The following is a 57,641-nucleotide window of genomic DNA, read 5'->3' on the forward strand; positions in this document are numbered from 1 at the left end:
GTGGAAAGGATAAGTGCTGAAAGCATCTAAGCATGAAGCCCCCCTCAAGATGAGACTTCCCATCACTTCAAGTGAGTAAGATCCCTCAAAGACGATGAGGTTGATAGGTCCGAGGTGGAAGCGTGGTGACACGTGCAGCTGACGGATACTAATTGATCGAGGACTTAACTAACTTATTTTGGTTGATAATTGTTGTTTACGCTTGTTTGGTTTTCAGGGTATAAATTATATTCCACAATGGATTTTCATTAAAATTAAAATGTCTGGCAGCAATAGCGAAGAGGTCACACCTGTTCCCATACCGAACACAGTAGTTAAGCTTTTCTGCGCCGATGGTAGTTGAGGCATCGCCTCTGCAAGAGTAGGACGCCGCCGGGCAATTATTAAAAGAGAGTAAATAACCTAATAGGTTATTTACTCTCTTTTCTTTTGTAATGAAAAAACCGACAGAGCTTTTCCTGTTCTGTCGGTTCATGTTTTACGTTTCTTCTGTAATATTTTTTCTTTTACTAATGGAGTTTGTAATAGATGTAATGGCTCCATCACCGGTTACATTACATGCTGTTCCAATACTATCCTGTGCAAGATATAAAGCAATCATTAGTGAAACCATTGCAGGTCCAAAATGCAACATGCTTTCCAGCAGACCAATTGCGGCCATAACTGCGCCACCTGGCACTCCTGGTGCTGCGATCATGGTGACAGCCAATACTAGAATAAATGGAATCATTTTAGATAGGGAAGCAACATCTCCTTGTATAAACATTACTGCTAATGCACAACTTACGAGTGTAATCGTACTTCCCGCTAAGTGAATATTGGCTAGCAATGGAATGGTAAAATCTGCCACATCTCCGCGCAGTTTTAATTTCTTTGCACTTTCCAAAGTTACGGGTATGGTTGCGGCTGATGACTGTGTTCCTAATGCTGTAAAATATGCAGGTGACATAGTTTTTAACATGGCAAATGGATTTTCTCTGCTGAGGGTACCTGCCATTAAGTATAAAAATATTAAATAAAGCATATGGAGTACCAAAATCATTGCAAATACTTTAGCAAATACACTAATAATGGTACTTACTTGTCCGGCAAAAGTCATATTCGCGAATATCCCAAAAATATGAAATGGTAATAAAGGAATAATTACTTTTTCAATGACAAGTTGAACGATGTCTCGAAATTCGTTCATCATATTTAATAGGGTATCTCCTTTAATGGCTGCAATACCAAGTCCGATCACAAATGCTAAAATTAAGGCAGTCATCACTTCTAATGGTGGTGCGATATCTAATTCTAAATAACCACTAACCAATCCTTCACTAGGGTCCGTAAGATCAGCTGCACTTTGTCCTTTTAACATGATAGGATAAAGTCCTTTAGCAACGAGCAAAGCAACAATTCCTGCGACAATCGTTGATAAATAAGCAACAGCTCCAGTTATGCCAAGTAACTTGCCGGCACCTCTACCAAGTGATCCAATTCCTGGTGCTATGAAACCAAGAATAATAAGTGGAATCACAAATCCAAGAAAGCTTCCAAATAGATCATTAAAAGTAGCAAAAATCCGGATGCTCCATTCGGGTACAAAAGAACCCAATGCAATCCCCAAAATGATGGCAATGATTATTTTGGCCAATAACTTAAATCCTTGCAATTTCTCATCCCCTTACATGATGTTTAGAATATTCTCTTTATCTTGATGTTTAAGTCCATAAAACTCCACCTTTACATTAAAAAGCATTCAAAATAGTTTAGATGGGAGGTAATGAACCCTAACACCATGATTTGTTCAACTAACAACCCGTGGAGAAGGAAGAAAACCCACAAGGATTGAAGTTGTACTTTATGCCTTCAGTATACATGATAATAATAGAGAATCGGATGATTAAATGAAAAACGGGACTTTAGGCCGAAGATGATTAGGTATGAAAAAAGCACGTCGAAATGACGTGCTTTTTCTGTCTGAGTTAGCTCATTCCATGCGGTCCGAGCTGTTCCGTATTCCCGCCAGACGAACCCATTTGGGATACGAGCGGGACCATTTTTTGGATGGTTTGTCCAATGTTATGATTATTTTTCGTCATCGTATAAAATGTTGCAGCGCCTACACCAACGGAGGCAATGATTGGAAGCCACATTCCATTCTTCTGCATAATTGAACCAACCCTTTCTGTTTTTGTCCTCAGACAGTATTAGGTTGCATCACAGGGGTCAATACATGTATGGCATCATCTGGCAGTTGCTGCTGCATTACTACCTGCTACATGCCCGGTTACGAATGCAGATGTAATATTATAGCCGCCAGTATAACCGTGTATATCAAGTATTTCACCACAGAAGAAAAGTCTTTCCATACGCGTGGATTCCATCGTACGAGGTTTAATTTCTTTTAATGAGACACCACCACCAGTAACAAATGCTTTTTCCATAGGTAATGAACCGTCTACTGTAAAAATAAATCGTTTCAATGACTGGGAAACTTGGCGAATTGTATCATTGGATACAGTTGCACCTTTTTGATCTTCCTCTACTCCAATTTGATTTAAAATAAATAGCAGGAATCTTTCGGGAACGATTCCTTTCCAATTGTTTTTAATGGATTTCTTTGGTTCTTCCTTTATTGCTTTCACTAATTTCTGAAACAGTGCTTCCTCATGCTGTTCAGGACAAACATCTAATAGCATGCTAACTTCCTGTCTGCCTCGCATAAATTCTTTGACGGCAAATTGTGAACAGCGTAAAACTGCTGGCCCGGATATACCGAAATGTGTAAAAATCATATCCATTTGATGGGTAATAATTGGTTTACCACGTTTATTAAGAACAGATAATTGAATATCTCTTAGGGATAAGCCTTGTAGTTTCTTTTCTTTGATAAATGCTTCTTTTGATGTAAGAGCTACCTCTGTTGGATAAAGTGTCGTAATGGTATGTCCCGCTGTTTTAGCCCATTTATAGCCATCTCCAGTCGATCCTGTATGAGGAACTGCCTTTCCACCAACAGCTATAATGATTGATTTAGCAGTTATTTTTGAGCCATTTTTTAAAATGATAGTATGAACTTCTTGGCCATAATCGATTGCTTCTACCCCTGTTTCGAGCTTAATCTCTACACGATGTTTTTTTAATTGTTCCACGAGTGCTTGGACAACAGATTGTGCGGAATTAGATACAGGAAACATTCTACCGTGATCTTCTTCTTTCAATGCGACACCAATCGATTCAAAATAATTTATAATGTCATGGTTGTTATAGACAGAAAAAGCACTATATAAAAATTTCCCATTCCCAGGTATGTGCTTAATCACTTCGTCTTGGGGCAGTCTGTTGGTTACATTACAGCGGCCGCCTCCGGAAATAGCCAGTTTTTTACCAAGCTTTTTGCCTTTTTCAATGAGTATGGTTTTTGCACCTGCCTCTGCAGCTGCTATGGATGCCATGAGCCCAGAGGGGCCTCCACCAATGACGGCAACATCATAGATCATAAATGATTCATTCCTTTCAATTCCATTGTATTTTATCACAGATTAACTGGCTGTAAGCTCCCACATCAATAATTTTTGTTGATGACAAGCATTGTAAGTGGTGGATCAACAGCCAGTAAAGGCCTGATTGGTTCAACTAACAATCAGTGGGGGAAGAGCAAAAAGCCCCACTGATTGAAGTTTCACTTTATCACAGATTGACTGGCTGTAAGCCCCCATATCAATAATTTTTGTTTTGATAACAGGAATTATAAGTGGTGGATCAACAGCCAGTAAAGGCCTGATCGGTTCAACTAAAAATCAGTGGGGCGAGTGCAAACCCCCCCTGATAGAAGTTTCACTTTATCATTTTGAAATTCTTTTACGAAGCAATACGATTACGAATGAAGAAGCTTAAGCGAATTCCATTTACTTATTTAGGACTATATATGATAAAATAGCCTGTAGGACAAAAATAAATAAACGTTGGTGAAAGCATGTCAAACACGATTGTAAGAGGCACCATGTTATTGACCGGTGCAACTTTTCTATCTAAATTTCTTGGTATGATCTATGTTATTCCTTTTTTTGCATTAGTGGGGAATGAGGGGGGAGCATTATATAATTTTGCCTATGTTCCTTATAATATTTTCTTAAGTATTTCCACGGTAGGTGTACCGTTAGCTGTATCAAAATTTGTTTCTAAATATAATTCCCTGGAGGATTATGAAACAGGGTATCGCATATTTAAATCTGGCATGGTTCTCATGGCTGTGACGGGTTTTCTTGCATTTATAGGCTTATACGCCAGTAGCGGATGGATTGCAGCACTTTCTATTCCGAATGAGCCCGCAAAAGCGGAAGAAGCAGCGTTTGTCATTCGCATGGTTAGCTTTGCCTTATTAGTTATTCCGGCTATGAGTATTGTTCGAGGGTTTTTTCAAGGATACCAATCAATGGGGCCAACAGCTGTGTCTCAGATTGTCGAACAAATTGTCCGGATTGCCTTTGTATTAAGTGGCGCTTTTATCGTTATTAAAATATATAATGGCTCTATTGCGACTGCAGTTGGTATGGCTACATTTGCGGCATTAATTGGTGCGCTTGCATCCTGTGTCGTACTTTGGATGTATTGGAGAAAAAGAAAAGCGGCTATATTAAGCAATGTAAATAATCAAAGATTCACCTATGATATTCCAATGAAAAAGCTGTTTATAGAATTATTAAGCTATGCTGGTCCGTTTATCATTGTTGGTTTGGCAACCTCACTCTATCAGCTTGTAGACCAATTTACTTTTGAACGTTCCATGACTGCGGTTGGTTTGGGGGAAATTTGGGAAATTACTTTTTCAACGATTAATGTGTACGGTCATAAGATTATTTTAATTCCAGTGACCATTGCGACTGGATTATCATTAGCTATTTTGCCGGCATTGACTAAATCATTTACGACAAATAATAAACCTGTATTATTTCAACAAATTAATCAAGCCTTTCAAATTATTATTGTCCTTGTGTTGCCAGCTTCCATTGGTTTAGCAGCACTTGCAGATGTAGCTTATGGATCTTTATTTACTTTGGAAAATATTGATATCACTGCACCGTTAATTGTGTTATATGCACCTGTGTCATTATTATTTGCTTTCTTTACAGTATCTGCAGCTGTTTTACAAGGAATTAATCAGCAACGGTTTACAGTTGTTAGTCTAGCTGCTGGACTGTTAGCAAAAATTTTATTAAATATCCAGCTAATCCATATGTTTGGTGCAAAGGGAGCTATTTTTGGTACAGCACTAGCGGTAGGAATTGCAGTACTACTGAATTTATGGCGGATCCATGTATCCATTCAATTCTCTTATAAGCAGACTGCAAAACGAGCTTTACTCGTATTGATTTTTAGTACGGTGATGTTCGCGGTGATTTACTTATTGAAATGGATATTTGGCTATTTTCTACCATATAGTGAATCAAAATTCGCAGCATTAACGATGCTTATAATAGGTGTGATCGTTGGTGGAGCTGTGTATCTATGGCTTGCATACGCGTCTACCTTACTGGAGCGGGTATTAGGAAACCGGGTTCGTGTCTTGAATCGTATTTTTCATCGTAGGAGGTCATGATATGCGTTTAGATAAATTATTGTCTCATATGGGTTATGGAAGCAGAAAAGAAGTAAAAGAACTGCTGAAAAAAAGCCATGTCATGGTGAACCAAAAAAAGGTTCGTAACGGAAACGTGCATGTTGATCCAGAAACAGATGAAGTACTGGTACAAGGTGAACTAGTTCAATATCGGGAATTTATTTATCTCATGCTTCATAAGCCACCAGGTTATATTTCAGCTACAGTGGATGAACGGGAAAAAACAGTTATCGATTTATTAGCTGATGAGTGGAAGATTTTTTCACCTTTTCCAGTTGGACGTTTGGACAAAGATACAGAAGGGCTTTTACTAATGACGAATGATGGAAAGCTGGCTCATCAATTATTGTCTCCCAAAAAAGAAATTGATAAAACGTATTATGCTAAAGTAAAAGGGGAAATGACGACAGCTGATATAGATGCATTTCAAGCTGGCGTTTTGCTGGATGATGGCTATAAAACGAAGCCAGCTACATTAGAAATACTCACCTCACAAAATGGTCTAACAGAGGTTCGGATTGTCATAACAGAAGGTAAATTCCACCAAGTGAAACGAATGGTGCGTGCAGTTGGCAAGGAAGTTGTTTATCTGAAAAGACTACAAATGGGAGAATTGGTACTTGATCCTGAATTACCGATGGGCGCTTATCGAGAGTTAACAGAAGACGAATTATCGTACTGTTTATCCAGATAAGAAAAGGGGGAAATGATTTGGAAAGATCACCACATTATTTTATCGCTATTCCATTAGATGTGTCACAGAGAGAGTGGTTATCAGCGTGGCAAGTTCCTTTGCAGGAACGGGTGCAGATGAAACAATGGCCAGACCCAAAGGATTTTCATATCACATTGAAATTTTTAGGAGCAATGACGGCTGAAAAATGGTTTCAACTGGATAAGGAGCTGATTCAAGTTGATACATCTTCTTTCTCTTTATCGATTGGATCATTAGGCTTCTTTGGTAATCAACGAAGGCCACGTGTAATGTGGTGTGGAGTCGAATCGTCCCAGCCGTTGTTGCATTTGCATCACCTAATTGACAAGGCATGTGCGCAGGCTGGTTTTCCTAAGGAAGATCGTGCATATAAACCTCATATTACCATTGCAAAAAAGTGGAAAGAGGGAGATGTGGAAGTGGATACAACTGAGCTGTCTGCACCGTTTGTAAATGATTATATGCAATTGGTTGTTGATTCCTTTGATGTGTATCGCGTCCAACCCCAGGAAAAAGTGAAATATCAACTTGTACAACGCTATCGACTTCGTGGAGGGAGTTCACATGGCACAATTAATTAAGCTGGAAGATTGTATTTCCAGATATGAATGGGATATATATCGTTATCCCAGTCAATTTATTCGATTGAAGCAGGACAATTGGAAAAAGCTATTGGATGCTTGGCAGGAAAAAATACCAACATATGAATCGATAGAATGGGGAGAATCATTATCACCAATTCAAAAGCTTTTGTCAAAGCTAAAAAGGAATGCGGTCTCAAGCGCGACCGATGGCGAAATCAACATGGATAACCCCCTGCAAACAGAGGAAGAATTGAAGCAGCAGTTTTTAGATGATTTATACGCTTTTCAATTAAAATGGGCTTCTTCAACCGTTTCGGATGTTTCCTATTTTAAGCGAAGTTATCATAAAGATCCTGTATTAAAATATTTTTTACAACGATTTCCAGATAATTATTTAATTATGTACCATCCGATCTTTAGTATTAAACATGCACCTATGGAAGCAGAAATTGTGATGATTAGTCCGATTGGAATGGAAATTATTTATCTATTAGAAGCGCCAGATTACGCAACCATTATTTGCGAGGATGAACGTGCATGGGTGATTGACGAAGGGAAGTCACAGTCCAAAATAGTCAGCCCTGTTATCGCCTTAAAACGAACAGAAACCATTGTTAAGGGGATACTACAACAGACGATGCCGGACTTTCCAATTCGTAAAACCGTACTATCTCGTACCAATCATATCCTGCTTCAGCATACTCCTTATCATACAAGTTGTATTGGTAAACGCGATCATGCGAAATGGTTTAAAGAAAAGCGCGCCCTTGATTCCCCATTAAAAAGTAGTCAATTAAAAGTAGCAGAGCGGTTATTAAAACACTGCCTGACAACATCGGTGAAGCGCCCAGAATGGGAAGAGGATGCAACATTCACATATGTAGACGAGGAGTAGGGCGTGTACTTATTCATCGTCAATCCAATTGCGGGAAATGGGAAGGGAAATCGGATTTTTTCTGAATTGAAGGCGAGCAAGCTATATCAACATATAGAAAAGACATGTCGGTTGACCGAATATGCAGGACATGCTGAAGAAATTGCCAGGTCTATGACTGAACTGGATCAGGACCGCTATCAAGCCATCATTGTTATCGGAGGAGATGGTACGATGCATGAGGTAATAAACGGGCTTCAGATCAAGCAAATTCCACTTGGCTTTATACCGGGAGGATCCGGGAATGATTTTGCCCGCGGTTGCCATTTAGCAGGTAAACCACTGGACATGTTAGAACAGTTTATTACTGGGAAAAACCTGTTAGCTTATTGGCTAGGTCATTATTCCATTGATGGTCAGGTAGAGCGGGATTTTGTCAATAGTATTGGGATTGGGTTTGATGCTGAAATTGCTAGGAAAGCAAATCAGTCCCGCATGAAAAAATGGTTCAATCGAATGCATCTTGGCTCGTTTATTTATGTGTTTGCACTTATACAGGTTATATTTCGTTTTAAGCCATTTACGATGGAATGGGAACAAGACGGTAAGAAAAGGGTCATACACGATTGTTGGATGATTACTTTTGCCAATCATCCTTATTATGGAGGCGGCATGAAGATCATCCCAAATGCTGTGATTCAACCAAAAGTACTGCCAGTGCTTATGATCCACCAGCTATCTAAGTGGAAAATACTAATGGTATTTATCACTGTATTTACAGGCAAACATGTTGGGTTTAAAGAAGTAGAGTTGGATCAGGGTTCAACGTTTACGATATATGCGGATAAGCCAGTCTGTTACCAAGTGGATGGTCAAACTGGATATTGTCAGATAGCCTCGATACAAAAAAATCTTTCCAGTATTCAAATTTTAGGTGGAAAGTCGTAGAAAATAGGTATTATCTTGCAAATCAAGTCGTTTTTCGTTAATCTAATTATATGTCTTTTTTTGTGGTTTTTTAATAGATAGAATCCATTGAAGGCATCGTCTTTATTTTTATATTATTTTATTACAACAGGATTAGAGGAATGTATGGTGGATTGGTTTCAAAAAGTACTTAGCAAAGAATGGAATATAACTCCAGCAGGCGGACTGACAGGCGATGCATATATTGCTGAGAAGGGGCAGCGCCGTTTATTTCTGAAACGCAATTCTTCTCCATTTTTAGCGGTGCTTTCTGCAGAAGGAATTGTTCCAAAGCTTGTTTGGACAAAAAGGCTAGAAAATGGTGATGTCATAACTGCACAGGAATGGCTGGACGCCAGAGAATTGCAACCAGAGGAAATGCAGCATCAGCAGGTTGCACATTTATTAAGAAAAATCCACCAGTCTACAGAGCTATTAGATATGCTAAAGCGACTGGGTAAAAAGCCAAATTCCTCAGAAAATCGTCTACAAGTAATCAAAAGTCGTTTAGAACAAGCATCCTTAAGTGAGCATCACACGGTGAAGCAGGCGCTAAATTACTTGGAAAAACTACTTTATGTGACAGAAAATCAACGACAGGTTGTTTGTCATTGCGATTTAAATCATAATAATTTACTGTTAACAGATCATGGTAAACTGTTTCTGATTGATTGGGAAAATGCGATGATTACAGATCCGGTAATCGATTATGGCTTGGTACTGCAATCTTATATACCTAAGGAAAATTGGCAGGAATGGCTACTTAAATATGGTATTGCTAATGAAGCCTATTTGCATGAACGAATGTACTGGTATTTAGTATTAGATACCCTTCATTATATGTCCTTCCACAAGGAACGCATGGAAGATGTGAAATTTGATGAATCCTCCATGCATCTGGAAGCATTAGTGGAAGGGATTAGAAATAATATTTTGGACTAGCTTGTTGAATAGCGGTCTTCCAATTCATAATTTGTTGCTCATTGGTCTGGATTAATTCCTGTAAATTAACAGCTGATTCTCCCTGTAATCCATATTGGTATATATCAGGAAGCTGTTGGACAAGGGTAGAATGGGCAAGTTGATTGGTAGCCATGATTGTTTTTACAATTCGTTTAATTTGCATATATTCAGAGACATTCCCATCTGATTCACTCAGATGGTCGTCTAAAATATCATGCAATAATTCCAACTGATGTTCAACAGTTAATGTCATAACTTTCACCTCCTGCAATAGTTTTTACTTCTAAAATTGATTTTATGCATGAGGCGCTAATAGGTAAAGCGTAGTGTAAAGAAATGAGGGAATTTAAATTGCGTCAACGTCATAAGCCATGGGCAGATGATTTTCTTGCTGAACATCAGCAGTTAATCATTCCAAATCCTGCTGAACTGAAAGGGAAATGGCAATCATTATTTGGTAATGCGAACCCGATTCATATTGAAATTGGTACAGGTAAAGGACAATTTTTAGTTGGCATGGGAAAACAGTATCCGGATGTCAACTTTATTGGAATTGAGCTTGCGAAAAGCGTTATTGTAACAGCAGGTCAGAAAATACTAGACTCCGAACTTTCTAATATTCGTCTCTTACATATCAATGCCATTGATATCCGAGATATTTTTGCAGATCATGAAATTGCAATGATATATTTAAATTTTTCCGACCCTTGGCCAAAAAATAGACATGAAAAGCGTCGTTTAACCTACGCTCGTTTTTTAGATCAGTATCAGCATATATTGGAGCCTAGTGGTCATATAACGCTCAAAACGGATAATCAAGGCTTATTTGAATACTCCTTGGTAAGTTTTTCTCAATTTGGACTGAAGCTGGAAGAAGCGAATGTAGATTTACATGCCCTACAAGATCCTACTAATGTGATGACAGAATATGAGGAAAAGTTCTCTTCCAAAGGGCAGCGAATATATCGCTGTAGGGCAAGATTTCCAAAAGAATAAAAAGAAAGACGGCATATCTTCGGTTATTTCGATAGATGGTCACGTCTGAACTAAAAGCACCACCAACATTCTCAAAATGGAATGTGGTGATGCTTTTTTACTGTGAAAATTGGCATAGCGCCAGGTAACGTCATGCTAATTAGCGGCAGCCCTAAGGATCATGGATAAGATTGTCTAACAAAGGATACCAGGCATATATTCTGTTAGGAACTTTCGATTTATGGAATTTACGAGAAGTGAAACCGTTTGCAAGTTATATTGTTTTTCCGTTAGACTAGTTTTAAGGTATCGCTAATAGATATAGAGAGGGGATTGCACTTGGAAACCTTACAAATTGGACGCGCCAAACTAACATGGTTGCGTGGTGGTGTTAACTTATTAGATGGTGGAGCGATGTTTGGAGTTGTTCCAAAGGCACTATGGAGCAGGAAATATCCACACGATGATAAAAACCGAATTGAATTACGTACAGATCCAATCCTATTACAACTGGATGGAAAACAAATCCTGATTGATTCAGGGATGGGTAATGATAAGCTTACAGAGAAACAATTACGTAATTTTGGTGTATTGGAGCAATCCCATGTACGCAAGTCATTGAAGCAGTTGGGATTAACACCTGATGATATTGATATTATCTTGATGACGCATTTACATTTTGATCATGCTTGTGGATTAACTGAAAAAAATGGTGAGGAATATCAATCCATTTTTCGGCAAGCGACTATTTATACTTCTAAAATAGAATGGCATGAAATACAACATCCTAATATTCGCTCCGTGAATACGTACTGGGAAATGAATTGGAAACCGATTGTAAATCAAGTTAAAACCTTTGAAGAAACGATAGAAATTCTCCCAGGTTTGAAAATGATCCATACTGGTGGCCATTCAGATGGCCATGCAATTATTATATTTGAAGAAGGAGAACACTGTTTTATTCATATGGCGGATCTGATGCCGACAAATGGGCACCAAAATAAGCTTTGGGCTTTAGCTTATGATGATTATCCTGTTACTTCCGTGCATGAAAAAGAAAAATGGATGAAGTACGGTTGTGATAAGCATGCATGGTACACCTTCTATCATGATGCATACTATCGAGCGATGCAACTGGATGAGAATGGAGATAGGAAGCAGGTGCTAAAGAGAGAACGCTATGAATACAAATAAACGGTGGACATGCAAAACCAGCCCGTGATTCGGGCTGGTTTGTACGTTTTTATTCAGATACTTGCCATATTATTTTATGCAGTTTGCACCGAACCGATGACTGCACCGGTATCGACGTCTACATAAAATTCATATTGTTTATTTTCCCCGTCTATATTCCGGGTGATGCCACCACGATAGGCATGGTATAAGAGACCGTTTTTCTCAACTTCTTCCGGCTTCATATAAATCCAAGAACCACTAATTGGACCTTTTTTCTTAAAGGTTTCCTTAGCATTGTTCAATGCCTTTTCCGGTGTAATGGTTTGATACTGGTCCAACTGTTGTTTAATGACGAAACCAGCCGCTACACCTAGTCCAGCTGCGAGAATTACCTTTTTTTTGCTCATTTTCATTTCACCTCTTGCAAAAGTGATTTAGTAGATGTTGTTTAATATTCATTCCTTAGTATACCGTATTAAAATAAAAATAGAAAATATTTTAACGTTTCGATTGTGGAAAGCATTGGTCAGTTTCGATATACTTGGTATATTACATAGAATAGAGGGTGAATGGAGAAAATGAATCAGGAAACACTAGAATTATTTAAAACATTGACAGAATTACAAGGCGCACCTGGTAATGAGCATTTGGTACGTTCATTTATGCGTGGTGAATTAGAAAAGTATGCGGATGAACTGATTCAAGACAACCTTGGAGGAATCTTTGGTGTCAAAAAAGGTACAGGACCTCGTGTTATGGTTGCGGGACACATGGATGAAGTTGGTTTCATGGTTACCCAAATTACGGATAATGGGATGCTTCGTTTTCAACCATTAGGAGGCTGGTGGAATCAAGTATTACTAGCACAACGTGTACAAATTATGACGGATAATGGCCCGGTTACAGGTGTTATCGGTTCTATACCGCCACATAACTTAACAGATGAACAACGGAAAAAACCGATGGAAATTAAACATATGCTTATTGATATTGGTGCAGATGACCGTGCAGATGCAGAAAATATTGGAATTAAGCCAGGGCAATCCATCTTGCCAATCTGCCCATTTACACCAATGGCCAATTCTAAAAAAATATTGGCAAAAGCTTGGGATAATCGTTATGGTTGTGGATTAGCAATTGAGCTATTAAAAGAGTTGCAGGGGAAGGAAGTACCGAATGAACTGTATGCTGGCGCTACCGTACAGGAAGAAGTTGGACTACGAGGTGCTAGAGTAGCCGCACATATGATTCAGCCAGATATTTTTTATGCATTGGATGCTTCTCCGGCAAATGATATGTCTGGTGATAAAAAAGAATTTGGTCAGCTAGGTAAAGGTGCATTATTGCGGATTTTCGATCGCTCGATGATTACACATAAAGGAATGCGCGAATTTATTTTGGATACTGCAGAATCAAATCAAATTCCTTATCAATACTTTATTTCTCAAGGTGGAACAGATGCCGGACAGGTTCATATTGCGAATGAAGGTGTACCTTCAGCTGTGATCGGTATTTGCTCACGTTATATTCATACATCTTCCTCTATCATTCATGTGGATGATTATCAAGCTGCAAAAGAATTGCTTGTAAAGCTCGTTCAGACAACGGATCAGCAAACAGTAGATGCCATTCGCAAAAACAGCTAATCAGTCATGAGGAGGAATGGCAGTGAAGATTGTCATTGGAACACAAAACCCAGCCAAACGAAAGGCTGTACAACTAGTATTTCCTGACGCTTTTTGTTCAGTAGTTGATGCACCATCTGATGTATCTGCACAACCATTTTCCGATGAAGAGACGAAAACTGGAGCGATCAATCGTGCGTTGTACAGTGTGAAGCAAACAACTGGCGCCATCGGCATAGGACTGGAAGGTGGCGTAATGGAAATGCCGGACGGTCTGTATCTATGCAACTGGGGTGCGATTGCTACAGAAAATGAAGAAGTCTATACGGCATCAGGAGCTCGGATTAAGTTACCTGCTGAGGTAGCTGTAGCGCTTCAACAAGGTACAGAGCTCGGCGATGTGATGGATGAATATGTACAACAGCATGGCGTCCGTCATAAAGAGGGTGCGATAGGTATTTTTACCAATCAGCTCGTTTCCAGACAGGAAATGTTTGCGCATGTATTATTGCTGTTAAAAGGCCAATGGGAATATACAAAAAAAGGATGTACCGATTAAATTCGGACATCCTTTTTAAATTCTTCAACTTTAACACCTTGTTAACTTTCATTTTTCCGTTATGCAGCGTCTCCCTACAGCAGAATCGTGAGGAAATAAGAATTGTATATCTATTGTTTAAATTAGTGTACCGAAGCAATTTGTTAGCCTTATCCAAGGCTACTTAATTATTAATGGTATCATTTGTCTTTTTAAAATGTTTATTTGTTATTGCTGCAGATGAAACCAAAGGAACCAACAATAGACTCCACAAGAAAAATCCCCATTGGTCTGTTACAAGTGACAATACGAAGAAAAAAATAAGCGCGATGATCCCAATGTAAATGGTCTGTCTTTGAGGTTTGCTCATTCAACCAATCCTCCTTTATCACAGATTAACTGGCTGTAAGACCCTACATCAATATTTTTGTTGATAACAAGAATTGTAAGTGGGGGTCAACAGCCAGTAAAGGCCTGATTGGTTCAACTAACAATCAGTGGAGAAAGTGCGAAAACTCCCACTGATTGAAGTTTCACTTTATCACAGATTAACTGGCTGTAAGCCCCCCACAAAGAATTTTGTTGATAATAAGAATGGTAAGTGGGGGTCAACAGCCAGTAAAGGCCTGATTGGTTCAACTAACAATCAGTGGAGAAAGTGCGAAAACTCCCACTGATTGAAGTTTCACTTTATCACAGATTAACTGGCTGTAAGCCTCCCACAAAGAATTTTGTTGATAATAAGAATGGTAAGTGGGGGATCAACAGCCAGTAAAGGCCTGATTGGTTCAACTAACAATCAGTGGGTAAAGAGCAAAAAACCCACTGATTGAAGTTTCACTTTATCACAGATTAACTGGTTTTAAGCCCCCCACAAAGAATTTTGTTGATAATAAGAATGGTAAGTGGGGGATCAACAGCCAGTAAAGGCCTGATTGGTTCAACTAACAATCAGTGGGTAAAGAGCAAAAAACCCACTGATTGAAGTTTCACTTTATCCCTGCAACCAATTATTTAAAAATATATGCTAGAACATCAACGGCTTGTTCCACGGTTTCTACAGTGACATTGGCCTTATTGGAAAGCTCCTTTAACGGATGGATTAGTGATGGCGGACGGACAATAATTGTTGGCTTGTTCATTGTAATAGCGGCACTTGCATCCATCGCCGTATTCCATTGCTTATATTTTTCTCCAAAAAGTGCAATTACAACATCTGACTTTTGCATGAGTACTTGTGTACGAAAGTTATTGATGCTTGAAGCAGCATCATCCTTATAATAGGCGCTTGGCTGCTCTCCTAAAATATGCTCCCCTATATCATCAGAAAGATCATGATTTGTTTGCGGGGCTACAAAGTGAAGGGCTAAGTTTTTATCTTTGGCTATCTGTTTAACCTGTTCCCGCCAATCATCATGAATTTGACCTGCTAAATAAACGGTTAATTCCACAACAATCTCCTCCTAAAATGTTATCATTTGCTTCTATTCTAGCAAAGACTTACCGTATGCTCCATTAATCCTATTTGTAAGAACCATGATTTAGAAATGGATTCCTTTAATTTTGTATCTAATTGTAGTAAGATAAAGTTCGATTCACTAGTGTTGGTATAGGGGGAAACCATTTGAAAGTATCAACCGTAATATCTATTCTTTTAGCTTTGGCTGCGATTGTTTTTCTCACCATTCGTTCTATGGAAACCGAAGAACAGGTGATTGAAAAAACAAAAGATGCAATGGAGCAGGCGTTTGAACAACCAAATGCTTTACAATCGAATTATCAAGGCGAGGAATATTCTTTTTATCTTCCAGACGAGCTGGTTGTAGAAGAGGAAGATGCTAATAATATTATCTTAACAAACGATGCAGGTCAGACCTTCATTGTATTTTATAATGCTTTAGAAGGGCCAACAAGCATGGTTTATTATCAAGCAGCGAAGGATTCAAGTGCTTTGCTTTATGAGTCCTTTTCAACAGAAGATGTGTTTGGTTACATTCGAATCATGTCTGATCAAGACAGGAAAAATTCATATGAATTACAGATAGGTGTTGGTGGCGTAAAGTTGACAACTTACACAAAACAACGACATTTAAAAAAAGATGCACTCCACATGCTGCAAATCGCCCAAACCATTCAAAATAAACCAACACAGACAAAATAAACGATACATGAGATAGGAGAGAATGAGATGGAAGCATTACAATCTTTAGATCAATTAGAACAATTACAACAAAGTAAACAGCCGGTGATTTTGATGTTCACTGCGGACTGGTGTCCAGACTGTCGTGTCATAGAACCATTTCTACCAGAGTTGGAGGAGCAATATACAACATATAAGTTCATCTCCGTAGACCGGGATGATTTTATAGAAGTGTGTCAAGAACATGACGTGTTTGGCATTCCGAGCTTTATTGCATTTCAAGATGGAAAGGAAATTGGCAGATTCGTAAGCAAGCTTCGAAAATCGAAAGAAGAAATAACTGATTTTCTAGACAGCCTGTCAAATCAATCATGAGGGAGACATGGCAATGGCAATGAAAATGACAACCATTAAAATGAAACAAATATTAGAGGAAAGATTAAAGCACGCGGGATATCGAACCTCTTATAATCGGGATAAAGATACACTACGAATTGAATGGAAAGAAACGAAGCAAGGAGTTACAGTCACACTTCCAAGCATTGTGGCAAAATATAATCAATCAGGTGATGAAGCAATTACGGATATCGTGGAGCACATACAGGAATCCATGCGAATCATGAACGAAGAACATAAACTCGACGGAATGGAAAAGTATATTTTCCCTGTTATTCGTTCTACATCCTTTCCCATGGAAACAAAAGCGGGAAAAAAGCTTATTTATAAAGAACATACTGCAGAAACACGCGTTTTTTATGCCATCGATCTAGGAAAATCCTATCGTTTGGTGGATGAAAAGATGCTGGAAAACGTTGGCTGGTCTTTAGAACATGTGGATGAAATTGCGACCTTTAATATCCGATCGCTTCCATATGATTATAAACAAGATACAGTAGCTGATAATGACTTTTACTTTATTGCAACACAGGATGGTTATGATGCGAGCCGGATTTTAAATGATGCCTTTTTAGCAGAAATGAATGAAAAGGCAGCTGGAGAGCTTGCAATAGCAGTACCACATCAGGATGTGCTTATTTTAGCTGACATACGCAATAAAACAGGTTATGATATTCTAGCACAGATGACGATGAAATTTTTTGCGGAAGGAAGAATCCCTATTACTTCCTTAGCTTTTGTCTATGAGAACAAGGCATTGACACCAATATTTATTTTGGCTAAAAATAAACGAGAAGAATAAAAGGAAGTGTAGAAGATGGATGTATTTTATAATGCAAATGGGGTAGGAGATGTCCTGCTCGTACCACTTGCTGAGGGCGATCGCGAGCAGGTAAAGGTCGAAACTTTTGGTCCAGTCGCTAAAATGAGCAGTGCAACTGATGGTAAAGTGTTAGGCTATAATATATTTGACGCATCCAAGTACGTAGATGTGGCTGGAAATGGAAAAATAACTTTAACAGAACCAATGCTTACACAGATTAAGCAAGTGTTTGAAGACAACCAGCTGAACGATGCTTTGGATTTTGATTTATCACCTAAATTTGTTGTTGGTTATGTGTTGGAGAAATCTCCACATGAAAATGCTGATAAACTAAGCGTTTGTCAAGTGGATGTTGGAGAAGAAGCGCCGTTACAAATTGTATGCGGTGCACCGAATATCGATGCCGGTCAAAAAGTAGTCGTTGCAAAAATTGGTGCTGTAATGCCAAGTGGATTGCGTATTAAACCGTCAACTTTAAGAGGGGTACCTTCGAATGGTATGATATGCTCACAAAAAGAACTAAATTTACCGAATGCACCAGAAGAAAAAGGAATTTATGTTTTGGAGGAATCCTTTACTGTTGGACAAGCATTTGAATTTTAATGTTGGTTTTTCATTTGTTGGAGCAACCTGTGTATACATGCATGGGTTGCTTTAAAATTGTCCAAACAACTGCATAAATGTTAAAAAACTGTTAAAATGAGAATATATGTGTAGTGTTTGTAAAAAACCGTACATACGATGCAAATTGAAGGAAAAGAGTGAACAAATATGTGGGATAAATGGAAAGATAAAATTCACAACTTAATATGGAAAGAAGTCGAAGTAGAAGAATTCCAGGAAATCCACGAAATGCACGAGACACATGACCCAACACAAAAAGTACAGGCAAAAATGGCCTATCAATATCCTGAAAAGAAACCATTTCGTTTTCCAGTCATTCCGGATCAGGCAGAATATAAGCGACCAACAGAACTATCCGATATACCTGCTTACCAACGGAGGAAAAAAACGCGGATACAAGCGGAGCGGGTGGAAACAGAAAGAAAAGATACAGGGAATGGAAGTACGAATCAAACCTCCCGTAAGAAAATGCCTAACAACGTTCCGTTTAAACCGAGTGCGGTAGCATCTCCTATTTATGGATATCAAGAACGCAAGCGGGCAAAAGAGGTTGAAAACACGCCTGCTTATATACGTAAGCAGCGGATTGAAGCTGAAAAGGAGTCTGCCACAACACTTGAAAAGGACGTACAATCTACGAATACCCCACTGTCAGAAATGGAGCAGTCTAACATGCAGTGGAATAAAAATGGTCATCAGAAAGACCAACAAGCAGATCTAGCTATAGACAAGCCTGAGGACATTTCCTCAACGGAAAATAACATATCAGATTCGCAAGGCTCGGCACATGGTACGATTGAACCTTTTCCAATCAATCTGGAGCAAAGAGACAATCGACAAGCTGCAAGACATAAAAGAAATCAGGAGCGATTGCAAAAAAATAAACGGAAAATAACATCAAATCATCAGTCATCTAAATCAGCTGATCCTGTTCCGTTTAATGTGATGATGACTCCTCGTGATAAGCATCGTCTTGCGCAGCAAAAGAAAACACAACTGAATCAAGTAAATACACAAAAACCAAACAATCGATATCCCGAAGTACCGCAACAGGCAAATAACATACAATCGAATGGTACAAGCTTACGAAAATTAGAAACGGTTCAGCAAATAGAGGCAGTAGATCATTCTTTGCCACTTCATTTATTAGATGATGTTGTTCCAAAGAATAATGCAAACCATTTATGGGTTCGTGAACAACAAACATTATTGGAGAAAACATTGAAGTATTTTAATGTTCGTGCCAGTGTCGTTAATGCGACACAAGGTCCTGCTGTAACACGTTTTGAAATTCAGCCTGAGATGGGCGTAAAGGTTAGCAGGATTCGTAACTTAAGTGACGACATTAAGTTAAACATGTCTGCGAGAGATTTGCGCATGGAAGCACCTATCCCAGGGAAAAATACAATTGGTATAGAAGTTCCAAACCCTAACCCGGAAATGGTTGGCTTGCAGGAAATATTTGAGTCCAATGCTTTTAAACAGAGCGCATCACCGCTATCCATTGCACTTGGTTTGAATATTGAAGGAACACCAATCATCTCAACCATTCAAAAAATGCCCCACGGATTAATTGCAGGGGCAACAGGGTCTGGTAAAAGTGTGTGTATTAATACCATTCTTGTAAGCTTGCTATATAAAGCGAGCCATGAGGATGTAAAATTTCTGCTCATTGATCCGAAGATGGTAGAGCTTGCACCATATAATGGTATTCCACATCTCGTATCACCTGTTATTACGGACATTAAAGCTGCAACAGCAGCCTTGAAATGGGCGGTACAAGAAATGGAATCCCGCTATGACCGTTTTGTAGATGAGGGCGTTCGTGATATTGAGCGGTTTAATCAAAAAATGAAAAAACAACAGCGGACAGATGAAAAAATGCCATTCATCGTCATTGTGATTGATGAGCTGGCAGACTTAATGATGGTTTCACCACAGGATGTAGAGGATGCGATTTGCCGAATAGCGCAAAAAGCTAGAGCTTGTGGTATCCATCTTTTACTAGCAACCCAACGTCCATCTGTAGATGTCATCACTGGGTTGATCAAGGCAAATATTCCAACACGAATTGCCTTTAGTGTGTCATCACAGGTAGATTCAAGGACTATTATCGACACGGCTGGAGCGGAGAAGCTACTAGGTAAAGGTGATATGCTATTTAACGAAAATGGTGCCGGCAAAAACGTTCGTATACAAGGTCCATTTGTTTCAGACGATGAAATTGAACGGATTACGAATTATGTTCGTCAAATTGCTCCACCAAATTATTTGTTTGAACAGGAAACATTATTAGCACAAATCGAAACCGATCAAGAAGAGGACGAATTGCTCCCCGATGCGATTCAGTTTGTCGTTTCCAATAATGGAGCGAGTACTTCCTTATTACAACGACATTTTAAGATTGGCTATAATCGCGCAGCAAGATTAATCGACTCCTTGGAAGCGAAAGGGATTATTGCTGGTCAAAATGGTAGTAAACCTAGGGATGTACTCGTAACAAGTGCGCAATTGGATGAAATGCAGCTATGATGGCATGTCACATATTAAATAATAATCTTGTTAAATAGTGAATGTTTTTATATGATGTATAGGATACACTCAAATATAGAAAGAAATGGTTACTAAGGAGATCCGGATGAAAGAAATTGAACAAAAGCTGAGCGGTAAGATTGCCAGGCTGACGAATAAAACCTTTAAGTTTGATGAACGAATTAGAGAAGGCTGGTTTTCAGCTGTATACTTTCTTAAAACAAAGGAAATTGCCGAAAAGAAATTACCTAATAACCACGTGACGATGCAGTTCTTTCAAAAAGAACATGCTGTTTTATGTGGTACAGACGAAGCGATAGCGCTGGTCCATACATTTGCAGAACGACCGGAAACACTTGAAATTTATTCGCTTAAAGACGGTGATAAAATCAGTCCCTATGAGTCGGTACTGACTATTTCCGGAGCTTATCAGCAATTTGGTTTTCTTGAGGGGCTCATAGATGGTATATTAGCTAGAAGAACATCTGTTGCAACAAATGTATATAATGTTGTTAAAGCAGCAAGGGCATCTGGTAAACAAAAACCTGTTATTTTCATGGGCGATCGTGATGATCATTTTACCCAGCAGGCAGGTGACGGCTATGCAGCCTTCATTGGCGGATCTACCGCACAAGCTACCCATGCTATGAATGAATGGTGGGGTAAAAAAGGGATGGGCACGATGCCGCATGCAATGATTCAGATGTTTAGAGGTGACATTGTAGCTGCATCCAGGGCTTATCACGAGATGTATCCTAAAGATGACCTCGTTGCACTAGTTGATTATAATAATGATGTCATTACGGATGCCTTGAAGGTTGCGAGGGAATTCGGCTCCGATTTGAAGGCTGTCCGTTTAGATACTTCAAGAACTTTAGTTGATAAATATTTTTTACGAAACCATCACTTGATGGGCTCCTTCGATCCAAGAGGTGTGAATCCAGAACTCGTATTTGCGCTGAGAAAAGCGTTAGATGACGAAGCATTTCATCATGTCAAAATCATGGTGAGCGGTGGCTTTACGGAAGAAAGAATAAGGGCTTTTGAATCAGCGGGTGTCCCTGTAGACATGTATGGTGTTGGTGGGAGCTTACTTAATATTAATATTGGCTTTACTGGCGATAATGTGCTATTAAACGGTCTACCGGCTGCTAAAGAGGGGCGCAGATATCGGCCAAATGCAAGATTGGAAAAAGTAGAATACATGTATGATTCAATCGAGGTTTCATCGGGAATAACAGATGGCAGGATTGATTAATGAATTGACTGCGTGCGATTAACCATAATATGCGGCATGCTTGTACATGCTAAATAAAAATTAGCGTGCGCTATACATCATTTTGGAGGTTCATTTTATGACAACTTACCATTTTATTGGTATTAAAGGTACAGGAATGAGTGCACTTGCACAAATATTACATGATTCTGGAGAAACCGTTCAAGGATCAGATGTTGATAAATACTTCTTCACCCAGGATGCCTTGGATGAAAGTGGAATTCCTGTTTACCCTTTTTCAGAGGATAACATCAAAGAAAATATGACAATTATTGCTGGAAATGCGTTTCCGGAAGATTATATCGAAATTGCCGCAGCAAAACAAATGGGAAATCGATTTTATCGATATCATGAATTTTTGGGAGAATGGCTCAAACAATATACAAGTATTGCTGTTACTGGTGCCCACGGGAAAACATCTACAACTGGCTTGTTAGCGCATGTGTTAGATGAAGCATTCCCAATTTCATACTTGATAGGTGATGGGACAGGGAAGGGCCATGTAGATAGTAGATATTTCGTTTTTGAAGCTTGTGAGTATCGCCGTCATTTTCTTCAGTATGAGCCTGATTATGGCATTATGTTGAATATTGATTTTGATCACCCTGACTATTTTTCAAGTGTCAATGATGTATTTGATGCATTTCAGTCGATGGCTAATAACGTTAAAAAAGGAATTATCGCCTGTGGAGACGATGAACAGCTACAGAAAATCCAATCAAAGGTTCCTGTAATTTATTATGGATTTGCTGATACCAATGATTTTCAAGCAAAAAATATAAAAGAAACTGACAACGGTACTGTGTTTGATGTATTTGTGCGTAATACATTTTATGCTTCATTTACAATTCCACAATACGGTAATCATACGGTGTTAAATGCATTGGCTGTCATAGCAATGTGTCATTATGAAGGGATGCAGGTAGCAGATATTGAGAAACTTGCTACATTCCAGGGTGTCAAACGTCGCTTTACCGAAAAGAAAATTGGAACACAAGTAATAATAGATGATTATGCACATCATCCAATTGAAATCAAAGCAACGATTGACTCTGCACGTAAGAAGTATCCTAATAAACCAATTATTGCTATTTTTCAACCACATACTTTTTCTCGAACAAAGACATTTCTTCAGGAGTTTGCTGAAAGCTTACAACTGGCAGATCATGTATATCTTTGTGATATTTTTGGTTCAGCGCGAGAAGAGAGTGGGCAAATGACAATTGGGGATTTACAGGAAAGAATTGAAGGCAGCAAGCTGCTTGAACTAGCTCATACAGAGAATTTAAAAGTGCATGAAGATGGTGTATTGATTTTTATGGGAGCAGGAGATATTCAGAAGTTTCAGCAAGCATATGAAGCTGCTTGCCAGTAGCATGGTTAAAGACAGGATATTCTCGTTTGATTCCAATTAGACTTTAACTTATGATAGAAATAAGTCATGCATTGGGGAATGTTTATGATTTGCAAAGAAACTGGACAAGCTATATACGTTTAGCCTCGGTGTTTTAGGGTATAGTTAGTAATCAAACGAAAATATGCTGGGTGCTTCCCCTTTGCTAGTTGCAATCAGAAAAAAGGAGCTGCATTTGTCGATGGAAAGTCTATTATACATTGCTGGAATTATTGCATTAGCTGCAATCGTATTTCTTGTTGTATTTGTCATCATCACCATTAGATCTGCAAAACAAACAATGGACCAGGTATCTGGTACACTGGGAAATTTAGAACAACAAGTTTCCGGCATTACTACAGAAGCAAACGAGCTACTGGAAAAAACAAATCAGTTAACGAATGATATGCAGTCCAAGTCAGCTAAGCTAGACGGCTTATTTGAAGGGGCGCAACAGTTTGGACAAACAGCAAGTCATTTAAATCAGTCATTTGATCAGGTGGCTGCACAGGTTACGCAGTCAGCTTCCGAAAATAAGGAGCAGATTAACCAAGCAGTAACATGGGGAACAGCAGCAATCGATTTGATCAAAAAAATAAAAAAATAAATAGGAGGAATTCAGATGAGTGACAATAATATCAATAGCAAAGATTTTATAATTGGTACAATGATTGGTGGTATTGTTGGAGCAAGTATCGCATTGTTGTTTGCACCAAAATCAGGTAGGGAATTACGCGGTGATATTAACCAGGGTGCCTCTCAAGTAATGGATCGTGCAAATGAATGGAAAGATATTGCTCAAACAAAGACAGTTGAGTTAAAGGACAAGGCTTATGAAAAAGGAAGCGAATGGAAAGGCATTGCCATCGAAAAAGGAACGGAATTAAAAGATAAAGCAACTGCAAAAGGATCTGAATTGAAAAACAAAGCTGTTGAAAAAGGTTCAGAGTTAAAGGATAAAGCAACAGATACAACCGCACAGCTTACTAAAAAAGCAGCTGAAAAAACTGAAAAAGCAACAGAAGCAGCTGAGGAAAAAATGAAAGAAAAACGTAAAGTAGAAGACAAAGCAATTAAAAAAGCCGAAAAAATTGCAGATGAGATGGACGAAACGGCTGAAAAAATAAGCAAAAAGTAAGCATTTGATTAAAGAACTGATTCCTTTTGATAAGGGGTCAGTTCTTTACATTTTATAGCATACAAGGTACACCAAAGTCTCCAATGGATTAAGCTAAAAGAATGCAATAGGTGGTATGCTGAAAAATCGAAATTCCCGTCTGGTTTAAGTTATTTCTAAGGGAGAAATAGAACAAAATTAATAATCTTCATCGAATTGTTCGTATATTCGAAAATAAAATTCACCTGGAAAAGCTGTCTAACATGCATGTTTTGGCTACTTTTCCATAAAAATTTTAAAAATCATGAAAACTAAGGGTGACAAAGCAACGGATATTAGCTATAATTGTGACTAATTATTAAAAATCGGAGTTGTTTTCTTAATCTTTCAGCAAGAGATCAACCCAACTAATAACAGGAGGCAGATTAGTATGAGCAACAATGAAATGGACCAACTAAGGGATTCTTTGGACAACGTCAATTTGCGTCTATTGGACCTAATTAATGAACGTGCTCGTCTTGTACAGCAAATTGGACAGGTGAAGCAAAAGCAGAGTATGATTCGCTTTGATCCAGTTCGGGAAAGGGATATGCTGAACAATATTGTGGCGCATAATGACGGTCCATTTGAAGATTCGACCATCGAGCATATTTTCAAGGAAATTTTCAAAGCTGGGCTTGAACTGCAAGAAGATGACCATAGTAAAGCTTTGCTTGTTTCCAGAAAGAAAAAGCCTGAAGATACCATTATTGATATCAAAGGTGAAAAAATTGGTGATGGTAAAACTCACTTTATTTTTGGACCATGTGCGGTGGAAGGATATGACCAGGTTGCTCAGGTTGCAGAAGCAGTGAAAAATAAAGGACTAAAACTGCTGCGTGGAGGTGCATTTAAACCACGTACCTCACCATATGACTTCCAAGGCTTAGGGGTAGAAGGCTTAAAAATATTAAAGCAGGTTGCAGATCAATATGATTTAGCTGTTATTAGTGAAATTGTGAATCCAGCTCATATTGAAGAAGCGATGGAATATCTTGATGTAATTCAAATTGGTGCTAGAAACATGCAAAACTTTGAATTATTAAAGGCTGTAGGGGATGTAGATAAGCCGGTACTATTAAAACGTGGATTATCAGCAACGATTGCAGAGTTCATCAATGCTGCAGAATATATTATGTCACGTGGTAACGGTAAAATTATGCTTTGTGAACGTGGCATTCGTACCTATGAAACGGCAACTAGAAATACATTAGATATATCTGCTGTACCGATTTTAAAACAGGAAACACATTTACCAGTATTTGTTGATGTTACGCATTCTACTGGTCGCAGAGATCTTCTATTGCCGACTGCAAAGGCAGCAATTGCAATCGGGGCAGATGGTGTCATGGCAGAAGTGCATCCTGATCCGGCAGTTGCTTTATCAGACTCTGCTCAACAGATGGATTTAGACATGTTTGATGAATTTTTGGCTGCATTAACGAAAGGCGCACCGATTTTTGCATAATCGCTTCACTTGATACAAAACAACGTGTTTTTGTAGATGGTGAACAGCATCTACAGGATGAATATGGGTAAAATGTAGATCGAGGGGCTGTTTTTTGATAAAATAGCCTTTCGATTTTTTTGTATTTTTTTACAACGTAGCGTATGATGAAGAGAAGAGAAAAACTATTCGGTAGGCAGGCGTACACCAGTCATACCATGACAACTGAAAATGAATCGGAGGTAAAAGCATATGAACATAACAATATATGATGTAGCGAGAGAAGCAAACGTTTCAATGGCAACCGTATCTCGCGTTGTCAATGGAAATCCCAATGTGAAACCGGCAACAAGAAAAAAGGTCCTGGCTACCATTGAACGACTTGGCTATCGTCCAAATGCAGTGGCGCGAGGATTGGCAAGTAAAAAAACGACAACAGTAGGAGCAATCATTCCAGATATTTCGAGCATTTTCTTTGCTGAATTAGCGCGTGGTATTGAAGATATTGCAACGATGTATAAATATAATATTATTTTAAGTAATTCAGATCAAAATAAGGATAAGGAACTACAATTAATTAACACCATGCTGGAAAAACAGGTAGACGGCATTATATACATGGGTGAGGATATTTCTGAGGAGCACGTACAGCAGTTTTCCACAGCCTCTGTTCCAATCGTGCTGGCAGCCACTTTTGACGAATCAGAGCAAATCCCAAGTGTAAACATAGATTATGAACAGGCTTCCTATGAGGCAGTAAATTACTTAATTGAAAACAATAAACAACAGCCAGGATTTTTATCCGGCCATACGAATACAGTCATTAACCAGCTTAAATATAATGGTTATGCACGTGCATTGAAAGAAGCTGGTATACCATTAGATGAAAGCTTTATCGTATATGGCGACTATACGTATGATGCAGGGTTAAAAGCAGCGGACGAGCTATTAAAGCTGGATAAGCGTCCGTCATCTATTTTTGCAGCATCTGATGAAATGGCCTTAGGTGTCATTCACGGTGCACAAGATTTGGGCTTAGAAGTACCAAATGATGTAGAGGTACTGGGTTTTGATAACACCAGGTTGGCCACCATGGTTCGCCCTACATTATCAACAATTGTTCAGCCTATGTATGATATCGGAGCTGTAGCAATGCGTTTATTAACCAAGTTAATGAATAAAGAAAATGTCGATGATCAAAAAGTGATTTTACCACATCGAATCGTAGAAAGGCATTCAACAAACGAAAGATAATGCCGATATATATAGTAGGAGCTTATAAAGCCGGCAGCAGTATGTTTATCCATTCTGCTGTACGGCTTTTAACTTATGTGTATGGGGAGAGATACAATGAGAAAAAGAGACTTTTTAACCCCGATTGGCATTACACTTGGCTTTATTATGATAAGTATTGCAATCGTATCTGCAGGGGGAGATAATGCAGCATCATTTATGGATGTCTCCTCTATTTTTATCGTTATTGGTGGGTTGATTGCTTCGTTATTAATAAACTTTAAAATGGAGCAAATCAAACAACTGAATAAGGTATTAAAGGAAGCATTTTTAAAAACAGATCAAAAACTGCCAGAATTGATTCAGCTTTTTGTTCATTTATCAGAGCGCGCCAGGAGAGAAGGTTTATTGGCTTTGGAAAATGAGATGGACGATGTTGAAGATCCGTACATAAAAAAAGGAATGCTGCTCGCCATTGATGGAATTGAACCAGAAGTGATCCACGATATTATGAGCGCAGAAATAACGGCAATGGAAGATCGCCATTATCGAGGACGTACCATTATTGAAAAATGTGGAGAATACGCTCCAGCATGGGGAATGATAGGAACCTTAGTTGGTTTAGTTCTCATGTTGAATACATTGGAGGATCCCGCTACACTTGGGCCCAGTATGGCAGTGGCGTTATTAACAACATTATATGGAACAGTGCTTGCTAATTTGGTGTTTATTCCGATGGCAAGTAAGCTGGAAAATAAAACAGAAGAAGAAGTTTTTATTAAACAAATTATTATCGAAGGTGTTATTGGCGTTCAATCAGGACAAAATCCTCGAATCCTAGAAGAAAAATTAAGTGCATTTTTATCGACTGAAGCTAGACAGAATGGACATACAGAGGATTCTGTTCTTGTGGAGGAAAGTGTCCATGAAGCGTAGAGAAATCAAACGTTCGAAGCAGTCTGGTGCACCAAAATGGATGGTAACTTATTCGGATATGGTTACTTTGATTCTTGTGTTCTTTATTTTACTATTTTCTATGTCCCAAATTGATCTGGTGAAATTTCAGGCCATTACGGATTCATTTCGTAATCGGATGATATTTGATTTTTATCCTTCTAGTGTGCCGATGGAAAATCCTTCCGAAAGTACCTATCATCCGGAAAATGGTCATCTGGCAAATGAATTTGAATTACCGCCATTGGATGAAGGGAAGAAGCATTTGGATGGTGACACAGACGATTCTTTGACCGGATTAATGCAAGATGTGGACGCTTACCTGGATGAACATGATTTGAATCAAGTTATATCAGCAAGCCGAACAGAGCGAGGGGTTGTTCTTGTTCTTGAAGAAAGTATTTTATTTGATTCAGGAGAGGCTGTTATCTTAGATTCAGGAAAACCATTTTTAAATAAAATTGGTGCATTATTAATGGAAATTCCAAACCATGTAAAGGTAGAAGGGCATACAGATAGTAAGCCAATGCAAAGCTATCGTTATCCTTCTAATTGGGAATTGTCAGGAGCACGAGCAGGAAGTGTCGTACGCTATTTGATCCAAGAATATCAATTTGACATGAAGCGATTTTCTATCGTTGGTTATGGAGAGACTAAGCCGGTAATGCCAAATACAAATTCTGAAAATATGAAGAAGAATCGTCGTGTAGAAATTGTTATATTAGATAGTAGATCAGCCAATGAAGCAGATCAGTAGGTCATTGTTTTTCTAACACAACGTAAAAACCACGAGTGCTACAGCCACTCGTGGTTTTTGTATTTGATTGTACCGCAGCATATCATGATCGTGTTATATATGTTTTATCTGCAAGTCTAATAGATTCCTTCACAAGTACATCCATTGGATCAATGCAATATTTCTGTATATGATCAGGTAAGGGAACACAGGAAAGCTCTGTACAGCCTAAAATAATACATGTGCAAGCTTCCTGCTCCAGTAATTCTGTAATAATATCGGTAAGTATATTGGCGTCAAAGCTTGGATCCGCTTTAATTTGATAAATGGTATCCATTACTTTTTGTTGCAGTGTTTCATTTGGATGAAAGGGTTCAAGCTCGTATTTCTGGCAGGCTTGATCATAAATTCCCGTATTAATCGTTCCATTGGTTGCAAGTATACCAACCTTACTATGTGCACCATATGCAGCATGGATTGCTTCTGCAGTCTTTTCTACCATGTGGATAATCGGAATGTTCGTCATACTTTGCATGGATTCATAGAAATAATGCGACGTGTTACAAGGTATAGCAATATGTGTGACACCAGCATACTCCAGTAGTTTAAAGTCATTTCTCACTGCTTGCAAAAAAGTATCTGCTTCATGATTTAAAATTGCATAGGTACGGTCAGGAAGTGTGGCATGGTTTAGTATGATTGTATCGATATGGTCCTGGTCCTGTTTAGCTTCCGTATGGTCAATGAGTTTTTGATAAAACATTGAGGTTGCTAATGGACCCATTCCACCGATAACTCCTAGTTTATAATCTGTCATTTGTGCACCTCCAGCAGCTAAGAACCATATTGGGTTCTCTTAATTCGTAGATGATAAAGCGAATTTCTTTTCGGCTGCTTTTTTTACGATTTCTTTTTCATTAAATGGTATGGCTACGTCGCCGATGACTTGAGCTGTTTCATGTCCTTTTCCTGCGATAACGATTGTATCATGCTCATCACTCATTTCGACTGCGTGTTGAATAGCTAATTCACGATCCATGACAATTTCAAAGGCGCCGTTATTGGCTAGAAGCGCTTGTTCTACTTCTTTCATGATGATTTGTGGGTCATGGTGCTTTGGATTGTCCAAGGTGGCAATGGAATAATCTGCATATTCAGCAGCCACACGGCCCATATCATTTCTCTTATCACGACCGTTTTCACTTAAATCTGCGTAAACACCAAATACGAGTATGAGCCTTCCTTTTGTGTAGGGACGGACAGCTGTTAATGTTTTTGCTAAAGCGTCCTCTGTATGGGCGAAATCAATAATAGCTTTAAAGTCATTTTTTTCATAGGCGACTTCCATTCTTCCACGAATTCCTGCTACTGCCTGAATCCCTCTTTGTATTTGTTCAAGTGAAATGCCATTGCTATATGCGCAAGCAATTGCAGCAAGACTATTGTATACATAAATGTCACCTGGAAGATGTACTGTTATCTCAGCTTGTCCAGTTGGTGTATTTACGGTATAGACTGTTTTATTAAATGAATAAGAAATGTTGGTTGGATATATATCAGCTTGTTCATAAATCCCATAGCTGACTCGTTTTGCTTTATATTCTGCTGCCATCTCATATAGTCGCTTACCATATGGGTCATCGATATTAATCACATTAAACTGGTCTGTCATTTGAAAAAGCTTCGCCTTCGCTGAGAAGTAGTTTTCCATTGTTTTATGCAATTCTAAATGATCTGGTGTTAAATTCGTAAATATTCCTGTGTGAAATTGAGTACCATCTGCACGTTTTAATTCAAGTGCATGTGATGACACTTCCATCATACAATGGGTAACACCATGCTCGAGCATTTGATTGAATAAGCGCTGCAAGTCAAGCGATTCCGGTGTCGTATTTTTGTTCTCTATTCGTTGATCTTGAATGAAAGTGCCCATTGTACCAATAACACCCATATCCACCTGGGCTTCCTCATAAATGGCCTTGATAAAATGTGAGGTGGATGTTTTTCCATTCGTACCAGTGATGCCGATGACGTGTAACGTATCTGTTGGATGGCCATAAAATGCTACAGCTACTTCTGCTAATGCTTGTCGCGTATCCTGCACTTTTAATATGGTAATGTTAGAATGAGACACCTTGACATCTTTTTCCACGATAATGGCTGTGGCACCCTGTTTAATGGCTTCTTCGATATAGCGGTGGCCATCTGTTGTCATGCCAATGATGGCAATGAATAAGCCGTTTTCCTTTAATTCCTTGGAGTTAAAAGCAACCGACTCAATCGGAATATTCAGGTCACCTTGAATGGTCTCAAACTTCATATGTTGCACAATCTCATGAAGTAGCATCACGTTCATCTCCTATGCTTATTTTCTAATGAGTCTTTTTAATATTTTTTTCATATAAATGCTCATAAAAGAGAATCCAGGCTTCGGATCCTTCCAATCCCATATCGCATATGCCTTCGGGCGGAAGAAAGTGGGAATTATTCTTGAAAGCTTCAATTGCTTTGTTTGAATATAGCCTTTAATGGCAAGTAAGTCTTCATAAGCATACCAAAATGCTGTGTTGGTATTTTTAGTGATGGCTTTTGGTGCCAGTGGTTTGCCAATCATCTCCATATACGTAATGTATGGAACATTCATGCCAATTTTATATAGCATGTGATTAAAATTCGTTATTCTCGCATTGATTTCAATTAAATAAAATTTACCAGTTTCTGCATCTTTTTTAAACTCAATTTCCGCAAAACCTTTCCATTTGATTCCTTCCAAAAACTTGGCGCCAATGTCATATAGTTCCGGGAAATGTCTTTGAACCGTGTAAACAGAAGCACCAAAATTAATCGGATATTGACGAAGCTTTTGACAGGTTGTCCAATGCGTAACTTTAGAATCCTGATTCAAATAGGCATCAAACGTATGCATATGATCATCAAATCCAGGGATAATTCTTTGGACGATTACCTCAAGTCCAGCCTCATGTGCCAAGTCTACTTTCTCCTGTAATTCTTCCATGGAATGTACCTTAAAAAGTTTTCTTCTAAACTTCGCCACAAATGAAGGGGAGTCGACTGGTTTTACGAGACACGGAAATTTAATTATTGTGTTTACTTTTTCCTCGAAATCTTCCTCATGTACCCGAACTGTTTCCGGAACATGCACACCGTGTTGTTCGGCTAGTGCATGAAGTTTTTCCTTATTCATTGCGGTCGTATATAAGCCTTGTTCCGTTTGCGGGATATAATAGTACTGTTTAATTTCATCCATCCGTGTATCTATCGCTTCCAGATAGGAATCATGACAAGGAATTAATACGGGCTTGTCATCCTGCATTTTAGCATATTCAATTAAGGCATCAATAAAGCCATCTGTATCCTTTTTATAATGTGGAACGAGTATACGTTCACGACAATATTTGGACGTTGCTCCATATCTTTCTTCTTCTGAGTAATCCATAGCCACTGTATGAATGCCATGAATTCCCAGGCATCGAATCGTGCTTAGCCCAATATAGTAATTATTTCCAAGAATTACTGCTTTGTTATCCATTTTATCTTCTCCTTGAAAAGCGTCCAGTATGTAAATATAAACCGTAAGCTACAATATTGAATCACCCTTTATTTTAACATAAATACAAGATTTTCGTCATTATGTGTTCGTTACAATCACGTTAAAAATAGCAGTATCGTATTTGATGTAAGATCTAGTAGCGACAAATGTTATCCAATACACCTGTTTTGAACGATGTTAAAATAAACAACAATATAAAAACAGAGACGCTATACACATCTCTGTTTATTCATTCGCTTCAACTATTTGACAAAAAGGTTTTCATGTCATTCATACTGGTGTTGGCGCTTTTTTACGATTTAAAGCTGTTTATGTTGATTTGTTATTTTCAATGCTTGTTGTAATGTCTGTCTGTTCTTCTCTTGGATTTCCTGCTTTCTGGCAATGTTGGGGACAATGGAGGGATTGTCCTGCCATTGATTAGGCAGAGGATGTGGTGATTGATTTTGCCATCGTTTTATCCATTCAGCTGGAATATCTCCTGCTAAAGGTTTTCCGTGCTTCATTACATTCCAAATCTGTGCCCATGCTCGTGGAACCACACGCCAAACATCATAACCACCACCACCAAGTGCAATCCATTTTCCATCACAATATTGATGGGCCATCTGATGTGCATATAAGGGAATAGCTTCATATATTTTCATCGTACCGCAAAGATGTGTTAATGGATCCCAAGTATGCGCATCTGCGCCATTCTGGGTTACGATAATATCTGGCTGAAAATATGCCATGATGTCACGAATAGCTGCATGATAAAGCTCCATAAAGGATTCATCCTCTGTAAAGGCATCAAGTGGGATATTGAAAGCAAAACCATGTCCCTCTTTAATTCCCCGTTCATTTATTTCACCAGTACCTGGGAATAAATAACGACCCGTTTCATGAAACGATATGGTGCATACATTTGGATCATCGTAAAATGCCCATTGCACGCCATCCCCATGATGAGCATCCGTATCAATATATAGCACCTTTAAATTATAATGCTTTCGAATGTATTTAATCGCAACAGCGCAATCATTATAGATACAAAACCCAGATGCTTTGCGCTTAAAGCCATGATGTAAACCACCGCCAAGATGCAGTGCATGGTTGGCATGTCCAGATAAAACAGATTCTACTGCGCGAAGTGTACCGCCAACAAGCCATGCTGCAGCCTCATGCATATTTGGAAAAATAGGTGTATCCTCTGTACCAAGACCAAATTCAAGTCCTTTTCCATCAGCCAACAATCCTTTGCTTGCCCGCTTTACCGCATCTATATAGGCAACATCATGAAAAAGAGCAAGTTCATCCTCTGTAGCCATTCGTGGGGAGATTATCTCTTCGTCCGATAAGCTACCTGTTGTTTGTAGTAAGTCTTTCGCTAATTTCACTCTTATTTGATTGAAAGGATGATCTTGGTGGAATTGATACTTTAATACTTCTTCAGCATAAACGAAGCTGGAGGAACAATTCATAACTTCGGCTCCAATATGTTATGCGGCCACATTAATTCATATCCTGCATTTCTTAAATCATCAATAATGGGTCCTGGATTGATGGTCTGAACTCTAAATACAAGTATTTTATAGGTTGGATCATTGCGATACGGATAAACAAGCAACGAAACAATATTTACTTTTCTTATACCGAAAATCGTAGCTACTTCCGGTAGAATACCTGGTTGATCAGGTACTTTTACTTCAATATGGGAGCTTTGGACATGCGTCCCTGTTAAATGTATTAAAGTGTATAGCATGTCTTTTTCTGTGATGATACCAACCAATTTATTATTTTGAATGACTGGAAGAGCTGCAAATTCTTCGTCATAAAATATTTTGGCGATTTCTTCAACAAAATCCAGTGGATGAACTGTAATAACTGGTGAACTCATAATATGTTGAATTTCTCGATGGAGCTCCATATTATCCGCATTTTTTTCAAAGATAGAAGGGCTGGCATCTCGGACATCTCGATCTGAGACGATTCCAATTACCTGGTGCTCTTCATCAACAATGGGTATATGGCGGATGCGATGCTCCTGAAGAAGCTGAAGTGCTTCAGCAATAGTAGCGGTAGGAGGCAAAGTAATGACATCCGTTTTCATAATTTCTTCTACTAGCATTATAAATCCCCCCTCGTTTTTTGAAAGCGATACTTTTTTAAAAAGCGAAGTTGATCAAACTGCTTTACGGTTTCTTCTTTTACATTCGATCCTATTCGCACCATCAGGCAATTAGCTGGATGTGAAATTATTTCTGGATCATCTGTCGGAGCTGGTTTTAATCCACCTGCAGCCATCATTTTTTCCATTACTTTTCGGTATTCCCATACACTTAATTTTGTTCGTTTCAAATCCCAATGCCAATAATACTCGGTCGATATAACGATATAATTCTCCATAAATGGATCCCGCATCGAGATTTCCAGCAAACCAGAAGCTATACCGTATCCGCGATAGGCGGGGGCAACTTCAATCGCTCCGAGTACAATTAATTCTTCTATGTTTTGTTCTGCCCATCTTTCCATCGGATCAGGATATAAATAGGTGACATAGCCAATAATCGTTTGATTATGGTGGGCAATAATGATGCGCCCCTCTGGAAAATCAGCAATTTTAATTAATGCCTCATGCTGCTGGGTAGGTGGACGAAATGCGGTTAAGTGTTCATGGAATTGATAGGCTTGCAGTTCAGAAGAGGAAATCGGTCCTTCAATCATAATTCCTCCTTGATCGGTATTGCGGATTGTGGCGTGATGGGTTTTACTATGATTCACAAAATCCCCCCTTACATTCCATATTAGTAGACGTGTGATAGTAAATCCATTATACCTTAAAACTGTTTAAACTTTTAGCCAATTTCGAGAATATATGGGAAAGAAAAAAGAAGAGGGGAGAAAGGTGCGCTGAATTAAGAAAGCATGGATACAAAGTTGGCGGAATATTAAATGACGTCAACTTTTGTATGTTTATCTTTGCCTTTCGTTTGATGGATTGCTCGATTAAAATCAAACGCACCAATAAAATTATACACAATGGTAATTTCCTGTGTCTTGGTTTGATGATCTTTCGATGACACTAAAATTTTGTCGATAAATTCTCTTAAAATTGCTGTATCCAACTTCTCCAGTTTCGTATACTTTCTAGCAATTTTCACAAATTTACGGACATTTGTTTTCTTTTTCTCGTGTTCTTTTAACTCTTTTTGTAATGTATGACATGACGCTTTTAATGTTTCTTGTTCTTTCTCGTATTCACCGGATAAGTGAATAAATCTCTGATCACTGAGTTTTCCAGAAATGTGATCCTCGTATAAGCGTTTGAAAATAACATCTAATTCAACGATACGTTTTTCCATTTGTAAGAGTGTATCCTCCATTTTGGACAACTCTTTTTCTTTCTCCGACATACGAATGTCAGATACTTCTTGAATAAAGTCATTTTCATACGCAGACACATAGTGAAGGGCTTCTCTTAGGTTGTTTAATACAAGTTCCTCTAACACAACGGTACGGATACTATGCGTTTTCCCACATAAAGAGCGATCTTTTCGATACGTAGAACAGATCGAATATTCCTGTTCTTTCTTAAAACCACTTGCTCTACAAAGATACATTTTCCCACCACAGTCTGCACAAAATAATAATCCAGAGAACAACCCCATGTCACCATAACGATTCGGTCGACGTCGTGAACGGCGAATATTTTGGACGATCAAAAAAACGGATTCCTCTATAATGGCTGGATGGGTATTCTCGAATATTTTCCATTCGCTTGGATCAGTGTATATAAAGCGCTTCGTTTTATAAGAAGTTTTTCTCGTTTTAAAGTTAACCGTATGTCCTAGATATTCTACTCTCTCCAACATAGTAGATACTGTCTCTGTGCTCCATTGATATGGATTGGCAGGTGGAGTAGCAGGATACTTGATCCCTTTAGAACGAAAATAGGCGGAGGGACAAAGTATGTTCCGTTCTCTTAGCCATCTAGCAATTTGAGTAGGGCCAAGTCCGTCCATACAAAGAGAAAACATTTTTTGGACAACAGCTGCTGCATCTTCATCTACAATCCAATTCTTTTTATTGGTTGGATCTTTCAGATAACCATATGGTGCATTCGTGCTTAGTTTCTCACCTGAACGCCCTTTCGATTGCCATGTCGCACGAATTTTCTTGCTCGTATCTCTAGCATGCATTTCATTAAAGATATTGCGAATGGCAGTAAATTCATTGTCCCCTTTCGTACTGTCTACTCCATCGTTAATCGCAATAAAGTGAACATCAAAGTTAGGAAAAAGAATGTCGGTAAACATGCCTACTTGTAAATAATCACGTCCAAAGCGGGACATATCTTTGACAATGACACGATTTATTTTTCCTGCCTTTATATGTGCTAACATTTCTTGAAAGGCTGGACGATCAAAGGTTGTGCCACTGTATCCATCATCTACATAATGATACGTAAGCGTGTAATTTTGTTCCCGACAGTAATGATCTAAGATTTTCTTTTGATTGGAAATACTATTGCTTTCACCGTTCAGTGTATCCTCTTGAGAAAGACGAACATAAAGAGCTGTGATTCCTTCTTTATCTGTGTTCTTAGATGTATGTTTAACTTGAAACTCCATCACATTTTTTTGAACAGCGTGAAACACGTCATCACCGAGAGACTTAGAAGTATTTATCTTCTGAAAAGATAGCGCAGCATCTTTTGGTTGCGTTTGATTGTCAAGGTACAGGGAATCATACGTTTCTTTTTTATCACTTGCTCGTTTACTCATATCTGCCTCCTATTCCGGCAGTCAAACAAGCGGAATTGTACCTATCTATTATACCATAGACATGGCTTGTAGACTGCCTTCTCATAAGAAACGTTATCGTTTTATCCGTTCTTTCTTTAGGTCATTCAAAATCAAGCGACGAATCTTGCATACAGCATCTTCGGTTGCGTGTTTCTTTACGGTTGCTTTAACGATATACGTACTATCACCGATGAGATACTTTCGAACAATAAGAAGTTGTGTCTTTTGTTTTTTGGTATTCATGACCATCCATCCTTCCTTCAAACAGTTGTATTTCGAAATCAGACGGCTGTTGGTACAGCTCCACGGGAATTTCACCCCTGCAAGTATCTTCCAGCCCTACTCATCGTTTGCGACGCTCCAAACGCTCGAACGATGACGGTAGAGGAGTATCATTATCCAACTGATGGGTCATCGCCAGTAATCCACCACGATTACGTTAGATTTCTTATGTCTCGCTCGTTTCCATAGAAAGTCATGGCGCAAGAATCAAATGGCTGATCATCAGGAGAACGTATCTGATTTTCGTTTATCCTGCACGACGTTATATTTCGTGCTTTCTTTGTCAAGGTACAATAGTGCATCACTTTTCCAAACGTTTCGCTTTCAGAACAAGAACATTTACAAAGCGTATATAGCCGAGAAGCATGGACAGGAGAATGCGTTAGTTTAAAAATAAAGTATGTCCTTTCATAACCTTCAACAAATATTTTCAGAACATACCAAGATTTTTACGATATTTTTTGTGCTTTTTTAATAAGTGATGAAAAAACAAATCCTGCCCTCTTATAGTAGCCCCAATTGAAAAAGGATATTTGTTGCATATTTCGAAGAATTTTATAAAAATCCTCACTGAAATGCTTGTCGAATTTATATCATGTTGACAATTGAAAATCTTGGCTATTTTCTCTCTTTGTATGAAGTCCCGATTAGAAAAGGCAATTTGTTGTATTTGTATTTTTGTAAAAATAAACGGAGATATCATTAAGAATGTTTGATTAAATTGATGAATGAGAGGAGAATAGCAAAGTGAAAATTGGTAGTGAAGATAAAATTCATTAAAAATTATCTTAATTGTGTTCGAAGAAATCACAGAATTTATGGAAGCATTTTTACGTTTTATCCGACTGCCACGGATAAAGAACTTGCTTATTATGTGAAAAATAATGTCTTACCACCAATTGATGAAGATTATATATTTTCAGAGCTAGTTAATCCTATATTCCAACAGTCTGGAAATCAGGTGCATGTTTGGATATCGGTGAAATATTTAGATGGAACGACAAAGGCAATGCAGCTTTCACAATATCTGCTGGCTTTAGAGAAAGATACGAATTGGACGATTGTGGAATAAATTAATTAGTCTCATCGTCATTATTTGTGAACGACACAGAGTTCCGACAATAAGTTAGTTACGTGCTAGTGCAGACTGTCTCAAACGGTAAGTCCTAGGCTTAATACCGTTTGAGAAGTAGGGTGACCATTTCTGATAACAGTGCGTTAGTTAAAAGGGGATATTCGAAGTTTTAAATAATGAATAAAATTGGAAAATATTTTTCGAGAATATGTTCATTTTTATTTAGAGGTATCTGCGCACTTCAATAAATTTAGATTGAAGAAGAATAAAATAAATATATCGTATCGAACGAATTTTATTTTACGTATGGGGATCAATACGAAAACGGAATGCAACACTCTAGATACTATGTTCATGCTACTCAAAAGAGAAGATAAAAACAGGCTAACGGTTTTTATCTTCCTTATTTTAGATTGAAAACAAATAATATTAATGAATATCTATCTTTTTAAAATAGACGATTGTTGCGATAAATCCGATAATAGAAGTGAAAATGATCGCAATATAAGAATACTGTAGAGGATATGTTGATAGCAACGTATTATTTGCTATATCTCCGGCAGCTGCCCAAGGAAATAAATCTCTATGTTCTGAATTTGCTGTCATGATATTTATCAATGTAATCACAATTGTAAATATAATCGTTGGTACATAGTTTTTCATGACAAGTGTGATAAAGATAATTGGCATTGAAAGAACAAAAAGAAGGAGTCCGCCTGTGAAAAACTGCTTGAAAGATTCTCCGATTAATGAGAAACTTAAACCCTCAAACTGCCCTAGTGTTCCCAATAGTAAAGTAAGTCCCCAAGAAACTAAAGTTAACATCGTAATCCATATGAATAAGAGAAGGATTTTACTTATAATAAAGCTTATTCGCGGCACTGGGAGCGTAAGAAGATTTTTCAATGTATCTTCCGTATATTCACGATTAAAGAGAAAAGCTGTAACAACTCCATATAAAGGGACTCCGATGACTAAAACTGTATATAAATTAGTTTGGTAAAATAGTTCTTCAAATAAAATCACTTCAGTAGGTTGTTTCGTTTTCATATGTACATAGGTAGCGACAACGACGATAAAGGGGGCTACGGCAGCTCCAAGAATACTAATGATCATCATTTTAGCACGTTTTAGTTTTAAAAATTCTGTGAATAATAAATTAGCCAATCGTGTCGCCCCCAACTAATCTTGTAAAGTAGTCTTCGAGTTTATCTTCACTCATTGCAATCTTTACTACGTCAATATCATTTTGAACGAACAATTTATTGATTTCCGCTTGTTGTCCAAAGTGAGAGTATATACGAATATTTCCTTCATCATGCACCTCATAATCAAAAATATTGCATCGTTGCTCTAGAAGCATCGTTGCTTTATTGTCATTAGAAACTTGGAACTCAATGTATTTACGATTCTTTTTTCGAAGATAATCGAATGTCACTTCTTCCAATAGCTTTCCTTTATGAATGATCCCGATACGGTCAACTAGTTGTTCTATTTCCGACAAAATATGGCTGGATATTAATATCGTTATATTTCTCTCTTCGGCTAGTGATTTAATCAGCCTCCGCATCTCCTTAATGCTAATCGGATCCAAACCGTTTGTAGGCTCATCGAGAATTAGAAGCTCTGGATGATGAAGAAGAGCTCTCGCAATTCCTAATCTCTGTTTCATCCCTAAAGAATATTGCCCTACTAGCTTTTTAGTTTCATTTTGCAATCCAACAATCTGTAGTGCTTCCTCAATCGCATTTTTCTTGTGAACACCAATAATTTTTGCATTAATAAGTAAATTTTCTTTCCCTGTAAGGTTTTCATAAAATCCAGGCACTTCAACAATCGAACCGATTCTTCTTAAAATTTCCTTTTGATTTTTATAGAAGTTTTCGCCAAATATCTCAATTTGTCCGTTAGTAGGTTTTATTAATCCTAATAACATTCTAATAGTGGTTGTTTTACCAGCACCGTTTCGGCCTAAAAAACCATAGATTTCTCCTTGATTTACTGTCATATTGAGGCCATCTACTGATTTTTGTTTTCCATAAATTTTCGTTAAGTTTGACGTTTTGATAACTGTCAAATGTCACACTCCCTTTTCCCTCCAACCGTTTATCTTTATTGTATCGATCAAGATTTAATTACCTATTAACTATTCCTTAACTGTTTCTTAAAATCCGATTTAGGAAAAGAAAGACTAAATGTAGTTTTTATCCATGGAATACTTTCCACCCATATTTCTCCCTTATTTTTTTCTACTAAAGTTTTAGCAATAGCTAATCCTATTCCACTTCCCCCATTTAATTGATTTCTTGATTGGTCACCTCGATACATTCTTTCAAATACATTTCCAATATCAGCTTTCGGAATACCTGGTCCTTTATCCCATATGTCTAGTTGATAAGAGTGAGGAGTTTCTATCATATCAACTCCTATCACTTTCCCTTTTTTTCCATGTTGAATCACATTCTTTATCATGTTATTTATGATTCTCGTGATGCTCAGTTTGTCGGCAAGGATATAACATTTTGTTTCTGGAATTGTAACCTCTAGATTCATTCCCTCTTTTTGAATTACGGGTAAAAATTCAATCAGTGATTCTCTAACAGCTTCCGAAAAATCAAGATACTCTTCCTTTATCGGAATTTCATCTGCATCAAGCTTAGCTAAATTGAAAAATTCTTCAATCAAATCTTTTAAGCCATTTGCTTTCTTTGTAATAATCTCATAATATTCTTGTTCCTCCTGTTTTGAAACTGCTATATCATCTTTTAATACATCTATATAGCCGATAATGGAAGTAAGGGGTGTTCGAATATCATGTGAAATGCTAGATAGAAGTCTTTTTCTTGAATTTTGACTTTTAATTGATTGGATTTGAACTTTTTCAAGTTGTTGAATTAATTCGTTAATCGCAAAAATGAACTGATTAAATAGGTGATCGCCGTTGGCAAATAGCCTTACATTCAAGTTTCCGCTATTTGCTCGCTTTAACAGCTTAATTGTATGCTTTAAATTTTTCCGATCATTGAGTTTTTTTGCAAAAAGAATGACTATTATTAAAAAAAGTGCAATGAACAATGCCCATTCTAAAAAGGTTAAAGGATGAGCATTGATATTTATCAACAATAGTATACTAATGACGATAAATTGAAGAAATAGTAAAATGATTATTTTATCTTTACTCATCTTTCTCACCAGTAAACTTGTAGCCTATTCCCCAAACAGTCTGTATATATTTTGGGTTAGAAGGATCATCTTCAATTTTCTTTCTAAGTTTCCTTATATGAACCATGACTGTGTTGTCATCTTCAATATAATGATCTTCCCACACATGACGAAATAATTGCGTCTTCGTAAACACCTGTTCGGGATGGGAAACAAAGAACTTTAATAATTTAAGCTCTTTTGCTGTTAGCGAAATTTCTTTTTCGTCTTTTGTAACCGTGTATGTTTTTAAGTTTATCGTTAAACCTTTAAATTTAATGATGGATTTATCTTCATGATTTTGTTCGCTCCCAAGTATTAAATACCGTCTCATATGAGCTTTAATTCTAGCGATGAATTCATTCATACTAAACGGCTTAGTAATATAATCATCGGCCCCAATCGTCAGTCCTAAAATTTTGTCAACCTCTGTATCTTTAGCTGTTAGCATCAATATCGGAACATTCGTTTGATCTCGAAGTTTTCTACATACTTCTACACCATCTATTTTAGGCATCATAATATCTAAAATAATCAGGTTATATTTATTTTGAGCAAATAATTTTAGCGCTTCCTCTCCGTTAACTGCTACATCTACTTTATATAACTCTCTTTCAAGATACTTTTTTAATAAATTTCTTATTTCTTTTTCATCATCTGCTACAAGTACTCGAACGTCCTCCATTTTTTCACCTGCTTTTTTTAAATTTAAACTAGCTCAATTGAAAATAATAAAAATTTTGATATAAATCCTTCGATAAAAGCAGCTATAAAAATACAAGGAGTTATGACTAATATGAATGCAATAAAAGCTTCTTTTAAATGTCTACGGAATGAAGGAGTTATTTTTTTAATCTTTCGAAATAAATTTGTTAGTCTTCCAATAATAACTTTATTAATCGAACTTCCATAACAAGCAGCTAGAATAAATGTAGTAAGTTCCAAAATAGCATGCGGAAGAAAACCTAATCCGAATGTATAGAGAACATTTAAATTAACCTGTTGAACAAGATATAATGTGACACCAATCATAGCACTTGTTGAAATAAGTGGTAGTGTGTATACATATCGAATGGGAATAAAAGAAAGAATCAAAATTTGTAAGCAAACTAACCAATTATTCTTAAACAGAAAAATAGTAGATCCCCAATACCCCTCTCTACTGACATCATCTTTAAAATTTTCATCTAAACCTAAAATAAGCTCTTTAATATTTGGATTTATTAACACTGTGATAAGATAAGCAATGATAAAGATGATGAAATAAAATAACCAATATTTCCAAAAAGATTTCTTTAAATGAAACCATGCATTTTTCCAAGCCTTTATGATAGTTTTTTTTATATTATCGACATTTGCCTTATTCATTATCTATTTCTATTCCTTCCATTAGCAAAGCCTTATTTCTATGTTTTTTTAAGTTGATTGAATATAAAAACTGACCAAGTCTATAACATTAAATATCTTGTAATTCTATTTTTTCCAATTCCTTTTTTCTTTTCTTTTTCAGATAATCTCTACCATTAATCCAGAGACTTAATAAAAAAGCCAATCCTCCAACACCAGCTAATATAAGGGACAGTGTATCTTCTTCACCAAACTTCTTAAAAAACCACCCAACTATAAAGACTATATACAGAACAGGTAAGATAGCTCCCCAATAAACATATTTCCTTCTTGATAAATAAAATTGAACTCCGATAACCAAAATCGCAATACCCCATCCAATCACAGGCATTAAGTATCAACCCTTTCAGATTTATATTTTTCAATAATTAATTTCGCAACTTCTAAGCTGATACGTTCATCAATAACCAAATTTTTAATCATACTGACAAACTCAACATCTTCTTTTTTACTATTAAGCTCAATTTTCTTTATAAGCTTATCCAGTTTTGTTCTTACTGTTGGATAAGACACTCCGTATATTTTGGAAATTTCCTTTAACGATCCGGAATTTAAAATAAATTTCCTAATAAATTCAAGCGATTCTTTATCTAAAGCCAGAATCCATTCTGGTACATCATCACGGTTCAACTTCCCTCCCCCTTCCATCAACAATATTAAAGTATTTATTAATTTTATTCAAGTATTTTTTTAAAATAGTTAAAATAACCCTCAAACAACAGTGAGGGAGAGTAATTAAGCTATTTTGTCTTCGTATATCCATTACGTCAAGTTCTCCTTTTAAAATTAGCCTGAACTATTATTAAGAAATGGTTAAGAAATGATTAAGACTCTGTTAAAAAGTAATGCCTATAATCAAAAGCAAGGATAAGATATCCTGAAAAAATTTAAATTTCTTTGCTTACTGATTGGGTTTCTCTAAATGATACGATCGGTTTGTCATTTCATCGGTTACAAACACTATAGAAGAGGAGAAGTCAAAATGTCCGTTTCACAAATGAATATTGACGTATTTCGGATGATTAATAACTTAGGAAATCAATATTCTTTCCTTAATCCGATTGCAATCTTTTTTGCGGAATATATGTTGTATATTCTTGCTTTAGGCATGGTTATTTATTGGTTTACCCGAACTAAACAAAACAGAATGATGATTATTCAGGCAGTTATTGCATTTATATTTGCTGAAATTGTAGGAAAAATATCTGGCTTATTTTATTCTCATCATCAGCCATTCGCTGATCTGCCAAATGTAAATCAACTAATCGACCATGCGATTGATAACTCATTCCCAAGTGACCATACAATCCTGTTTTTCTCCATCTGTTTTTCAATTTGGTTAGTGCGCAAAAAAGAAGGATGGTTGTGGCTTGTAATTGCATGCTTTGTAGGTATTTTTCGAATAATGGTAGGAGTTCACTATCCTGTTGATATCATATTCGGAGCCATTTTTGGTACAACTTCAGCCATTTTAAGCTACTGGATTGCTCCAAAACTTACTTTCTTAAAAAGTTTGCTTAACGTATATGAAAAGGTGGAGAACTTTTTTCTCCCTGCCAAATATAAATCTTATACAAAAGATAAGTACAAAAATTTTTAGTATACCTGTGAGGCGGGCGATTAAAGTGCACCGAAAGCCGAAAATGATCAATAGTGATCAAGGTAAAATAATTGGGTTATTCCCATTATCTTATTAGTTATATTAGTTGAACAACGAAATCCGCTTTACTATTTTGGAGTTCTAATATTTTTTCCCTTTGTGATTTATGAAGCAAAACAACTTGATTTTTCATCTGTAAATTTATTTTGATTGGATGATGAATATTTTATATTTTGGAATCGTAGTAACTGTATTTTCTATTCTGTTAGGCTCTGTTAAATCTTGTTGTTGTTTATTTGTTTTTTTGGAACGTACGATCTATAACGGTGCATAAATAACAAGGTTGGTGATGTTTATGAAAGTAAATGATATTCTAAAAGCAATCAAAAACTGAATCCAGTGGAAAAACATCGATTACGGGAGTTTTTAATTGATAAACTACTGCATCATCTTCAACAGGAACTGTACTACAAGAGATATCTGAACGTAAAAACAAAAGTGGCTATCGTTGTCCTGACTGTGAATTAGAACATATTGTTCGTTTTGGAAAGTATTCAACCATTGTTGAGGGTGAAGAAGTTAAAAAACAACGCTATCGCTGTAAAGCCTGTATACTAACGTTTACAGACCTAACCGATACTGTTCTATACCGAACTCGTCGTCTTAATCAATGGATTATATTTATAGAGTGTATGATAGAAGGATATTCTCTTCGTAAGTCTGCGGATTTAATGATAATGTTACTCACGTTATATTATTCTACTGGAGACACAAATTACTATCCTCATTAAGACAAATAGAAATATCTAATTTCGAAGGTATTGTGGAAATGGACGAAACCTATTTTCTGTATTCTGAAAAAGATCAAAAGAATATTAAGGGTAGAAAACCTCGTAAGCGTGGTGGTGCAGCAAAGAAACGAGCTATAACCAAAGGGCATTTGGACAAAGCTATTGGGCATAAACTTTCAAAAGAGAATGTATTATGTACCTATGCTTGGCATGCCTTTAAAACATATGCCGATGAAAAAGGTATGGAAATTTATCAATTCAAAGCTGCTGAAAAAGTTTGTACAAAGGGTCTTTATCACATTTAGAACGTCAACAATTATCACGGAAGATTAAAAGGAAGGATACAACGGTTTAACGTTGTAGCGACCAAATATTTAAACAATTATCTTGCTTGGTTTCAAGTATTAGAAGCATTTAGCACCAGAGAAATGAAGTCACTATGAAGGACTTGATAATTATGTGAAGTCTAATACAAAATACAATAACCTATGATACGATTAGATTAAGTAAATTTACAACATAAAATTATTTTTTCTTCAACAAATACGTCCTTAACTAAACAATACTGACTGAATAAATAACATTTAGGAGGGATTTAATATGATCGAAGTAGAAGCATTTCCCGTGCTTGAAACCGAAAGATTGATTTTAAGACAGGTAACCAAAAACGATGCGAACAGCCTGCTAACGTATTTGTCTGATATTGATGTAATGAAGTACGTTGGATTAGAACCATTTAAGTCCATTGATGACGCCTTGGATGAGATTTCGTGGTATAAGTCAATTTTTGAAAAGGGGACAGGGATTAGGTGGGGAATTTCATTAAAGGGGCAAGAGGAGATAATCGGTAGTTGCGGTTTTCTTAATAGGGTTGCAGAGCATTATCGTGCTGAAATTGGGTTTGAGTTAAGTAAGAAGCATTGGGGGAAAGGAATAGCAACTGAGGCTATTAAGCATGTTATTTGTTATGGATTTGAACAGTTGAATTTACAACGGATAGAAGCCTTAATAGAGCCCCCTAATATACCATCACAAAAAGTAGTTGAACGGCAGGGGTTTATAAGAGAAGGACTCTTGAGGAGCTATGAGTATACTTGCGGTAAATTCGATGATTTATATATGTATTCAATTCTAAAACAAGATTATCAAGAACGCTATAATGTGTAATGGAACTTCCAAGTTCTAACTTTTTTTGTGACATCAACATTAAACTTTAACTGAGCCTTCTGTTAAGATGTGTTAGTGGCTATTCCAAGGTAGAGTTAAGGTAGAAAATGCGTAAAACGACTTAAACAACCGGTGTTCCTTTTTAATAAGGAACTAACCGGTTTACTTGAAGGGTGCGATATCATAAAGTGCCTGCTGTAATTTATTGATGCCCTCTTCAATTTCTTCATTGTCAAGATGTCCATAACCCAAAATAATTTGGTTAGAATGTGCTCCTTTTCTAATTGCATGATCTTCTACTAGATATATTTTAACTCCATATTGTTCAATTTTTTCAAGCAATTCTTTCGAAAATTGTTGTTCCTTAAATTCAACAATAAGGTGCAAGCCAGTTGAATCACCAAAGATATCCACTTTATTCGAAAATCTTGATTGCAGACAATTAATTAGAAAGTCTCGCCGATTTCTATATATTTTCTTCATTTTTGCAATATGCCGCTCCAAATGGCCTTCTTGAATAAAACGTGTGAGGATAAGCTGCTCTAAAGGAGGAGTATGTAAATCGGAAAACCATTTTAGTGTCCGGCATTTTTCAATTAATTCTGTGGGGAGAATTAAATAGCCCATTCTAAGGGCAGGCGATAATATTTTACTAAACGAACCAATGTATAGCACACGTTCGGGTTCTAATCCCTGTAACGAACTAATAGGTGATCCTTCATACCGAAATTCACTGTCATAATCATCCTCAATGAGATAACAATTTGTTTTCCTTGAATAGTTTATTAGTTGAATTCGCCTTTGAATTGGTAGTATTCCTCCCAAAGGGAATTGGTGGGAAGGAGTCACATAGATGAATCTGGGATCTACGTCTAACGGCAATAGGGATGTTTTCATTCCGTCTTTATCAACAGGTATCGGATATATCCGCGCGCCCGCCGATTTAAATATCATTTGAATATCAACGGTGATAGGATCCTCCATTATAACTTCATCATTAGCAGATACGAGCAATCTGGAAACAAGCGTCATTGCCTGGGTTGCACCAGAAGTAATCACAATTTGATTCGGATGGCAGACAACACCCCTGGTTTTCAGTAAATACCCTGATAATGCCTGCCTTAACTCAGGACGCCCTTCAGGAATATCATATCCTAATACAGATGGGGATGAATCATTCCAGATTGTATAAGATAACTTGGCCCATGTTTTTCTTGGAAATAAATCCAATGCAGGGATCCCTGAACGGAAATCAATGATGTTCTCATCCTTTTTATTATTTTCATTCCAATGAAAAGATTGTATTGCGGAGGCATTTTTATGTTTTTCTAAAAAAGCACCAGAAGCAACATAGGTTCCAGAACCTCTTTGTGCAACTAGGAAACCCTCTGCCAATAACTGATCGTAAGCCTCTAAAATTACGTTTCGGGACACATTTAATTCAGACGACAATTCGCGACTTGATGGAAGTTTTTCATTTGCTTTTAATTGTCCGTTTAATATTCGTTTTCGTATTTGTTGATAAACTTGCCTAATTAATGGTATATCCAGCGAGCGATCAATGGGAATCCAAAGCATAGTTACATTCTCCTTCGTTAAAGTGGTACCATGAAAATTAACCATAAGTGGTACTAATATAAACCATTTTATCATGATATAGTTGATTCAAATAGTGAAGAGGAGATGTAAAATAATGAAAAACCTTGAATTTCAAGTTGCTCAAGCACTCAAATCGATTGCGCGAAATCAACAAATTAAATCTTTTATTCAACAATCTAGTGAACTCTATCCATTATTATTAAAGGTTGCCAAACGGTTTGTTGCAGGGGAAAAGAAACAAGAAGGAATTGAGATAGCAAATGAGCTCATTTCAAAAGGGTATTTTGTTTCACTTGAATACATAGGAGAAAATACAACCAATTTAGAGGAATGTATAAAAGCTAAAGACGAATTTTTAAGTCTTATAGAGGAAATGGGTTCTATCTCCATGAAGCAAACAGTTTCACTTGATCTCTCACATATTGGATTATCTGTAAATCCAGATTTAGCTTTTGATCATTTACTTGAGATCGCTAAGAAAGCAAAACAGTACGAAATAACAGTTATGATTAGTATGGAGGAATCATCAAAAACGGATGCTATTCTTGATATTTATAAAAAAACAACTGAGCAGTATCCAAATGTAGGAATAACGCTTCAGGCACACTTATATAGATCCAGGAATGATTTTCAGGAGCTCATTCATTATCCTGGGAGAATACGAGCTGTAAAAGGAGCTTATCAAGAATCTGCTGAAATAGCCATGCCAAGATCAATGGAATTAAATCACCGTTATCTTGAATTTGTAGAAGAATTAATAGAGGCGAACCATCCAGTATCAATTGCTACACATGATGAAGTTCTTGTTCAAGAAATACAACAACGTCAGTATTTGGATTATCCTAATGTAGAAATAGAAATGCTTTACGGCATACGGTCGGATTTGTTAAGAGATTTAAAAAACAACGAGCACAACTGCAAGGTATACCTAACTTACGGACAAGAGTGGTACCTGTATTTGTGTCATCGAATCGCTGAATATCCGGAAAATTTATATTTTGCGGTAACAGATATGATTTGTTCATCCTTAACAAAGAGAAGTGGCCTTTATTAAAAATATGCTCTGTTAACTTTTAATGTGGCTCCCCATTAAAAGTTGTTGATTATGTAGTTGGCTATGCGATACCAATGGTAAACCGTTGGCTGTTTCACAAGCAATTTTTTGTTATTTGGTAACATTGGCTGTAGGTTTATCTACTGAATGGACAGACCTTTTTAAAAGATTCAAGGCATTGGAACAATTTACATTTTCTTAGTTTCATTTTTAAGTGAGGCATGGATAGATTTAACGCTTTTGGGTAAGACAATTGAAAAAGCTTCCAATTTCTTACCTTTTGTTCACGCAACAATTGGATATGCAGTTTTATCGTTAATTATTGCTATATTGGCTTTCATTAGGATCTGTAAAAGATGAGAAAAAAGGGAGGAGTTACTGATATTATCTAAAGTAAATAAGAATTACATTTGGGCGTATTTTATATTATTCTACGCTTTATGGTGTATTAGAGAATTATGGTTGGTTCAGTATTTAGATTTGATGGATTCTGTTCCTAGGGCTATAATATCAGCTACTATTAAAATGATTATTTGGGTTATTCCCGTTATCTTATTAGTTAAATTGGTAGAAAAAAGTAATCCGTCTTCTTATTTAGGATTACGCCATAACTTTAGGAAAGGCATAAAATGGGCAGGATGGATATCCTTAGTCTTTATAACCTATTTTATCATTTTAAACCTTATAGTTTTAAAAAATGACATCGATTTTCATATAGGATTTAATGAATGGCTTAATACCATTCTATTAGTTGGCATAATTGAAGAAATTGTTTTCAGGGGCTTTTTGTTAAGAAAGTTTATGGAGTTATCTAGCTTCTGGAAAGCAAATACAATTACATCATTACTCTTTGTATCGATTCATTTTCCTATTTGGTTTTATAAAGGGTTGTTCGAATTTCCTTATATTATAAGTTCCATAGTAGTAGCTTTTGTTTTGAGTATTATATTTGGATTAATATATAAGAAAACTAACTCGCTTTGGTCAGTAATTATTATTCACTCTTTGTATAATTTATTAGTGTCACTCTTCTACTAAAGAAGAGGTACTTGAGCTGGATTTGATTTGATACGAAGAAGTCCGCCCATTAGCGTGTAAATACCCTTCCTAGGGGAACGTAATCGTAGATCAGGTTTAAAAACTTAATTGGTCATCTTATCTTGAAGATGATGGAAAAAATTCTGGGACAAAATCCACAATCCACTTTCTCTATTATTGGAGCGATAAGTAATAAAATGCGTTTTGATCTTTTGAGCATACAACATATATCTTCACACACTAATACAACCTAAAAACCGTTGTTTGTTAGGAGTGCAAAAACTATATAGATAGTTATAATATCGAACGGCGGTTTTGAAAATAAGAAAATTCAAAGCCGCCGTTTTTCTAAAAAATAGAATTACGGAAGGTGTATTAAGTTCGCTCTTTTTTAGGACACGGCGGTATGAAGGAGGTTATCGCCGTGTTTATTTATGTTTACTCTGATTGGATTTCACACGACATATCAAGAAACGTCTTGAAGTGTTATGGGATTATTGTGGCTGTAATGTGCAAACATACAATTTCCAATAAAATATATCAACTTTTACGCCCAGCTGGCTTATGTTCAGTTGGGTTTTTTTGCGTTTAATAAGATTTTTTTTTCAAAAATATTGCTTCTATTTTTGGCATTTAGAAAAAACGCTTGTTGAGGGCTATGAAGGGGGAAATCATCACCCGCCTTTGCGGTTGCGAAGGGAGGTGAACAAATGGAACCTACTCGTACCCAATGGCAAGTACGCTGCGCTTTTAATGGCTTTTGCAAAAGGGTGTTAAAGAATGAAGCAATTAATGCCTACAACCAGCGGCGACAACGACAGTCACGAGAAATGACCTTTTCCGATCTCACGCCACAGGAAGAAAATCAACTCTATACCTTAGATAAGCATTATGAGGGTGAGAAAACACAAGGTTTTCAACTGGCAGGAAAGAGAATTACCCCGAAACTACTTGCAAAAGCGATGCATACTTTGCCAAAAGAAAAGCGTAAGACCGTTCTGCTTTACTACTTCTTTGACAAATCAGATGTAGAAATAGCTAAACTACTCGGCATTCCACGTAGTACCGTTCAGTATAGACGGACAAGCTCGTTTGAACTATTAAAACGATTTTTAGAGGAGCGTGCAGATGAATGGGATGATTAATTCTAATGTTGAAAACAACGAGCGTGGTTTATTACCATACCTAATTATTTTAGCTGCAAATAAGGGTGAGCCAGAAGCAATGAAAGTAGTTATTCTGCATTATGGAAGCTACATGACAAGTTTGTCGATGCGTAAACTTTATGACGAACAAGGAAATACGTATTGGGGCATTGATGAAGATACACGTGATCGTTTACGTTCGAAGCTTATGCAAGCTATTTTAGCTTTCAAGATTTGATTATATGGTTAGGTTTTCCCTTTTCAGTTTAGATTTAATAGGTAAAAACATTCTGTATCATAAAAGTGTTTTTCAAGATATATTAAGATACAGAATTCAGAATGCTGACAAACTGTAAACGTAAACCACTTACTAACGATTTTTTTCTTAATAAGTAAAGAATCAGTTGAAAAAATATAAAGTCATGGTATGATTATACAAAATTCTTATATCCCAAAAGAGATGTAGAGAAATAAGTACAAGAACTCCTACACATAGAGAACAAGATATTTGATAAAACTTTTTAAAATCTCTTGTACGATGTTATCTCGGAACTGTTGAAAGAAACCGAATGAAATTGGTTGGATATGTAGTTTCAAACGGGCACGCCCGTTAAAGTGTTAAAAGTAAATAGGTTTTACTTTGTAAGGCTAGAATCGAGAGATTCTAAACAAATGAGGGTAGTACCGCAGAAAACATATCTTTCGTCCCTTGGATATAGCATATACTGCTTTAATCAAGGGACGAAAGTTTTTTTGTTAATTTTATGTAGAGGGGAACAGAGCCAATGAGTCGTTTTCAGCAACAAGCACAGATTAGTCCGAGACTTACCCTTTTAATGGCAGTTTCATGTGGACTAACGATTGCAAATTTATACTACAATCAACCTTTATTAGCTGAAATCGGGCGAACCTTTAACGTTGATGATCAGCAATAGGAATTATTTCTACATATACTCAAATTGGTTTTGCAATCGGAATGTTTACATTTATCCCCCTTGGCGATATTTATGAAAAGAAAAAATTGATCCTTTCTCTTCTGTTTGCAGTTGGACTGGCTCTGATCTTTTTAGCGACTGCCCAAAATCTGTACAGTGTGTATATAGCCAGCTTTATGGTTGGCTTTACTACAGTGTCTCCACAAATTATTGTGCCGTTTGCGGCAGAACTTGCATCTCCATATCAACGAGGGAAAGTAATTGGAAGTGTGATGAGTGGTCTCTTAATTGGTATCTTGCTGGCAATAGCAGTGGCTGGTTTTATCGGAGAGTTATTTAGCTGGCGCGTTATGTTTGGTTTTGCATCTTTGCTGATGTTTCTATTGACTTATGTTTTGTACCGCTATTTGCCTACACTTAAGCCTAAGGTGAAATTATCCTATTTGGAATTACTGCGTTCTATCAAAAAATTGATTGTACAAGAGCGTACACTTCGTGAAGCAGCCTTGATAAGTGCATTGATGTTTGGCTCGTTCAGTGCCTTTTGGACGACGCTAACTTTCTTTTTAGAAGGTCCACATTATCAGTATGGTAGTTCCATGGTCGGGGTGTTTAGCTTGATTGGTGTGGTCGGAGTTGTGACAACGTCTGTGGTCGGTAAATTAAGCGATCGATTCAGTTCCCAAATGATAGTCGGTTTGATGACCGTAATCGTATTGTTGTCGTACGTATTATTTGGATTGTTTGGAACCTGGCATTTGGGGCTAATTATTGGAATTGTTCTGTTAGATTTGGGTTATCAGGGTACCCATATCTCAAATCAGACTCGCATTTATAGTTTGTCTGCTGAAGCAAAAGGTAGATTGAACACTGTATATATGGTTAGTTCATTCATAGGGGGAGCTCTTGGCTCAGCAGTTGGTGTAGCAGCATGGGAACGTTGGGGATGGCTGGGCATATGTGTGATCGGTGGAAGTATGGCTACAGTAGCATTCTTAGTATGGTTGTGGCATTATTTATTAAAACAAAAAAGAACCAGATAATATATTCATTGATTAATTGGTGTATGAAGAAAATAAATCTTTGATGTATCTGCACATTTGTAATGTTATGAGAGATTGTCCAAAAAGTCCAGTATAATAATAATTCGAAATAGCCAAAAAATTTGTTGTCTTGGATTTTATTGTTCAAGCCGTATATATGTTCAGTCCCGTGCAAATACAAAATTAAAGTTAGTATCCAAATTATTAATTTATAAAGATTAAAAAGAGTAAAAATAAAGGGATCTTAGTCTTTCAATTTTTGTAATGCCTTTAATATAACTCTGCATCATCTCGTTTCACGAATATAAATTGCAAATAGCCATACAGATATTTTTTTGTTTCTCTTTCATTCATACGAATACGTTATTTGTATCCATTTGTTTAGTAGATAAAAAGATGTCAACTATAAAGGAAAAGTTGACATTTTCATAAACTGCTTCAAACCTTTGTTCCTATTGGGTTTTTAGCTCTTTTTTTCTGTTTTTTAATGTTTTTCTACCCCCCTGTTAGATACGGGGGGTTAAAGCGTGGCTATCGCCACGCAGGCTTCGCCCAAAACAGCGGTTTTCGCTTCGCACACCGCTGCCTTGGGCAGCCTTTAGCCTTTGGTTAATACAGTGACATGTGCAAGCATAAAAGCAGCTTTATTGTAATCATTCATCTAGTTTTTTCGGCTAATATCAAATATGCATTTGAAGCATAATTCTTTTAATTAAATACTATAAGATTAAATTTTGTACAAATCCCACTTGAATACTGCCTATGAATGTTTATTTTATAAGGTTTTTTCATGTTTTCTTATGTCAACATGTTGAAGTCCTCTTCTTTTTTGCCACGAATACTATTTTGAATGTTGCTTGTTAAAACCAATGATGTCGATATCTTCTTCATCCTCTTCTCCATCTTCACCATCGTTATTGCCACCATCATCTTTTCCTTTATCATCTTCAGGTTCTTTCTCTTTTTCCTTCTCTTTTTCTTTTTCCTTTTCTTTTTTCTCTTTCTCTTTGTCTTTGCCATCATCAAATGTGCCTAGCTTTACTTCATTTGATGGCTTGGATTCACGTCCAAAGTAATCCACTGCTTTCACATGATATAATGCTGCTCCACTGGAAATAGAATAACTAGTGCCAGTTGTATGTCCTATTAATTGGAACGCACTACCGGGTTTATCTGCTCGATAAATGCGATAGCCAACTACATCATTACTTCCTGATTTTCCCCAGTTAAGTGTTGAACCTGAGGCTTTAGCCGATACGGGTACGCCAGGGGCTTTACCATCGTCTTTGAGTGTACCACTGTTCACTTTCCCACCTGGTGCTCCTATTTTTTCCCATAGATGACGATTCGTTCTTGGATATAGCTCGGAAATATCGTTCAGCTTATCATAGCCTTTTCGTTTTAGGAATTCTGGGTTAAATGCTAAGCCATCTCCCTTGACGAATTCAGAAGGGGTCTTTGGGCCTGCAGGTACTGATTTTCCATTAACGGTCACATAACTTCCTGAAATGAGACTGTCATCTGTCTTTTTCGGTACATGTTTTACGTTGAACAGGTCTGAGCGTACCAGTCCAGCTTTCTTACATAAATCTGAAGGTAGCATACCAGAAATTAAGCAATAGCTTCTTTCTACGATTCCATCTGGACGTTTAAATTTATCCTTTGTAGCCACTAATTCTGGGTTGACCTTTGAAGTAGCGTTGACAATATCTGCCCAAAGCTTCGTAATTCTTTGCGTGTGGTTCATACTGCAACCGACACAGGATTCTTTTAAATTAAAGTTCTTATCATAGCCAATCCAGGCTCCGATGGTGACATTTGGATTGAAACCGACAAACCATGCGTCCTGGTGGTCCTGAGATGTACCGGTTTTACCGGCCCAGTCTACACCTGAATTGTTTAAATAGCCGTTCAAATAAGTTGCTGTTCCACTACGAATAACATCACGCATCATGTCGAGTGTTAAATAACTCGTTTGTGGGGAGTATACTTGCACTTTTTTCGGTTTATATTCATAGATAACATCTCCATCCTTGGAGACGATTTTATCTATCATAGAACCTTTAATAAAATCCCCATTATTAGCTAGTGTCGAAAACGCCATTGTATTTTCTTCAACAGATGCACCATATGTTGTTCCACCAATTGATGCAGACAGGTTTGAATAATCTGCAGGGCTGAGACGGAAATTCATCTTTTCCAAAAACTTCTCTGCAGGATTTTGATCAATGATATCAACATATGTTGATGCAGCAGATAAATTATAGGACTGGGCAAGTGCTTCCCGTGCTGGGACAATTCCGTAATACCCAGTACTTACATAGTTACTCGGTGTCCATGGTTTTTGTCCAGGGATTGGAAAGCTACGCTTGTAATCTGCAATCGGTGTACCTGGTTGGACCTTACCTAGTTCAATTGCAGCTGCATAAACGAGTAATGGTTTAATCGTACTACCAACTGGTCGTCTGGATGCAGAATAGTTCACTTGATCTTCCAGACTATATTCTCTTCCACCGACGAAACCAAGTATGCGACCGGTATTATTTTCAGTCATGACAATTCCAGTTTGTACAGGATCTTTCTTTGTTTCCATTTCTCCAGTTTCCGCATTCTTTTCTTGATACGTTCGATCTGGACCATAGTATTTATATTCTTTGGCTGCTTTTTGCATGGCATTATAAATCTTCTTATCAATTGTAGAGTGTATTTTATAGCCATCCATGCGTAAGCTGCGGTCAGCAAGTATCATGTATTGTTTTTTTAGCTTATCGTCATCTGCAAGATCCTTCGCAGAGTGACCATCTTTCTCTGCCAGTACAGTTGTTAGGATTTTAATCGCACGTTTTTCCAATTCATCGGTTAAATATGGATAGGTATCATGCGGATTTTTCATTTTCTTTCTAAAATCTTTCGTAATATCGTAAGCTATTGCCTCATCGTATTCTTTTTTAGAAATATATTTTGCGTCGAGCATGCGTTTCAAAACAGTTTTCATTCGATTGATTCCAGGCTGAAGAGCTTTCTTTTTCTTGACCTTTCCAGAATTTTGGAAAGGTGTGTAAATCGATGGACCTTGTGGTAGACCAGCTAAGAATGCTGCCTGGGGCAGATTTAAATCTTTTGCATCCACATTAAATATTCCTTTGGAAGCGGTCTGAATGCCAGCGATATTTTGACCAGACGCATCTCTTCCATAAGGGATAATATTTAAATAAGCTTCCAGTATTTGATCTTTTGTAAAGAATCTTTCCAGTCTAAGGGCTAGTAGAATTTCTTTAGCCTTACGATCAAAGGATACTTCATTGGTGAGAATTTGGTTTTTAATAATTTGTTGTGTAAGTGTACTACCACCTGTTTTTGTCTGGGAATTGGTCGCTTCCTGAATAATAGCGCGAACTATCGCTTTCGGTACAACACCTTTATGCTCTGTAAAGTATTCATCCTCTGTTGCAATGACTGCATCTAGCAGGGTTTTTGAAATATCTTTTAGCTGAACTTCTTCACGATGCAAATCAGAACGGATATCACCGATATATTTACTGTCGGCAAAGTATAGTTTTGATGTTTCTTCATAATTGTAAATATCTTTTTCCATACTTTCATAGCTTCGAATTGGTTCATCCTTTACAAGGGAAGCAAAATATCCTGCGCCAACCCCTAAACCCAGGAATAGTCCAATAAAACCAACGACAATAAAAAATAATATAATATTCCAAACGACATCGTAGGTAATACGGCTAGAACGTTGTATTTTACCTGTAGTCCAGGTTGTTTTTACTTTCGACCAAAAGGTATGAAAAAATTCTTTCACTTTCAATAGTAAAACCTCCTAAAATTCCAGTCTTCATTATATCACAATGGAAAATGCAGGGGTATCATTTATTCAAAAGGATTGCAAACGTCTAGAATTTGTGTTAAGAATAATGAATAGCATAAAATTTGTTATACGATGAAAGAATGAAGTAGTTAATCAAATCCCTTTCTAAGAGAGCCGGTGGTGGTGTGAATCGGTAAATATTTGATGACGAATTACGTTCCGGAGTATTCCTTACGTTATTGATAGCGTAAGGACGGTGGCGACCGCCATCCGGGAGTTTGACACCTAACTAATAATAAATTGCCCTTAGAGCCAGTGATGGCTTTATTTTTTTGTCAAATTTTAAAATAAAATATTGAGTACTATTTAGTACTATGTTATTATAGAAGTATCTTTGT

The 57,641-nt window shown here is 37.2% G+C and carries 56 protein-coding genes, 2 rRNA genes and 1 pseudogene; 35 read left to right on the forward strand and 24 right to left on the reverse strand.

Annotated elements, in window-relative coordinates; translation table 11 throughout:
- Together DX933_RS06270 and rrf are read left to right on the forward strand one after the other, a co-directional pair.
- Positions 1-172 (forward strand): 23S ribosomal RNA (locus tag DX933_RS06270); the annotation flags it as partial.
- 90 nt (positions 173-262) lie between these two features.
- Positions 263-378: ribosomal RNA gene (gene rrf / locus DX933_RS06275) — 5S ribosomal RNA — on the forward strand.
- Positions 379-478: 100 nt separating this feature from the next.
- On the opposite strand, the gene DX933_RS06280 is transcribed toward rrf, so the two are convergent.
- The 3 genes from DX933_RS06280 to DX933_RS06290 all read right to left on the reverse strand — a co-directional run bounded on the left by DX933_RS06280 (position 479) and on the right by DX933_RS06290 (position 3,485).
- Positions 479-1,654 carry a dicarboxylate/amino acid:cation symporter gene (locus DX933_RS06280; RefSeq protein ID WP_123315641.1) on the reverse strand — a complete coding sequence of 392 codons (1,176 nt, stop codon included), beginning with the start codon at positions 1,652-1,654 and terminating at the stop codon, positions 479-481.
- Between the two features lie 313 nt (positions 1,655-1,967).
- Positions 1,968-2,153: a hypothetical protein gene (locus DX933_RS06285; RefSeq protein WP_123315642.1), complete on the reverse strand. Its 186-nt coding sequence runs from the start codon at positions 2,151-2,153 to the stop codon at positions 1,968-1,970.
- 75 nt (positions 2,154-2,228) lie between these two features.
- On the reverse strand, positions 2,229-3,485 hold the full coding sequence (locus DX933_RS06290) for a BaiN/RdsA family NAD(P)/FAD-dependent oxidoreductase (RefSeq protein WP_123315643.1): 1,257 nt from the start codon (positions 3,483-3,485) through the stop codon (positions 2,229-2,231).
- 476 nt (positions 3,486-3,961) lie between these two features.
- Between DX933_RS06290 and DX933_RS06300 the strand changes: the two genes are divergently transcribed.
- The 6 genes from DX933_RS06300 to DX933_RS06325 all read left to right on the forward strand — a co-directional run bounded on the left by DX933_RS06300 (position 3,962) and on the right by DX933_RS06325 (position 9,686).
- Positions 3,962-5,584: a putative polysaccharide biosynthesis protein gene (locus tag DX933_RS06300; protein ID WP_123315645.1), complete on the forward strand. Its 1,623-nt coding sequence runs from the start codon at positions 3,962-3,964 to the stop codon at positions 5,582-5,584.
- A gap of 1 nt (position 5,585) precedes the next feature.
- Positions 5,586-6,299: a pseudouridine synthase gene (locus DX933_RS06305; protein WP_123315646.1), complete on the forward strand. Its 714-nt coding sequence runs from the start codon at positions 5,586-5,588 to the stop codon at positions 6,297-6,299.
- 17 nt (positions 6,300-6,316) lie between these two features.
- Positions 6,317-6,901: an RNA 2',3'-cyclic phosphodiesterase gene (thpR, locus tag DX933_RS06310; protein ID WP_190279431.1), complete on the forward strand. Its 585-nt coding sequence runs from the start codon at positions 6,317-6,319 to the stop codon at positions 6,899-6,901.
- The gene (locus tag DX933_RS06315; protein WP_123315648.1) at positions 6,885-7,799 is read left to right on the forward strand and encodes an NERD domain-containing protein; all 915 of its coding nucleotides are present in this window, start codon (positions 6,885-6,887) and stop codon (positions 7,797-7,799) included. The genes thpR and DX933_RS06315 overlap by 17 nt, the downstream gene beginning before the upstream one ends.
- Before the next feature lie 3 nt (positions 7,800-7,802).
- Positions 7,803-8,726 carry a diacylglycerol/lipid kinase family protein gene (locus DX933_RS06320; protein ID WP_123315649.1) on the forward strand — a complete coding sequence of 308 codons (924 nt, stop codon included), beginning with the start codon at positions 7,803-7,805 and terminating at the stop codon, positions 8,724-8,726.
- A 144-nt stretch (positions 8,727-8,870) separates the two neighbouring features.
- A complete protein-coding gene (locus DX933_RS06325) occupies positions 8,871-9,686 on the forward strand; it encodes a phosphotransferase family protein (protein WP_123315650.1) in 816 nt (271 codons plus the stop codon).
- Here the strand turns inward: DX933_RS06325 and DX933_RS06330 are convergent.
- Entirely contained in the window at positions 9,664-9,960 is a 297-nt protein-coding gene (locus tag DX933_RS06330) for a YtzH-like family protein (RefSeq protein WP_123315651.1), read from the reverse strand. The genes DX933_RS06325 and DX933_RS06330 overlap by 23 nt on opposite strands.
- Positions 9,961-10,058: 98 nt before the next feature.
- Here DX933_RS06330 and trmB point away from each other — a divergent pair, with 98 nt between their 5' ends.
- Both trmB and DX933_RS06340 read left to right on the forward strand, forming a co-directional pair.
- Entirely contained in the window at positions 10,059-10,703 is a 645-nt protein-coding gene (trmB, locus tag DX933_RS06335) for a tRNA (guanosine(46)-N7)-methyltransferase TrmB (protein ID WP_123315652.1), read from the forward strand.
- Between the two features lie 318 nt (positions 10,704-11,021).
- Positions 11,022-11,876 carry a YtnP family quorum-quenching lactonase gene (locus DX933_RS06340; RefSeq protein WP_190279432.1) on the forward strand — a complete coding sequence of 285 codons (855 nt, stop codon included), beginning with the start codon at positions 11,022-11,024 and terminating at the stop codon, positions 11,874-11,876.
- Positions 11,877-11,950: 74 nt separating this feature from the next.
- Here the strand turns inward: DX933_RS06340 and DX933_RS06345 are convergent, their stop codons facing one another.
- Positions 11,951-12,265: a PepSY domain-containing protein gene (locus DX933_RS06345; RefSeq protein WP_123315653.1), complete on the reverse strand. Its 315-nt coding sequence runs from the start codon at positions 12,263-12,265 to the stop codon at positions 11,951-11,953.
- Between the two features lie 171 nt (positions 12,266-12,436).
- Here DX933_RS06345 and DX933_RS06350 point away from each other — a divergent pair, with 171 nt between their 5' ends.
- Together DX933_RS06350 and DX933_RS06355 are read left to right on the forward strand one after the other, a co-directional pair.
- Positions 12,437-13,504 (forward strand): M42 family metallopeptidase, encoded by a 1,068-nt coding sequence (locus DX933_RS06350; protein ID WP_123315654.1) that lies wholly within the window; start codon positions 12,437-12,439, stop codon positions 13,502-13,504.
- A 22-nt stretch (positions 13,505-13,526) separates the two neighbouring features.
- Complete coding sequence (locus DX933_RS06355) at positions 13,527-14,042, forward strand: DUF84 family protein (RefSeq protein WP_223805892.1); 516 nt, start codon at positions 13,527-13,529, stop codon at positions 14,040-14,042.
- 163 nt (positions 14,043-14,205) lie between these two features.
- On the opposite strand, the gene DX933_RS06360 is transcribed toward DX933_RS06355, so the two are convergent.
- Positions 14,206-14,391 carry a hypothetical protein gene (locus tag DX933_RS06360; protein ID WP_123315656.1) on the reverse strand — a complete coding sequence of 62 codons (186 nt, stop codon included), beginning with the start codon at positions 14,389-14,391 and terminating at the stop codon, positions 14,206-14,208.
- Between the two features lie 640 nt (positions 14,392-15,031).
- Positions 15,032-15,472 carry a YtoQ family protein gene (locus DX933_RS06365; protein ID WP_123315657.1) on the reverse strand — a complete coding sequence of 147 codons (441 nt, stop codon included), beginning with the start codon at positions 15,470-15,472 and terminating at the stop codon, positions 15,032-15,034.
- A gap of 173 nt (positions 15,473-15,645) precedes the next feature.
- Between DX933_RS06365 and DX933_RS06370 the strand changes: the two genes are divergently transcribed.
- The 13 genes from DX933_RS06370 (at position 15,646) to motS (ending at position 28,752) form a co-directional block, all read left to right on the forward strand.
- Entirely contained in the window at positions 15,646-16,182 is a 537-nt protein-coding gene (locus DX933_RS06370; RefSeq protein WP_123315658.1) for a hypothetical protein, read from the forward strand.
- A gap of 27 nt (positions 16,183-16,209) precedes the next feature.
- A complete protein-coding gene (locus DX933_RS06375; RefSeq protein ID WP_123315659.1) occupies positions 16,210-16,536 on the forward strand; it encodes a thioredoxin family protein in 327 nt (108 codons plus the stop codon).
- A 19-nt stretch (positions 16,537-16,555) separates the two neighbouring features.
- A complete protein-coding gene (locus DX933_RS06380) occupies positions 16,556-17,359 on the forward strand; it encodes a DUF1444 domain-containing protein (protein WP_123315679.1) in 804 nt (267 codons plus the stop codon).
- Between the two features lie 15 nt (positions 17,360-17,374).
- Positions 17,375-17,983: a YtpR family tRNA-binding protein gene (gene ytpR / locus DX933_RS06385; protein ID WP_123315660.1), complete on the forward strand. Its 609-nt coding sequence runs from the start codon at positions 17,375-17,377 to the stop codon at positions 17,981-17,983.
- 168 nt (positions 17,984-18,151) lie between these two features.
- Positions 18,152-20,536, forward strand: coding sequence for a DNA translocase FtsK (locus DX933_RS06390; RefSeq protein ID WP_123315661.1), 2,385 nt, complete (start codon positions 18,152-18,154; stop codon positions 20,534-20,536).
- 106 nt (positions 20,537-20,642) lie between these two features.
- A complete protein-coding gene (locus tag DX933_RS06395) occupies positions 20,643-21,794 on the forward strand; it encodes a nicotinate phosphoribosyltransferase (RefSeq protein ID WP_123315662.1) in 1,152 nt (383 codons plus the stop codon).
- A gap of 97 nt (positions 21,795-21,891) precedes the next feature.
- Positions 21,892-23,187, forward strand: a complete 1,296-nt coding sequence (gene murC / locus DX933_RS06400) for a UDP-N-acetylmuramate--L-alanine ligase (RefSeq protein WP_123315663.1) — start codon at positions 21,892-21,894, stop codon at positions 23,185-23,187.
- A gap of 181 nt (positions 23,188-23,368) precedes the next feature.
- Positions 23,369-23,812 carry a DUF948 domain-containing protein gene (locus DX933_RS06405; RefSeq protein ID WP_190279433.1) on the forward strand — a complete coding sequence of 148 codons (444 nt, stop codon included), beginning with the start codon at positions 23,369-23,371 and terminating at the stop codon, positions 23,810-23,812.
- A gap of 15 nt (positions 23,813-23,827) precedes the next feature.
- Positions 23,828-24,343, forward strand: a complete 516-nt coding sequence (locus tag DX933_RS06410; protein WP_123315665.1) for a YtxH domain-containing protein — start codon at positions 23,828-23,830, stop codon at positions 24,341-24,343.
- A gap of 409 nt (positions 24,344-24,752) precedes the next feature.
- Entirely contained in the window at positions 24,753-25,829 is a 1,077-nt protein-coding gene (locus tag DX933_RS06415; protein WP_123315666.1) for a bifunctional 3-deoxy-7-phosphoheptulonate synthase/chorismate mutase, read from the forward strand.
- 231 nt (positions 25,830-26,060) lie between these two features.
- Complete coding sequence (gene ccpA / locus DX933_RS06420) at positions 26,061-27,062, forward strand: catabolite control protein A (RefSeq protein WP_123315667.1); 1,002 nt, start codon at positions 26,061-26,063, stop codon at positions 27,060-27,062.
- Positions 27,063-27,158: 96 nt separating this feature from the next.
- Positions 27,159-27,977 (forward strand): flagellar motor protein MotP, encoded by an 819-nt coding sequence (gene motP / locus DX933_RS06425; protein WP_123315668.1) that lies wholly within the window; start codon positions 27,159-27,161, stop codon positions 27,975-27,977.
- Positions 27,967-28,752, forward strand: a complete 786-nt coding sequence (motS, locus tag DX933_RS06430; protein WP_123315669.1) for a flagellar motor protein MotS — start codon at positions 27,967-27,969, stop codon at positions 28,750-28,752. The genes motP and motS overlap by 11 nt, the downstream gene beginning before the upstream one ends.
- A gap of 82 nt (positions 28,753-28,834) precedes the next feature.
- Here the strand turns inward: motS and DX933_RS06435 are convergent, their stop codons facing one another.
- From DX933_RS06435 to DX933_RS06470, 8 genes are all read right to left on the reverse strand, one after another.
- Positions 28,835-29,548, reverse strand: coding sequence for a cysteate racemase (locus DX933_RS06435; RefSeq protein WP_123315670.1), 714 nt, complete (start codon positions 29,546-29,548; stop codon positions 28,835-28,837).
- A 39-nt stretch (positions 29,549-29,587) separates the two neighbouring features.
- On the reverse strand, positions 29,588-31,078 hold the full coding sequence (locus DX933_RS06440) for a UDP-N-acetylmuramoyl-L-alanyl-D-glutamate--2,6-diaminopimelate ligase (protein WP_190279434.1): 1,491 nt from the start codon (positions 31,076-31,078) through the stop codon (positions 29,588-29,590).
- 18 nt (positions 31,079-31,096) lie between these two features.
- Positions 31,097-32,281, reverse strand: coding sequence for a carboxylate--amine ligase (locus DX933_RS06445; protein ID WP_123315672.1), 1,185 nt, complete (start codon positions 32,279-32,281; stop codon positions 31,097-31,099).
- A 320-nt stretch (positions 32,282-32,601) separates the two neighbouring features.
- Positions 32,602-33,765, reverse strand: a complete 1,164-nt coding sequence (locus DX933_RS06450) for an acetoin utilization protein AcuC (RefSeq protein ID WP_123315673.1) — start codon at positions 33,763-33,765, stop codon at positions 32,602-32,604.
- Positions 33,762-34,412 carry an acetoin utilization AcuB family protein gene (locus DX933_RS06455; RefSeq protein ID WP_123315674.1) on the reverse strand — a complete coding sequence of 217 codons (651 nt, stop codon included), beginning with the start codon at positions 34,410-34,412 and terminating at the stop codon, positions 33,762-33,764. The genes DX933_RS06450 and DX933_RS06455 overlap by 4 nt, the downstream gene beginning before the upstream one ends.
- On the reverse strand, positions 34,412-35,065 hold the full coding sequence (locus DX933_RS06460) for a GNAT family N-acetyltransferase (protein ID WP_123315675.1): 654 nt from the start codon (positions 35,063-35,065) through the stop codon (positions 34,412-34,414). Before DX933_RS06460 ends, DX933_RS06455 begins: the two co-directional genes overlap by 1 nt.
- Positions 35,066-35,232: 167 nt before the next feature.
- Positions 35,233-37,068, reverse strand: a complete 1,836-nt coding sequence (locus DX933_RS06465) for a recombinase family protein (RefSeq protein WP_223805893.1) — start codon at positions 37,066-37,068, stop codon at positions 35,233-35,235.
- 93 nt (positions 37,069-37,161) lie between these two features.
- Positions 37,162-37,332, reverse strand: coding sequence for a hypothetical protein (locus DX933_RS06470; RefSeq protein WP_218122155.1), 171 nt, complete (start codon positions 37,330-37,332; stop codon positions 37,162-37,164).
- Between the two features lie 799 nt (positions 37,333-38,131).
- Between DX933_RS06470 and DX933_RS06475 the strand changes: the two genes are divergently transcribed.
- Positions 38,132-38,443 carry a conjugal transfer protein gene (locus tag DX933_RS06475; RefSeq protein ID WP_397316010.1) on the forward strand — a complete coding sequence of 104 codons (312 nt, stop codon included), beginning with the start codon at positions 38,132-38,134 and terminating at the stop codon, positions 38,441-38,443.
- A 432-nt stretch (positions 38,444-38,875) separates the two neighbouring features.
- Here the strand turns inward: DX933_RS06475 and DX933_RS06480 are convergent, their stop codons facing one another.
- From DX933_RS06480 to DX933_RS06510, 7 genes are all read right to left on the reverse strand, one after another.
- Positions 38,876-39,613 carry an ABC transporter permease gene (locus DX933_RS06480; protein WP_092598711.1) on the reverse strand — a complete coding sequence of 246 codons (738 nt, stop codon included), beginning with the start codon at positions 39,611-39,613 and terminating at the stop codon, positions 38,876-38,878.
- A complete protein-coding gene (locus tag DX933_RS06485) occupies positions 39,606-40,523 on the reverse strand; it encodes an ABC transporter ATP-binding protein (protein WP_092598709.1) in 918 nt (305 codons plus the stop codon). Before DX933_RS06485 ends, DX933_RS06480 begins: the two co-directional genes overlap by 8 nt.
- A gap of 65 nt (positions 40,524-40,588) precedes the next feature.
- Positions 40,589-41,629 (reverse strand): sensor histidine kinase, encoded by a 1,041-nt coding sequence (locus DX933_RS06490; RefSeq protein ID WP_092598706.1) that lies wholly within the window; start codon positions 41,627-41,629, stop codon positions 40,589-40,591.
- The gene (locus tag DX933_RS06495; RefSeq protein ID WP_092598703.1) at positions 41,622-42,332 is read right to left on the reverse strand and encodes a response regulator transcription factor; all 711 of its coding nucleotides are present in this window, start codon (positions 42,330-42,332) and stop codon (positions 41,622-41,624) included. Before DX933_RS06495 ends, DX933_RS06490 begins: the two co-directional genes overlap by 8 nt.
- Positions 42,333-42,355: 23 nt before the next feature.
- The gene (locus tag DX933_RS06500) at positions 42,356-43,015 is read right to left on the reverse strand and encodes a stage II sporulation protein M (protein ID WP_092598700.1); all 660 of its coding nucleotides are present in this window, start codon (positions 43,013-43,015) and stop codon (positions 42,356-42,358) included.
- Between the two features lie 88 nt (positions 43,016-43,103).
- Positions 43,104-43,385 carry a hypothetical protein gene (locus DX933_RS06505; RefSeq protein WP_092598697.1) on the reverse strand — a complete coding sequence of 94 codons (282 nt, stop codon included), beginning with the start codon at positions 43,383-43,385 and terminating at the stop codon, positions 43,104-43,106.
- Complete coding sequence (locus tag DX933_RS06510; RefSeq protein ID WP_092598694.1) at positions 43,385-43,684, reverse strand: DUF2089 family protein; 300 nt, start codon at positions 43,682-43,684, stop codon at positions 43,385-43,387. The genes DX933_RS06505 and DX933_RS06510 overlap by 1 nt, the downstream gene beginning before the upstream one ends.
- Before the next feature lie 352 nt (positions 43,685-44,036).
- On the opposite strand from DX933_RS06510, the gene DX933_RS06515 reads away from it, so the two are divergent.
- The 3 genes and pseudogenes from DX933_RS06515 (at position 44,037) to DX933_RS06525 (ending at position 46,612) form a co-directional block, all read left to right on the forward strand.
- Positions 44,037-44,654, forward strand: a complete 618-nt coding sequence (locus DX933_RS06515; RefSeq protein ID WP_092598691.1) for an undecaprenyl-diphosphatase — start codon at positions 44,037-44,039, stop codon at positions 44,652-44,654.
- Positions 44,655-45,009: 355 nt separating this feature from the next.
- A pseudogene (locus tag DX933_RS06520) lies at positions 45,010-45,908 on the forward strand (IS1/IS1595 family N-terminal zinc-binding domain-containing protein).
- 137 nt (positions 45,909-46,045) lie between these two features.
- Positions 46,046-46,612, forward strand: coding sequence for a GNAT family N-acetyltransferase (locus tag DX933_RS06525; RefSeq protein ID WP_092598688.1), 567 nt, complete (start codon positions 46,046-46,048; stop codon positions 46,610-46,612).
- A 162-nt stretch (positions 46,613-46,774) separates the two neighbouring features.
- Here the strand turns inward: DX933_RS06525 and pdxR are convergent, their stop codons facing one another.
- On the reverse strand, positions 46,775-48,190 hold the full coding sequence (pdxR, locus tag DX933_RS06530; RefSeq protein ID WP_092598685.1) for a MocR-like pyridoxine biosynthesis transcription factor PdxR: 1,416 nt from the start codon (positions 48,188-48,190) through the stop codon (positions 46,775-46,777).
- Positions 48,191-48,305: 115 nt separating this feature from the next.
- Between pdxR and DX933_RS06535 the strand changes: the two genes are divergently transcribed.
- The 6 genes from DX933_RS06535 (at position 48,306) to DX933_RS06555 (ending at position 53,426) form a co-directional block, all read left to right on the forward strand.
- On the forward strand, positions 48,306-49,265 hold the full coding sequence (locus tag DX933_RS06535; protein ID WP_092598682.1) for a proline dehydrogenase family protein: 960 nt from the start codon (positions 48,306-48,308) through the stop codon (positions 49,263-49,265).
- Positions 49,266-49,727: 462 nt separating this feature from the next.
- The gene (locus DX933_RS06540; RefSeq protein ID WP_092598680.1) at positions 49,728-50,303 is read left to right on the forward strand and encodes a CPBP family intramembrane glutamic endopeptidase; all 576 of its coding nucleotides are present in this window, start codon (positions 49,728-49,730) and stop codon (positions 50,301-50,303) included.
- Positions 50,304-51,013: 710 nt separating this feature from the next.
- Positions 51,014-51,448, forward strand: coding sequence for an RNA polymerase sigma factor (locus tag DX933_RS06545; protein WP_092598677.1), 435 nt, complete (start codon positions 51,014-51,016; stop codon positions 51,446-51,448).
- Entirely contained in the window at positions 51,432-51,686 is a 255-nt protein-coding gene (locus tag DX933_RS06550) for a helix-turn-helix domain-containing protein (protein ID WP_092598674.1), read from the forward strand. Before DX933_RS06545 ends, DX933_RS06550 begins: the two co-directional genes overlap by 17 nt.
- 547 nt (positions 51,687-52,233) lie before the next feature.
- A complete protein-coding gene (locus tag DX933_RS18580) occupies positions 52,234-52,383 on the forward strand; it encodes a hypothetical protein (RefSeq protein ID WP_223805894.1) in 150 nt (49 codons plus the stop codon).
- 41 nt (positions 52,384-52,424) lie between these two features.
- Positions 52,425-53,426, forward strand: a complete 1,002-nt coding sequence (locus DX933_RS06555; RefSeq protein WP_218122157.1) for an MFS transporter — start codon at positions 52,425-52,427, stop codon at positions 53,424-53,426.
- A gap of 841 nt (positions 53,427-54,267) precedes the next feature.
- On the opposite strand, the gene DX933_RS06560 is transcribed toward DX933_RS06555, so the two are convergent.
- Complete coding sequence (locus DX933_RS06560; RefSeq protein WP_223805896.1) at positions 54,268-57,237, reverse strand: transglycosylase domain-containing protein; 2,970 nt, start codon at positions 57,235-57,237, stop codon at positions 54,268-54,270.
- Positions 57,238-57,641: the final 404 nt, after the last annotated feature.

Origin of the sequence: Ornithinibacillus gellani (assembly GCF_003730295.1) — a bacterium.
Taxonomy (GTDB): domain Bacteria; phylum Bacillota; class Bacilli; order Bacillales; family Amphibacillaceae; genus Ornithinibacillus_A; species Ornithinibacillus_A gellani.

What these genes read in the sequence shown, in the direction of transcription:
- DX933_RS06285 (WP_123315642.1), bottom strand. Translation starts at nt 2,153, where the DNA reads ATGCAGAAGAATGGAATGTGGCTTCCAATCATTGCCTCCGTTGGTGTA.
- DX933_RS06290 (WP_123315643.1), bottom strand. Translation starts at nt 3,485, where the DNA reads ATGATCTATGATGTTGCCGTCATTGGTGGAGGCCCCTCTGGGCTCATG.
- DX933_RS06300 (WP_123315645.1), top strand. Translation starts at nt 3,962, where the DNA reads ATGTCAAACACGATTGTAAGAGGCACCATGTTATTGACCGGTGCAACT.
- DX933_RS06305 (WP_123315646.1), top strand. Translation starts at nt 5,586, where the DNA reads ATGCGTTTAGATAAATTATTGTCTCATATGGGTTATGGAAGCAGAAAA.
- DX933_RS06315 (WP_123315648.1), top strand. Translation starts at nt 6,885, where the DNA reads ATGGCACAATTAATTAAGCTGGAAGATTGTATTTCCAGATATGAATGG.
- DX933_RS06325 (WP_123315650.1), top strand. Translation starts at nt 8,871, where the DNA reads ATGGTGGATTGGTTTCAAAAAGTACTTAGCAAAGAATGGAATATAACT.
- DX933_RS06330 (WP_123315651.1), bottom strand. Translation starts at nt 9,960, where the DNA reads ATGACATTAACTGTTGAACATCAGTTGGAATTATTGCATGATATTTTA.
- DX933_RS06345 (WP_123315653.1), bottom strand. Translation starts at nt 12,265, where the DNA reads ATGAGCAAAAAAAAGGTAATTCTCGCAGCTGGACTAGGTGTAGCGGCT.
- DX933_RS06350 (WP_123315654.1), top strand. Translation starts at nt 12,437, where the DNA reads ATGAATCAGGAAACACTAGAATTATTTAAAACATTGACAGAATTACAA.
- DX933_RS06360 (WP_123315656.1), bottom strand. Translation starts at nt 14,391, where the DNA reads ATGAGCAAACCTCAAAGACAGACCATTTACATTGGGATCATCGCGCTT.
- DX933_RS06375 (WP_123315659.1), top strand. Translation starts at nt 16,210, where the DNA reads ATGGAAGCATTACAATCTTTAGATCAATTAGAACAATTACAACAAAGT.
- DX933_RS06380 (WP_123315679.1), top strand. Translation starts at nt 16,556, where the DNA reads ATGAAAATGACAACCATTAAAATGAAACAAATATTAGAGGAAAGATTA.
- ytpR (WP_123315660.1), top strand. Translation starts at nt 17,375, where the DNA reads ATGGATGTATTTTATAATGCAAATGGGGTAGGAGATGTCCTGCTCGTA.
- DX933_RS06390 (WP_123315661.1), top strand. Translation starts at nt 18,152, where the DNA reads ATGTGGGATAAATGGAAAGATAAAATTCACAACTTAATATGGAAAGAA.
- DX933_RS06395 (WP_123315662.1), top strand. Translation starts at nt 20,643, where the DNA reads ATGAAAGAAATTGAACAAAAGCTGAGCGGTAAGATTGCCAGGCTGACG.
- murC (WP_123315663.1), top strand. Translation starts at nt 21,892, where the DNA reads ATGACAACTTACCATTTTATTGGTATTAAAGGTACAGGAATGAGTGCA.
- DX933_RS06410 (WP_123315665.1), top strand. Translation starts at nt 23,828, where the DNA reads ATGAGTGACAATAATATCAATAGCAAAGATTTTATAATTGGTACAATG.
- DX933_RS06415 (WP_123315666.1), top strand. Translation starts at nt 24,753, where the DNA reads ATGAGCAACAATGAAATGGACCAACTAAGGGATTCTTTGGACAACGTC.
- ccpA (WP_123315667.1), top strand. Translation starts at nt 26,061, where the DNA reads ATGAACATAACAATATATGATGTAGCGAGAGAAGCAAACGTTTCAATG.
- motP (WP_123315668.1), top strand. Translation starts at nt 27,159, where the DNA reads ATGAGAAAAAGAGACTTTTTAACCCCGATTGGCATTACACTTGGCTTT.
- motS (WP_123315669.1), top strand. Translation starts at nt 27,967, where the DNA reads ATGAAGCGTAGAGAAATCAAACGTTCGAAGCAGTCTGGTGCACCAAAA.
- DX933_RS06435 (WP_123315670.1), bottom strand. Translation starts at nt 29,548, where the DNA reads ATGACAGATTATAAACTAGGAGTTATCGGTGGAATGGGTCCATTAGCA.
- DX933_RS06440 (WP_190279434.1), bottom strand. Translation starts at nt 31,078, where the DNA reads ATGCTACTTCATGAGATTGTGCAACATATGAAGTTTGAGACCATTCAA.
- DX933_RS06445 (WP_123315672.1), bottom strand. Translation starts at nt 32,281, where the DNA reads ATGGATAACAAAGCAGTAATTCTTGGAAATAATTACTATATTGGGCTA.
- DX933_RS06450 (WP_123315673.1), bottom strand. Translation starts at nt 33,765, where the DNA reads ATGAATTGTTCCTCCAGCTTCGTTTATGCTGAAGAAGTATTAAAGTAT.
- DX933_RS06455 (WP_123315674.1), bottom strand. Translation starts at nt 34,412, where the DNA reads ATGCTAGTAGAAGAAATTATGAAAACGGATGTCATTACTTTGCCTCCT.
- DX933_RS06465 (WP_223805893.1), bottom strand. Translation starts at nt 37,068, where the DNA reads ATGAGTAAACGAGCAAGTGATAAAAAAGAAACGTATGATTCCCTGTAC.
- DX933_RS06470 (WP_218122155.1), bottom strand. Translation starts at nt 37,332, where the DNA reads ATGAATACCAAAAAACAAAAGACACAACTTCTTATTGTTCGAAAGTAT.
- DX933_RS06490 (WP_092598706.1), bottom strand. Translation starts at nt 41,629, where the DNA reads ATGAGTAAAGATAAAATAATCATTTTACTATTTCTTCAATTTATCGTC.
- DX933_RS06495 (WP_092598703.1), bottom strand. Translation starts at nt 42,332, where the DNA reads ATGGAGGACGTTCGAGTACTTGTAGCAGATGATGAAAAAGAAATAAGA.
- DX933_RS06500 (WP_092598700.1), bottom strand. Translation starts at nt 43,015, where the DNA reads ATGAATAAGGCAAATGTCGATAATATAAAAAAAACTATCATAAAGGCT.
- DX933_RS06505 (WP_092598697.1), bottom strand. Translation starts at nt 43,385, where the DNA reads ATGCCTGTGATTGGATGGGGTATTGCGATTTTGGTTATCGGAGTTCAA.
- DX933_RS06515 (WP_092598691.1), top strand. Translation starts at nt 44,037, where the DNA reads ATGTCCGTTTCACAAATGAATATTGACGTATTTCGGATGATTAATAAC.
- DX933_RS06525 (WP_092598688.1), top strand. Translation starts at nt 46,046, where the DNA reads ATGATCGAAGTAGAAGCATTTCCCGTGCTTGAAACCGAAAGATTGATT.
- pdxR (WP_092598685.1), bottom strand. Translation starts at nt 48,190, where the DNA reads ATGCTTTGGATTCCCATTGATCGCTCGCTGGATATACCATTAATTAGG.
- DX933_RS06535 (WP_092598682.1), top strand. Translation starts at nt 48,306, where the DNA reads ATGAAAAACCTTGAATTTCAAGTTGCTCAAGCACTCAAATCGATTGCG.
- DX933_RS06545 (WP_092598677.1), top strand. Translation starts at nt 51,014, where the DNA reads ATGGAACCTACTCGTACCCAATGGCAAGTACGCTGCGCTTTTAATGGC.
- DX933_RS06550 (WP_092598674.1), top strand. Translation starts at nt 51,432, where the DNA reads ATGAATGGGATGATTAATTCTAATGTTGAAAACAACGAGCGTGGTTTA.
- DX933_RS18580 (WP_223805894.1), top strand. Translation starts at nt 52,234, where the DNA reads ATGAGTCGTTTTCAGCAACAAGCACAGATTAGTCCGAGACTTACCCTT.
- DX933_RS06555 (WP_218122157.1), top strand. Translation starts at nt 52,425, where the DNA reads ATGTTTACATTTATCCCCCTTGGCGATATTTATGAAAAGAAAAAATTG.